This is a genomic window from Candidatus Pantoea carbekii, from assembly GCF_000971765.1.
GTDB classification, from domain to species: Bacteria; Pseudomonadota; Gammaproteobacteria; order Enterobacterales; family Enterobacteriaceae; genus Pantoea_A; species Pantoea_A carbekii.
The window spans coordinates 932,501-990,171 of the sequence record NZ_CP010907.1; the positions used below are offsets into that span (position 1 = coordinate 932,501).

Sequence of the window (57,671 nt, forward strand, 5' to 3'; positions counted from 1 at the left end):
GGCGTTGAGTTGCAGGGTATAGACCCGAAACCCGGTGATCTAGCCATGGGCAGGTTGAAGGTTGGGTAACACTAACTGGAGGACCGAACCGACTAATGTTGAAAAATTAGCGGATGACCTGTGGCTAGGGGTGAAAGGCCAATCAAACCGGGAGATAGCTGGTTCTCCCCGAAAGCTATTTAGGTAGCGCCTCGTGAATTCATCTTTGGGGGTAGAGCACTGTTTTGGTTAGGGGGTTATCTCAACTTACCAAGCCAATGCAAACTACGAATACCAAAGAATGGTACCACGGGAGACACACGGCGGGTGCTAACGTCCGTCGTGAAAAGGGAAACAACCCAGACCGCCAGCTAAGGTCCCAAAATCATGATTAAGTGGGAAACGATGTGGGAAGGCATAGACAGCCAGGATGTTGGCTTAGAAGCAGCCATCATTTAAAGAAAGCGTAATAGCTCACTGGTCGAGTCGGCCTGCGCGGAAGATGTAACGGGGCTAAATCGTGTACCGAAGCTGCGGCAATAGTACACCATGTGTATTGTTGGGTAGGGGAGCGTTCTGTAAGCTGTTGAAGGTGGACTGTGAAGTCTGCTGGAGGTATCAGAAGTGCGAATGCTGACATGAGTAACGATAAAGTGGGTGAAAAACCCACTCGCCGGAAGACTAAGGGTTCCTGTCCTACGTTAATCGGGGCAGGGTGAGTCGACCCCTAAGGTGAGGCTGAAAAGCGTAGTCGATGGGAAACAGGTTAATATTCCTGTACTTGATGTTATTGCGAAGGGGGGACGGAGAAGGCTAGATTATCTGGGCGACGGTTGTCCCAGTTCAAGCGTGTAGGCTGACTTTTTAGGCAAATCCGGAAAGTTAAAGCTGAGGCGTGATGACGAGTCACTAAGGTGATGAAGTAATTTATGCCATGCTTCCAAGAAAAGCCTCTAAGCTTCAGATAATATGAAATCGTACCCTAAACCGACACAGGTGGTCAGGTAGAGAATACCAAGGCGCTTGAGAGAACTCGGGTGAAGGAACTAGGCAAAATGGTGCCGTAACTTCGGGAAAAGGCACACTGGTATTAGGTCAAAGGATGCACTCCTAAGGTCGAGACCAGTCGAAGATACCAGCTGGCTGCAACTGTTTATTAAAAACACAGCACTGTGCAAACACGAAAGTGGACGTATACGGTGTGACGCCTGCCCGGTGCCGGAAGGTTAATTGATGGGGTAAACCGTAAGGGGAAGCTCTGGATTGAAGCCCCGGTAAACGGCGGCCGTAACTATAACGGTCCTAAGGTAGCGAAATTCCTTGTCGGGTAAGTTCCGACCTGCACGAATGGCGTAATGATGGCCAGACTGTCTCCACCCGAGACTCAGTGAAATTGAAATTGCTGTGAAGATGCAGTGTACCCGCGGCAAGACGGAAAGACCCCGTGAACCTTTACTATAGCTTGATACTGAATATTGAGTCTTAATGTGTAGGATAGGTGGGAGGCTTTGAAACATAGACGCCAGTTTATGTGGAGCCGACCTTGAAATACCACCCTTTAATGCTTGATGTTCTAATGTAGACCCGTAATCCGGGTTGCAGACAGTGTCTGGTGGGTAGTTTGACTGGGGCGGTCTCCTCCTAAAGAGTAACGGAGGAGCACAAAGGTTGGCTAATCCTGGTCGGACATCAGGAGGTTAGTGCAATGGCATAAGCCAGCTTAACTGCGAGAGCGACGGTTCGAGCAGATGCGAAAGCAGGTCATAGTGATCCGGTGGTTCTGAATGGAAGGGCCATCGCTCAACGGATAAAAGGTACTCCGGGGATAACAGGCTGATACCGCCCAAGAGTTCATATCGACGGCGGTGTTTGGCACCTCGATGTCGGCTCATCACATCCTGGGGCTGAAGCAGGTCCCAAGGGTACGGCTGTTCGCCGTTTAAAGTGGTACGCGAGCTGGGTTTAGAACGTCGTGAGACAGTTCGGTCCCTATCTGCCGTGGGCGTTGGAGAATTGAGGGGGGTTGCTTCTAGTACGAGAGGACCGAAGTGAACGCACCGCTGGTGTTCGGGTTGTCATGCCAATGGCATTGCCCGGTAGCTATGTGCGGAAAAGATAAGTGCTGAAAGCATCTAAGCGCGAAACTTGCCCCAAGATGAGTTCTCCCTGAGGTTTTAAACCTTCTGAAGGGATGTTGAAGACGACGACGTTGATAGGCTGGGTGTGTAAGTACAGTGATGTATTGAGCTAACCAGTACTAATATCCCGTGAGACTTAACCTTACAACACCAGAGGTTTTTAGTGATTTAGCAGAGAAATTTTGCTTGTTCATATACATTATTGTAAGTTTTACTACTATTCTTAAAGAGAGCAAATTCATTAGACAAATTTTTTAATAAAGTTCAGCTGTTATTAGTCTATGTAATGTAGGGGCGTAGTTCAATTGGTAGAGCACCGGTCTCCAAAACCGGATGTTGGGGGTTCAAGTCCCTCCGCCCTTGTTTGTAAAGTTTAAAAATGTTACTATAGTTTCCAAAATTTTTTTATTTTCAATTATGTTTCCTGATTAACTAACAACCAAATATTGCATAGTTATTAGTTAATAAGAAGGGATTGTATAAATGTTAATGATTGTGTTTGTTTAGTTTTACCAGAATAAGTCTTTTTGTCTAAGTGTTATTTGTTAAAATAGTAAATTATAATTTTAATTAATAAAAATCTATAAAGTTAATAGTGATAAGTATAATTACCAATTTTTAACTTATTTTTGATTATTTGGAATCAATTTATTTGATATAAAATATCATCATGATATATAATATAAATATACGAAATATAATTGATGATAAATTTGAAAAAAATTCACAGTGCATGTTTAGATGTTTTACTAAAAAAAGTAACATAATTTATATATTTTTTTGTTATTAAAATTTTTTAATGATATGTTATGTTATAGTTAATTATGTATGCTATACAGTAGTATTTAAGTTGTTGTTTAATTATATTTATAATTATCTCTATTCGGATATAGAACATTGTTGAACATATTAGCTGAGTGAAATATAATTACTAATACTCCCAAATCATCTCTCGTCTTTAAGTAACTACATAAAGTTATGCAATAGTTACTATCTCAATTTCAATTAAAAAAATTAATCAATTTAGAAAGTGCTTTTATGCTGAAATCGATATTATTTAATAAATAAAAAAATCGAAATACTTTTTAAAATTAAATATTTTATAAATTTACTTTTTAGTGATTCAGCAAATTTATAGATGTTTATTTATATCGATATATCTAGTAATAGACAAACATAATAAATTCATGCATAGTAACTCAAGCAAATGATAATGAGCACGAAAAAGAATTTAATGGCAAGATGGTTAGGTAGGAATATGCACAAATTAGCGTTATGTCCCACGTGTTGCTCTACGAAACTTCTGTCTTTTAAGGTGTTCGTTATTGAAAGGTTCAGTAACATTTCGTCTGTTTAAATATATGCAACGTCTTCAAGATTCGGTTAAAATTTATCGTTTTACATTGAAATATAATGTTAACGTATTAATGAAAATTTCTCGTAAAATGTTACATAAAAATAACTTAATTAAGTGCGTATATTTGTCCGTTAGCGTTTGTTAGTAATATAGAAGTAAGGGTGGTGAATCCACCAGCTACATAGTTATAATGCAGATGTAATTATTTGTCGCTTTTCCATGGGACGTTTATTTGAGTTCAGATGTATTTGAAATATGATATTAACGCGATGATTTCTTGTTGAAATCTTGTAGTCCCTAACATATTACCTGCTACAAAAAAAGCTGCTAGTAACTATCGTTCTTCTCTATTAATTAAGCAGTGAAGCATGTCTACATCGTTATCGAGAAGGTATTGTGCTTGATAAGAGCAGTTATCTTTCGGAAAGTAGTATAGGTGAAAATTTATTTCGAAGTGAAAAATAGCATTTCATTCTCACTATCATTAACTTCTTCTGCCTTTGTAGCTATAACTCATAATGTAATAATTAAATTAACTAAAAATCTTGGTATATATTAGAAGTTAGCGAATAAATTTTATCAAGAAAATTTTTTTATTTATCGGACGAGATTTTCATGCCAGGAACTACTTCTAAAATGACTCCCTCCAATTCGTAATGTTGACAATATCCAAACAGATACTGGTGTACGTAATCCTATAACTGCGAAATTCAAAAGGCATTCTTGGGTCTGTTCACGGGGACAATTGAAGAGATTTATGGTTGGTTGGATTATGTTAACCCATTATAGTAAATTATAAATATAAATTTAGTTTTTAAACTGGAGTAAAAAGCATGCCTAAATACCGTTCTAGTATTACTACACAAGGCCGTCATATGGCAGGAGCTCGTGCTCTTTGGCGTGCAACAGGAATGACCGATGCTGATTTTAATAAACCAATTATCGCGGTAGTTAATTCTTTTACTCAATTCGTGCCAGGTCATGTGCACTTGCGTGATGTAGGTAAATTAATTGGTAAAGAAATTGAAGTAGCAGGTGCTGTGGCCAAAGAATTTAATACTATTGCGATAGATGACGGTATCGCTATGGGTCATAATGGCATGCTATATTCATTGCCGTCTCGCGAAATTATTGCTGACTCAGTAGAATATATGATTAATGCACATTGTGCTGATGCCATGGTGTGTATTTCTAACTGTGATAAAGTGACTCCTGGAATGTTAATGGCATCGTTGCGTCTTAACATTCCAGTAGTTTTTGTATCTGGCGGTCCTATGGAAGCAGGTAAAACAAAATTATTAGACGAAATAATTAAATTAGATCTAGTGGATGCTATGATACAGGGAGTAAATAAAACTCTTATTGATGAAGATAGAAAACGCATTGAACGTGCCGCTTGTCCAACCTGCGGTTCTTGCTCTGGAATGTTTACGGCTAATTCTATGAATTGTCTTACCGAAGCACTAGGTTTATCACAACCAGGTAATGGTTCCTTATTAGCCACCCATTCTGATCGCAAAAGTTTATTCATTAATGCTGGTAAACTTATTGTGAAGTTAACTCACCTATATTATAAAGAAAATAATGATTCTGTACTACCCCGAAGTATAGCAAATAAAGCTGCTTTTGAAAATGCTATAATGTTAGACATTGCTATGGGTGGTTCTACCAATACAGTTTTACATTTACTAGCAGCAGCACAAGAAGGTGAAATAGATTTTCATATTTCTGATATTGATCGTCTATCGCGTAAAGTACCACATTTATGTAAAGTAGCACCTAGTACTAATAAATATCATATGGAAGATATGCACCGAGCTGGTGGAGTGATGGCTATTCTAGGTGAATTGGATCGTGCTAATCTACTACACACTAACATTTATAATATACTAGGACTGAGCTTACGTGAAACGTTAGATCAATATGACATAATGCTTACTAAAGATGAATCGATAAAAAAAATGTTTCGTGCAGGTCCAGCAGGTATTTATACTCGTAAAGCCTTTTCTCAAAATAGTCGTTGGGATACCTTAGATAATAATCGTCAAGAAGGTTGTGTACGCACACGTGAATATGCATACTCACAGGACGGCGGAATAGCAGTTTTATACGGTAATATTGCACAAGATGGTTGTATCGTAAAAACTGCGGGTGTAAATAAAAAATTACTTATTTTCAAAGGAATAGCTAAAGTATTTGAAAGCCAAGATACTGCAATTCATGCAATTCTCAGTGGAAAAATAGTAATTGGTGATGTAGTAGTAATTCGTTATGAAGGACCAAAAGGTGGACCAGGTATGCAGGAAATGTTATATCCAACTACCTATCTTAAATCAATGAATCTTGATAAACATTGCGCGTTAATTACAGATGGCCGTTTTTCAGGTGGTACATCTGGTCTTTCAATTGGTCACATTTCTCCAGAAGCAGCTAATGGTGGATCTATTGCATTAATTAAAAATGGTGACATTATTGAAATAAATATTTCAAATCGTACGATTATGCTTATGATAACAGATACAGAATTACAGATACGTCGAGATGCAGAAGAAGCACGAGGTAATTCAGCGTTTACGCCTTACAAACAACGTGTGCGATATGTTTCTTCTGCCTTGCGTTCTTATGCATTGCTTGCAACTAGTGCTGACAAAGGTGCTGTACGAGATAAGTCTAAATTAAGAGGTTTTAATTAATGGCAAAATTTTATCGACTGCCTGAAGCACCTGGTGCTGCAGAATATTTGCATGCAGTTTTGTGCTCACCTGTGTATGAAATTGTACAAGTGACACCATTGCAAAAAATGAAAAAAATTTCAGCACGTTTTGATAATGCGATTTTTGTAAAGCGCGAAGATCATCATCAAGTACATAGTTTTAAACTTCGTGGAGCTTATACAATGATTGCTAAATTAACTAAAGAGCAAAAAGCACATGGTGTTGTGACTGCTTCGGCGGGTAATCATGCACAAGGTGTAGCGTTATCGGCTAGTATGCTGGGTATTAAATCAATAATTGTGATGCCAGTATTTACTACAGATCTTAAGGTAGATGCAGTAAGAGAATTTGGTGGAGAAACTTATCTATACGGAAATAATTTTGACGAAGCGAAAATTAAAGCTATTGAACTTTCGCAGCAAAAAGGTTATCACTTTGTTCCTCCATTTGATCATCCGGAAATCATTGCAGGTCAAGGAACTGTAGCGATGGAGTTATTACAGCAGGATGCTCATTTAGATCGCGTTTTTGTACCAGTTGGTGGAGGGGGATTAGCAGCAGGCATAGCCGTTTTAATTAAGCAATTAATGCCACAGATTAAAGTTGTAGGTGTAGAGTCGAAGGATTCTGATTGCTTAAGGGCAGCATTGAAGGCAGGGAAACCAGTTGAGCTAAGACGAGTTGGATTATTTGCTGAAGGTGTTGCGGTAAAACGTATTGGAAAAGAAACTTTTCGGTTGTGTGAAAAATATTTAGACGATCTTGTTACAGTTGATAGTGATGCTATTTGTTCAGCAATGAAAGATATTTTTGAAGACATACGTGCAGTAGCGGAACCTTCTGGTGCATTAGCGTTAGCGGGTATGAAAAAGTATATTCACGAGCATAATATTAAAGAGGAAAGGCTAGCACATATACTTTCAGGTTCAAATGTTAATTTTCATGGGTTACGTTATGTGTCCGAACGTTGTGAATTAGGTGAACAACGTGAAGCTCTTATGGCAGTAACTATCCCAGAAAAACGAGGAAGCTTTCTTAAATTCTGTCAAGCTCTCAATGGACGTATAGTTACTGAATGCAATTATCGCTATTCAGATGCTGAAAATGCTTGCATTTTCGTTGGTGTACGTTTAACAAAAGGATTAAAAGAACGTGCTAGTATAATGATGCAGCTAATAAATTATGATTATAAAGTAATAGATTTATCGGATGATGAAGTTGCAAAACTGCATGTACGTTACATGATAGGAGGGCGTCCATCGAAGTTATTATGCGAACGTCTTTTTAGTTTTGAATTTCCTGAAGCGCCTGGTGCATTATTAAAATTTTTACAAAAATTGAGTGTATATTGGAATATTTCTTTATTTCATTATCGTAGCCATGGAACCGACTACGGTCGCGTATTAGCAGCATTTGAAATTAATAATCATGAACCATGCTTTGAAAAGTATTTTACTGAATTAGGTTATGGGTGGCATGATGAAGAAAACAATCAAGCGTTTCGTCTTTTTCTTTCTAATTAATAAAGCATAAAACATTTCGAAATATATTAATAATTAGTTGTTCGAGTGATTTTTATTTAAAGTGAATCTATTTAATATATTTCAATACATTAATTGGATTTTTTATTAATTGCGAACCATGTTTAGTACTGTTATCAATATTCATGCCATCGCAAAGATAATATGGAGCTGCTGTAGTGACACAATTGATTCTGCCTAAAAAGGATAGTATAGTGTTGGATTTACCGAAACTGATGATATAATCATTTTTTAATTATTTGATAGATTCTTTAGCCTTATTTGTTTAGAATAAACAAAACATTTAAGAAATCAGATGTAATGTGTCTTGTTTTTTAGTACGTTATGAAGTTATGCTTATTGAATTAATCAGCATATTCAATATAGAAAAAAGCCGACATCAATGATGTATAACTTAACTGTAGGTTTTAAAATAGAGAAATCTAGTTAAAATTTATAGATTAGTTTAACAATTAATTTTTAGTATTATACTGAGTAATTTCAATACGATTACAGTATAGCATTTGTACTAAATATTTTTTAACATATTAATTTGTCGGTAGTTGCATTCATCTACCTGCCTACATTTTACATCTATACCAAATTTAAAATTAAAACATTTCACTTAGCTAGATGAATAAAGAATTTACCTCATTAATGCATCATCTGTAGACATATCTATAACTAATCAATATTGAGTATTTTACAATATCAAATTGTAAACATGTTAATTTAAATGAATTAAAAATTCATATTAATTAATGATAAATATTTTATCAACGAAAATTATTAAATATGATCTCTAAGCGGAGTGTTTATGAATAATTACTTCAATACATTAAATTTCAGAAATCAATTATTGCATCTCGGAAAGTGTCGCTTTATGGAACGCAGTGAATTTAATGATAGAATTTCTTTATTAAAAGGAAAAAAAATTGTCATAGTTGGGTGCGGAGCTCAAGGGTTAAATCAAGGTCTAAATATGCGCGATTCGGGTCTTGATATCTCATATGCACTGCGTTCTGAAGCAATTGCTGAAAAGCGTATCTCTTTTTGTAATGCTAGCAATAACGGTTTTAAAGTCGGTACTTACGAGGAATTAATTCCACAAGCAGATTTGGTAATAAATTTAACTCCAGATAAACAGCATTCTATAGTCGTTCAATCTCTTCAACCGCTCATGAAAAATGGCGCTGTGTTAGGTTATTCACATGGGTTTAACATTGTTGAAGTAGGTGAAATTATACGCAAAGATATCACGGTGATAATGGTGGCGCCAAAATGTCCAGGCACTGAAGTACGAGAAGAATACAAACGTGGGTTTGGTGTACCTACTTTAATTGCTGTTCATGCAGAAAATGATCCTAAATGCGAAGGTATAGCAATTGCTAAAGCTTGGGCCGTTGCTATAGGTGGAGATCGTGCAGGTGTTCTAGAGTCATCTTTTATTGCAGAAGTTAAATCTGATCTGATGGGAGAACAAACTATTCTGTGCGGGATGCTTCAAGCAGGGTCTCTACTTTGTTTCGACAAATTACGCGAAGAAGGGTATGATTTAGGATACGCCCAAAAATTGATTCAACTAGGTTGGCAAACAATTACTGAGTCGCTGAAATTGGGTGGTATCACCTTAATGATGGATCGTTTGTCTAATCCAGCTAAATTACGCGCATGTGCTTTGTCTGAAAGTTTAAAAGATATTTTATGTCCTTTATTTCAAAAACATATGGATGATATTATTTCCGGCAATTTTTCTGAAAATATGATAGCTGATTGGAATAATAATGATAAAAAGTTACTAACTTGGCGTAAAAAAACTAGCAAAACAGTATTTGAAAATACACTTCAAAGTAATGAAACAATTAAAGAGCAAGAGTACTATGATAAAGGTATATTATTAGTAGCTATAGTAAAAGCAGGTGTTGAATTAGCATTTGAAACTATGGTAGATGTGGGAATTCGTGAAGAGTCAGCCTACTATGAATCTTTACACGAATTGCCATTAATTGCTAATACAATTGCACGTAAACGTTTATATGGAATGAATTTAATTATTTCTGATACTGCCGAATATGGTAGTTATTTATTTTCTTTTAATGCGGTTCCTTTGCTAAGAGAATTTATAAAAAAATTACAATCCGATAATTTAGGTAAGATTATTGAATATACAAAAATTGATAATATAGAGTTACGTAACATAAATGAAGCAATTCGAAAACATCCAATTGAAATGATTGGCCGTAAATTACGTTACTATATGAGAGATATGAAGTGTATTGAGAACAATAGTTAGTTATCTATACTATTTTACCTGCTGGTCCTTTTTAATAGATCGCAAGCAGGTAGTCTAATTAAAACACCAAGGGAAAATAGATATAAAATAAAAAAATCAAATGTTATACATTATACTATTTGTGAATTCGTTTGAAATATTACCATTACGCATTTTGTACCTTGTAAGGTTGTTTTTATATTTAATTTTCATAAAGTTAATATGTATTTTTGGTATATTTTGCAGTAGAAATCCAAGCAGCACAGAAAAGAGTTATAAGAGCAAAGCAATAGAAAAACGCCATTAAAGTTAATACTGAACCAAAGGCTATTCCAGAAGGAGAGCTTATAATTTTTGGTATCATAAAAGTCATAACGAATTTGATGAATTCAAAGCTAATTGCTGCTAACATAGTACCGCGAAATAGTGCTGTTTTATTAGGTTTGTATCGTGGAATAGACCAAAAGAGCCACAAAAATACCAAATAATTTGTTAATATAGAAATTAAAATTGTAGAGAAACTTATTAAAGGATATAACCATTCAAGACCTCTTAATTTTAGAATATGAATCACCGTTACCTGTATCCATCCAGTGATTACAGTTAATAATAGTGTAATAATCAATGCTATTATTAATCCAATAAAAGAAATTACATCTCTTATATATTTTTTCCAAATTTTTTCTGCGCTATATACTTGATATTGCCAACGGTTATATAACTGCAAGCTAATTGCTTGACGTACATTACTCATCCAATTGATACTAGAATAAATAGTTAGTAATAAACCAGTCAAACCCATTTTCGTACGTTGTTGAATAGCAGTATTAATCATGTTTTTTAGTATATTTACTAAAGTTGGATCCTTGATGCTATGAATAATCTTATCAACTAATTTATTGAATAGTTCTTGATCAAAAGCAGCTATAAACCCGAATACTGAAAAAGTAAACATTAATATAGGGATAATAGATAAAATTGAGAAATAAGCAATTGCTGCTCCAAATTGATTGCCTAAACGTTCATGAAATCGATTGATAGCTCGCTGAAAATGTTTTATCGCATTTATTTTAACCATACTTAAAATATATTTTAATCCAAAAAAATAACAATGTTTTCATTTATATGAAAATTATTTTCACAAACTCACTGTATTTAAAAAATCTATATTTTATTATTGTAATTTTAATAAATTACGTACATTATTTTAATTAGAATAATCAAAATACAGTTTACTGTTCTTTATTAAGTTTAGTAAGATTAAAATAATTAATGTATAAAAATAATTTCAAATCAAAATAAAACCTTTCTAACTTATTATTTTCATAAGTAGAATTTCTAAATAGTTGCAAGAATATCAGCGTAAAAATTAATATCATATTTTATAGTATAACGGCAATAAGATACTGCGTTCTAAATTCTTTTAAATCAATTATTTCTTTCACCTTGCTTTATTCTATTTATTGAATATTGAACTAAATCTTTTAAAGATAATTTGCAATTTATTTATTTAAAACATAAAAATTTTCTCATGCAACACATAGATAACTAATATTTTTTTAAATTTTACTTAAAAAAGTACACTGTGTCAGCTTTAATTTAGGTATTTTATATCATATGGGATGGATGTATCATCTTTTGTTCAACGTTTAGCTATCAATAAATATAGACACAGGAGAATTCATATGCACGTTAATAGCCGGATATTACAAGAACTCGCTGCTATAGGTATTATAGATCCGATAGAATTAGTATATAATCCCGATTACGATATGTTATTTCACGAAGAAATGCAAACAAATTTAAAAGGTTATTCGAAATGTACTTTGACAAAAAGTGGTGCTGTAGCAGTCGATACAGGCGTTTTTACTGGTCGTTCACCAAAAGATAAATATATCGTATGTGATAAAACTACACGTGATACATTATGGTGGAGAGGTATTAGTAATGCTGAAAATGACAATAAACCATTATCAGTAGAAACTTGGCAAGCGTTAAAAAATTGCTGCACACAACAACTATCGCAAAAACGTCTATTTATAGTCGATGCTTTTTGCGGATCAAATTTTAATACACGTGTTAAAGTTCGTTTTATTATGGAAGTAGCTTGGCAAGCACATTTTGTTAAAAATATGTTTATCAGACCTAACAAATCCGAATTGACTAATTTTCAACCAGATTTTATAGTATTAAATGCAGCTAAATGTACCAATCCTGACTGGAAGCTTCACAATTTACATTCTGAAAATTTTATAGCTTTTAATCTTACTGAAAATATGCAGCTGATTGGTGGAACTTGGTACGGTGGTGAAATGAAGAAAGGTTTATTTTCAATTATGAATTATTTATTACCACAAAAAGGAATTGCTGCAATGCACTGTGCTGCTAATATCGGAAAAACAGGTGATGTAGCTATATTTTTTGGTCTTTCAGGTACTGGTAAAACTACACTTTCTACCGATCCAAATCGTCAGTTGATAGGTGATGATGAACATGGTTGGGATGATAATGGTGTTTTTAATTTTGAAGGTGGTTGTTATGCGAAGACCATTAATCTCTCCGAAAAAGATGAACCAGAAATTTATCATGCCGTTCGTCGTAATGCGTTACTAGAAAATGTAGTGATAGATTCTAATGGTAATATTGATTATAGTGACGATAGTAAAACTGAAAACGCACGTGTATCTTACCCAATCGATCATATTGATAATATTGTACGACCTCTTTCAAAGGGAGGTCATGCTAAACATGTAATATTTTTAACGGCTGATGCTTTTGGCGTACTTCCTCCAGTATCGTGTTTAACATTTGATCAAGCGCAATATTATTTTTTATCGGGTTTTACTGCTAAATTAGCTGGTACTGAAAGAGATATAACACAACCTATACCTACGTTCTCTGCTTGTTTTAGTGCTGCTTTTTTAATGCTGCATCCGATACAATATGCAAATGTTTTGATAAATCGCATACAAAAAGCTGGAGCAAAAATCTATTTAGTTAATACTGGATGGAATGGAAATGGTTCACGTATATCTTTAAAAAATACTCGTGCTGTTATTAACGCAATTTTTACAGGCGAATTGGAAGCAGTAGACAAAATTATACTACCCGTATTTAATTTACAAATACCGACACATCTAAAACAAATAGACAAGACCATTCTTGACCCACGTTATAATTTTAAAAATACAAATAGTTGGAATCAAGCCGCAAAAACTTTAGCAAAGTTATTCATCGCAAATTTTCAAAAATACTCTGATAACAAAGCAGCAAAAGCACTAATTAAATCTGGTCCGTATCTTGCTAAGGAATAGATAATCATTCAATCTAGATATTGTTCGAAAATATTAAAAATATTTTAAAAAAAATTATTTTAAAGTAAAATAAAAATAGTATTTTTACTTTAAAAATTAAATAGAATTTATTAGCATACATAATTGACATATAGATTTGCAATCTATTTTTCTAAATGCCATTTATTTATTTTAAATTTTTTATTATCAACATATCGAAAATGCACCTTGATAATTTTCATGTGAAATTATTATTTTTTATATTTAGTACAATGGGATATGAAAGTTATTAGTAATATCTATATTGAATAATATATTATGTTGATTTTAATATTTAAAGTAATGCTATATTACTATTCACATCAAATTGTGAAAACAGAATTTTTTTCATTTTGAATGCCTATTTCAAAAAAACAATGCTTTTCTGAATAATATCATTATTCTTTTATCTCTTAATATGATTTATAAAATTATTTTTTATTTATTTTGCATAGCTAGGATGCACATTTAAATCTAAGTCAATATCAGATGTAAATTGTGAATGAGATGAGCTATATATTTTAAATAAACAATATTCCATTGCTTATGATTTTTTTATTTTAATAGAGTAATTTAGGCATATGGTGAAAAAATGTTTAAAAAAATTATTCGAGAAAGTATGCTATAATTCATATTAAATTGTACTATTAAATTCTTTAATTTAAATAGAAATTTTGTTAGGGATATGTATGAAAAACATATTTGTTCATAATTGGTATCATTGAAAAATATAAAAGTATTAAAAAATTAATTTAAATTATGATATTTATACATAATGATTGTTTTATTGATATGAAAAATCATATCAACTGTCATACATCCTAACCAATGACAAGCACATAATAGTTTATTATATACTTTTTATCACCAATCTTTAACCTTATAAATTTATAAAATTTTTTATTTTTCCAAAATTAATTATCTTGATTTTGGAAAAAAATAATATAGTGATCTAAAAAACAACATAAATAAAAGACTGTTCATAAAAAGAATAAATTTCCATCTTTAAACCATAATATTTTTTTCTTTTTATCAAATTGTTAAAGTAGTTTAATCATAAAGATATTTAATATTATATATGATTAAACTAATAAAATTGAATTTATTTTTTAAAATTTATTAAATTTAATTAAAAATGAATTTATTACGTTATCGAAACATAAAAAATGCAAATTAAAAAATAATAATTTAATGTTAATCGTATTAAGTTTAAACATTATATTAATCCAATATTAGTAATACTCTTTTTTAGTTTATTAATTATATTCATTCATAATTGCTATATAATTAATAATATAATAGTATTAATGTAAAGATTGTACTATTATTAAAAATATGTAAAGTCTTTATTTAAATAATAATACCTTAACATTTTGATAAAAAAATTCTTCATTTAGAAGTCATTTTTAAAAAATTATTTAACATAAGTGCTTTTTAACTTATTGAGAAAATTAAAATATTTTTGCTAGATGAAAATATTATCCAATTAATAAATGCACTATTATTTTGTAACATATTAATAATATTAATATGTTACAAAGAGCTAATTAAGAACACTGTTAATATAAAAAATTTTTTAAGATTGAATACATTCAGCGAATCCAAAAATATGTTGACAAAAAATATCAGGATGAGAAATAAAAGGGGCATGTGCTGCATTAGGTATTACAATAGATGGTGAATTAGGAATAGCAGCATCTAGTTGAGCTGCAATAGAGCGAGGGACTAAACCATCTAGTGATCCGTATAAACGTAAAAACGGCATAGTTAGTTGCGGTAATGCACTTCGTAAGTCTACATTCTGCAAAATATTTAAACCACCTTGTAGTATGACTACTGGTGGCATTGGCTGTGCAAGTACTACTGTTTTTAACTTAAAAGCATCTTGTTTCGCATTTTTAAGACCTATAGTTTGTAGATTAAGAAAACGCTCTATTGTACTTTTAAAATTGATACTTAATTGTTTTTGAAAACTTATTAAAGTACTCATTCTAATACCAGGCCAATTATCACGTGCAGTAAAACAGGGCGATGACGCTACACTTATTAATGCGCTAACACGTTCAGGATAATTTAACGCTACCTGAGTAGCAACTAAACCACCAAGCGACCATCCAAGCAAGCATGCACGTGATGGTAAATAAGGCAATAATTCTTGTATTATTTTCGATAAAGTGAATGGTGTTACGCTTTGACTACGTCCAAAACCTGGTAGATCTACTAGATACAGGCGGAAATATGGTCTAAGATACGGCACGATACTATACCATATTTCAGCATTGAAACCCCATCCATGTAGCAAAACTAAATTGCGCTTACCTTCTCCAGTAATGTGACAGTAAAGCGAATTCATGAGTTGAAATTCTCCAATACTGAAAAACGTTAATATCTTAATTATATGTTTTCATGATATATGTAATATATTATTTGAAAATCGATCTAGCAGCATTGACATTATCTTGTAACTGATTTTTTACATGACGTAATGAATAATTGTTATTTATTTTCAATCTAATTTCAAAGTATGTGTTACAATAGGTCTCATGTTGCATTAACCTTGTATAAGTGTTTTAATTGTACTATAATTAATTATATTTATTACATATTAAGATTACTTAACTATTAATTATCATGATAATTCGAATTACTGATGCTGCACAAAATCATTTTGAAGACCTTATTTCAACACAGAAAGAAGGAACACAAATTCGCGTATTTGTGATGAATCCAGGTACACCAGCTGCAGAATGTGGTGTTTCTTATTGTTCAGTAGATGATATAGAACTAACTGATACACAAATAAAATTTAATAAATTTTTAGTCTATATAGATGAGTTAAGTCTACCATATCTTGAAGGGGCTGAAATTGATTTAATTTCTGATAAATTAGGATCACAGCTCACATTAAAAGCACCTAATGCTAGAATACCTCAAATTTCGCAAGACGCTTCATTAGCTGAACGAGTTGAATATATGTTGATCTCGAAAATCAATCCTCAACTTGCGCAGCATAACGGTCGTGTGTCGTTAATTGATATTACCGAAGAAGGTTATGCTATATTACAGTTTGGAGGCGCATGTAACGGTTGTTCAATGATTGATATCACCTTAAAAAATGGCATAGAAAAAGAACTCCTGGCAGCTGTACCAGACTTAAAAGGTGTATTAGACATTACAGAACATCAGCATGGTAAACATTCTTACTATTAAAATTAAAGTATACTAAATATATGTGCAACATTATTAGCTGTATCTTAATTGTTTTCAAATTTTAATTTCTTTATTATCATAGACGAGAGTAAACATAAATAAATTTATGTTCTTTTCTTTATACAGTATGTTTGAATGAATTGGTTAGTTAAGGATTTTTTTTGCTTTAGCGACTATGTCCTCTTTTATTTTTATCATAATCTAAAAAATTAAATATCGATTTAAAATTAATTTTTCTCTGATTCGGCATAATAAAGTTATCTTTATATTGCTCTATGAAGGCAAAATAATGATGCTTTAAACAGTTAGTTCTGCAACTATTTTCAACTTTAAACATCTTACAATGTAAAATATCTTTCTTAACAACTGTACTAATATAAACAATATTAAGTTTAAGCATTATCATGACACCTAAAAATTGTAATACATTGAATAGTAAAAAGTAGCTATAGTATTAAAGTTTAAAATATTTTAATATTTACGTAATTTTTGAGTATACGCGTTAAACATTTTTACAGAACGTTGCATTCGTTTATAAGTAGACATCTGTCCTATGGCTAACTACCTCTAATGAAAATCATTAAGCGACATCATTTTTAATATCAAAAAATGTAAGAAAGGTTTTTCATTGAAAAAAAATAAGTGTATATTCTAATTTTTTAAGCTTAGCGATATGGTATTTTTTATAACTATAACTTACACCAATCTTCAAAACATCACTGGTATAAAACTAAAATTTAACTCGCCGAGTTTACTGTTTCAAAAATGAAATTCAGTTATCAAACTATCTATATCATCTTCTATTTATAGATGACTTATACAACTATTAACTATGTTATCTATTATTATAACATAATTTATGCTTGATTTTAAAATAGAAGTAATTAACTTAGAGTATATATCAATCATGCAAAACAGCTCTCCTACTAACGCATAAACTTACCGTTGTAATTTAGTTTTGCAAGCTTTAGACCTAGTGTAACATTTACCTCATTACGCTTCTGTCAAATTCCATACTAAATATAATATAAATTATTATGTTAGTACGCTATATAATGTTAAGTATTGATTTAAGTTAATAGTGATTTGATTAGAGCTTCAAATACTGACAATAATTTTTAGGATTAATATCATTTACCATATCAGAGATAAAATTTTTGTTGTACTTTAGAGAAATAAGTCGTTGTTTTAATAATGCATTCTGTATTTATTCAACTTGAACACTGCAATGGCTATTAAATTTTTTTAAATCATCATTGATTGCTTTCATTGCTGGCGTGCATTTGTTATTAAATAAATTGCGTTTAATTTATATCTATTGAGGTTATTAACATTTATCCTAAATACTAAGCTAGTTTACATTTCGATGTTAAACAAACGATTTCGGAACAGTAGTAAAGTCACTGTCACTCTATTTTACTGTACCAATTACCAGATCTTTTTAGATGTTAACATATTATTTTGAATCAAAGAACTTATGTGACCTATATCACTAATATTTAATGAATATTGAGGTGTAATAGTTGCTTTTGCTGTTTGGATTTCAGAAAATGGCATGGCAAAACATTGTGAAAACTGACATGAGGTTTAACTGGCTTAATAATATTCTACACTACGACGAAAGATAATCAGTAGTTTATGCGCGTACTTAGTAATCAATTCTGAGGCGTCTTTTAATTAATGGCATAGTTGTTGTTGTGCATAGATCGCAATCTAAAAGGCGAAAATGTTTCTGGAAAAACTTTTTAAAAAATTCCACTTCTCTTCTTATACGTCTTGCCTTATTGCCATGGTTAAATACTGTGCTAATGTATATTATATCAGTTAATATATAAATTGCATTAATACAGTTGCTGATGATTTTGCACAAAAAATTGGATCGAAATATTTACTAACAGTACGAAAAGCGTTATTTTTATATACTAATATTAAGATCATAATCTTCTACAATGTGCTTTATAGCACATTGTAGAAGATTGGAACTAAACAATACATCTGCGTGAAGCAAAAATCAAACAATACGATTCACAATAGTAGTAAATGGATCTTTTTTCTTGCAAGATAGTAAAAATATTATAAGACACATAAACATTTATCAAATCAATCTTGTAAATTCTTTGTCTAAACAATTAGTGAATAATTCATTAATGATGCATAAGGAGTTAGTTCATTTATGCTAATATAAGTCGATGTTTATGTTAAAATTTTAAATAATTCTTATAGTATATAATATTGTTATTAATAATGTATCAAGTGATATGATGCAAAATCATTAAATTTACTGTATATGTATGCTCTGGTGATATTGATGAATATCATGTAATTTCAGAAATCTGAGATTCTATTAAAGGGTATTTATATCAATTTGATTGATATGTATTTTTTTTTAACGTGTTCAAAAAGAATTTTGTTTAATAAACATTATTAATAATAATCTCAATATTTATTGATCTTACTTTATTGTTATTGCATGCAATGAAACTTTTTTGATAAGTATAATTCATCATCTAATCTTGTTTTAGATACAATTTTATTGATTTACTAAATATTTAGTGGATATTTTTATAGTACTACACAATTTATGCTGTTTTTAGTGTTTTAGGTATATTCGAAGTCTTTTTCTTCAATTAACAAGAATAAAAAATAAGTAATTAGCAATACATGCAGTTAAACTGGGTCAGTTATTAACTTTTAGAAACAGATAGATACAGGAAAATTAGAATTATGCAATTACAAATGATCTTCTAGATGATTAAAATGTTACTAATGTAGTTAAAATGGATTAATCTATTTTGGCTGATTTAATTAAAAAACATCATACTTTATTTGCCATAAACTACATTGTCACAGATAATGCACGCGTTCATGTCCTCGAAAATGGCGTAAAATTTATGCTACATTTATTTGATGGTCTTGATTTTAGCACTAGCATTTTTCTGGTTCTAGCTTTATTGTTCGTATTTTTTTATGAAGCAATAAATGGATTCCATGACACAGCTAATGCAGTTGCGACTGTTATCTATACTCGTGCAATGCGAGCACAGTCAGCAGTAATAATGGCTGGTATTTTTAATTTTTTTGGAGTTTTATTAGGCGGTTTAACTGTTGCTTATACTATTATTCATATGCTTCCAATCGATTTACTAGTAAATGTAAGCTGTATTCATAGTCTTGCTATGGTTTTTTCTATGTTATCAGCTGCAATTATCTGGAATCTTAGTACCTGGTATTTAGGTTTACCAGCTTCTAGTTCCCATACCTTGATTGCTTCAATAATTGGAATTGGACTGACGAACGTTTTTATAAATCAAACGTTACTTTTTGATGCACTTAATTTATCTAAAATAATGAATGTATTTTTTTCTTTAATTTTATCGCCTATTGTAGGTTTATTAATTTCTGGTAGCCTAATTTTTTTGTTACGTCGCTATTGCAACGGTACTAAAAAATGTTCACGAATTCATATGACACCTGCCGACCGTGAAAAAATTGATGGTAAAAAAAAACCACCTTTTTGGATACGCATTGCATTAATTTTTTCATCGCTTGGTGTCAGTTACTCGCATGGTGCAAATGATGGTCAGAAAGGCATAGGTTTAATTATGCTTGTTTTGATCGGTGTTACACCAGCTGGATTTGTAGTTAATATGAATGCATCAGGTTATGATATTACTCGTACGAGAGATGCTGTTAATCACTTAGAATATTACTATCGCAAAAATCAAAAAGTATTGAAGCATATTATAAAAATATCACCATATATGTTATCTATAAAAAAAGAAATACAAAATTCACAATTTCTTTACTGTAATAGTAAAAATTTACTACAAGTTATTAATAATACTCAGAATATGCTTTCTAATTTACAAAATTACGGTGAATTATCAATTGAACAACGTAGTGATCTGCGTCGTTCTTTGCTTTTTCTTTCTGATACTGTAGATAAGGTAACTAATTTTTCTGAAACTAACAATCAAGATAAAATCTTTCTTAATAAATTAAAAAATGATCTTTTAGATACCATTGAATATGCTCCAATGTGGATTATTGTAGCTATCGCTCAAGCACTTGGTATAGGTACAATGATCGGTTGGCGCCGTGTAGCAATTACGATTGGCGAAAAAATCGGAAAAAAAAACATGACTTATGCACAGGGAATGTCAGCACAATTAACCGCTGCTTTATCTATTGGTATTGCTAGCTATACGGGTATGCCTGTTTCGACTACACATATCTTATCGTCGTCTGTAGCTGGTGCGATGCTTGTTGATGGCGGCAGATTACAAAGTCGCACTCTCAAGAATATTGCTGTAGCGTGGATATTTACTTTGCCGGTTTGTATTGTGCTTTCAGGTTCACTGTATTGGATTGCTCTCAAATTTATTTAATTTTGCTTTATAATAATATGATAGGTAATTCACAAAAAGATAGTCAATATACTTTAAATGATATTTTTTATTCAGAGGGCTGGTAAATATCAAAACGGCATTTTTTAGTTGTTATTGTAGCATGTGGTGCAATATCCCCTAAAGGTCTTGCATAACACGGCCGTTTTACTACAACTCGTTTTTTTGCTAAATGACGAGCTAGTGCTAATAATTCATCTGCATCTTCATCTTTTCCTACTAATAATTGCAAAATGCGCATTTCTTTTTTTATCATGGCTTTTTTACTTTTAGTAGGATTAGTAGGGTACATTGGATCAAGGTATATAACATCTAATTTAGGCATGATAGTCATTGCTTGCTGGCTATCAACATGCAATAAAGTAAGACGATTATACAACCAGGTACCAATTTCTGTATCTCTGTAGCCACGTTGTAAAGCATCATATAATAAAGCAGCTACTATTGGATTGCGTTCTAACATAGATACATGGCAACCTAATGTTGATAATAAAAATGCATCTCGACCAAAACCCGCTGTAGCATCAAGTACATAAGGAAGATAGTTTCCTTTTATACCTACTGCTTTTGCAATTGCTTCACAACGACCACCACCAAAACACCGGCGGTACGCCAAGGAACCTTTAACAAAATCAACAAAAATGCCTGATAAATTCGGCTCATCTTTTTTTCGTAATTCAAGGTGTTTGGATGTTATTACCAGTGAAAAATTTGACTCTAGATCCTGTTCTAAATACCAGCGTTGTACTAAATCTAATAAAGTTTTTTCTTGAGAATGTGTCTCATCAATTAAATGAATTTTCACAATTAAGCATTACCTTTAAAGACCGTAATATTTTAACATCTCTTCAGGATTAGGTTCGCGACCACGAAAACGCTTAAATAACACTATCGGTTCTTCAACACCGCCACATGTCAAAATGTTGTCGAGAAATGACTGTCCAGTTTGGTGGTTAAAAATTCCTTCTTCTAAAAAACGCGAATAAACATCGGAAGATAAGACATTAGCCCATAAATAACTATAATAACCAGCAGCGTAACCGCCAGAAAAAATATGGCTAAAAGAATGTGGGAAGCGGGTCCATTCTAAATTTGGAATTACGGAAACTTGTTTTTTTACTTCCCATAGTGTTTCAAGAATTTGAACTCCTGTTTTAGGATTACATTCAATATGCAAACGGAAATCAAATATACTAAATTCTAGCTGACGTAATATAAATAACGCGGCCTGATAGTTCTTTAATAAGAGTATTTTATTTAGTAATGTTGAAGGTAGTGATTCGCCAGTTTCATAGTGTCCAGATATCAATCTTATTGCTTCTGGCTCCCAACACCAATTTTCCATTAATTGACTAGGTAATTCGATAGCATCCCATGGAATACCATCAAGACCAGATACTCCTAATACTTCAATACGTGAGAGTATATGATGTAAGCCGTGACCAAATTCATGAAATAATGTAATTACCTCATTATGTGTAAATAACGCTGGTTTGTCATACACTGGACCATTGAAATTACAGGTGATATAAGCAACAGGTTTCTGTAAACTTCCATCACCCTTACGCATCCGATTAATACAAGTGTCCATCCAAGCACCACCGCGTTTATTTTCACGTGCATATAGATCAAGATAAAAACTGCCTAGCAAATTATCACTGTCATCAAAAATATCGAAAAAACGTACTTCTGCATGATATAAATCGATATCAATACGTTCCTTAATTAAAATACTGTAGATGCGTTTTACTATTTCAAATAAACCTTTAAGTACAAATACTTCTGGAAAATAGGGACGAAGCTGTTCGTCGCTAATATTATAAAAAGAATGTTTTTGTTTTTCAGAAAAATAATCAAAATCCCAAGGTTGTACTTTATCAATTCCAAAGTTTTTTTTAACGAATTTATGTAATTGATCAAATTCTTTTTCAGCTTGCGGTCGTACACGTTTTACAAGACCGGTTAAAAACGTCATCACCTTGCAGGAGTGCTGTGCCATTTTGGTTATTAGTGATTTATCTGCATAGCAATTGAAACCAAGTAGTTTTGCTAATTCATGACGTAATATTAATTGCTCAACCATAATTGGAGTATTATCCCATTTCCTAGCGTACGGCCCTTTATCGGAAGCACGTGTTGAATAAGCAAAGTACATCTCTTTTCGTAAATGGGCATTATCACAATAGTTCATAACTCCTACATAACTTGGATGATCTAAAGTTAATAACCATCCATTTTGTCCTTTTGCTTCTGCTTGTTTTTTTGTTTTCGCTAATATATTTTCTGGTATGCCTACTAACTCTGCTTTGTTTGTTATTAATTTACTCCATGCCATAGTAGAATCGAGTAAATTATTACTATACAGTGAACTTAAATTAGCTAAACTTGTAGAAATTTCTGCATAACGTTTTTGTTGTACATTATTCAATTTAACGCCTGATAGCTCAAAATCACGTAACTTATTATCTATTGATTTCTTTTGAGCAAGATTAAACGTTGTATAAACATCGCTCTGTTTCAAATTCCAGTATGCTCGGTATAAATCTTTATTTTGACCTAACCAAGTGTTGTATTCTGAAAGTAAAGGTAATGCCTGTTCATAAGCTTTACGAAGTTCTAAACTATTTTTTGTTGAATTTAGATGGTTAATTATTGAAAAAATACGGTTAAGATAATCATGAATGTCATCTAAAGGCTGTACTAAGTTATTCCACGAATACGGCCTGCCTGCTTTTATAACTTCTTCTACCTTTTTACGACAATTTCTCAGTATTTCTTTAATAGCAGGCACAATATGTTTTGGTTCGATTTGGGAGAAAGGTGGTAATGTAAAAGGTGCAAGTAATGGATTTGTCATTTTATAATACAGTCCTTTATTAATCCTTTCATGATAGGGGTAGTACATATTCGATAATATAATACTAATCTAATAGATAGAAATACTTAACTTTAAAAAAAATAGTAAAATTTTTTCATTTTTTTGAATGTATTATTGATCCATCTTTAATTAAATTATTATGTAACGATTTAATAAATAAACACATGTTTCTTTTAGATAATACTAAAAATAAAATTTTTTACCTTGTAAATTAAACCATTTATGAATATATCATAAGATGATGATACAGTTTCCATTTTCATTGGAAATTCAATAATGATTTTCAGTTAAAATAATATCGCGTATGAGATTCAAAAATTAATAATCTATTTGTATAGCAGAGGATCAATATAGATCATTAACATGCTCATTGGATAATTTATTTTTAAGTTTAAAAATAAATTATCCAATGTAATATTTCTATACTTCGAATACTGAGAAATCACGTGCTAATTCTGTAGAAGTAAATACTGTCTGACATTCTGCCAGCAATCTTGGTTGGTCTTGTAATAAATAACGTGAACTAAAGTGTGTAGCAATCATACGTTTTGCGCCAGCTTGTTTTGCTACCCAAGCAGCTTGGACAGTTGTAGAATGCCCCCGTACATTAGCTTTTTCTGCCAGATTAGTTTCTAATGTTGTTTCATGTACCATAACATCGGCATTAGCTGCTAGCTCTTGTGCTATATTAGTTGGACCAGTATCCCCAAAAATTACTAATACCTTACCCTTAGTTGGAGCAAAAAGATAATCCATGCCATCTATTTCTCTACCATCTTCTAATATAATGCGTTTTCCTTTCTTTAAATGTTGATATACTGGGCCGCTTTTAATCCCTGCAGCTTTTAAGCGAATAGCATCAAGTGAACCTGGTTTATCGTGTTGCTCAATACGATAGCCATAGCATTCTATCACATGATTCATTGGCCATGCTGTAACAGAAAATTCGCCATTGTCCAATATTAAACCTTCCTCAATTTCCAATATGTCTAATGGAAAATTAGTGCATGAGCAGCTTAAGCGTAAAGCTGTTTCGAGAAACAGCTTAATTCCTTTTGGTCCGTATATACTAATAGGTTGTTCTATTCCAGCCATTGAACGGCTAGTAAGTAAGCCAGGTAAACCAAAAATATGATCTCCATGCATATGAGTAATGAAGATTTTCTGAAGTTTACTTATTTTAAGAGATGTACGTATAAACTGATTTTGAGTTGCTTCACCACAGTCGAATAGCCATATATCACTACGTTGAGATAGCGTCAATGCAATAGCAGTTACATTACGTTGTTGGCTGGGAGCACCTGCTCCAGTACCGAGAAAAGTTAGACGCATATTATACTTACCTATTTGCTTAATTTAAATTAAGTAGTAATTATTAATGAGCTAATATCTTCGTTTTACAAGAATGCTATATCTTGTATATATTAAAATAATTTCACTTAAATTATAGATACGCATTTAGTTTTCAATAACTTTTAGGTGACAACCAGCGTGCAAAGTATAATAGTAGAGTTCTTACTAATTGAAAAATATATTTTTCTGATTTTTGCATTATTAAAAATTACGCCATGCTATTTAAAAAACCTTGCATTTTTAAAAATATCTATATTAAACAATAATATGAAATGTATTTCATATTATTGATAATGGTTTATTATATAGATATTTTTTTAAAATTAAATACAATTTTTTATTTTAAAGATATTTAGCAAAAATATTTAAGTACAATATATATAAATTAAAAAAATAATTTTTGTACAATTTATGTATGTAAAATACATAGCTCCTAATCTGGAAATTAGTACAAGCATAATAATATATTATGCTTATTTTTGTCATAAAACTTAAAATTATTATAATAAAGTAAAGAAGAGCTAAGGCCAATAACGATTAAGTGCTTGCCATGCTTGTTGAGCCACTATTTCTGAGCATTGCGATTTTAAAACATCATTAAATACTTCTATACCGATTGGTCCTTTATAATTAATGCGTTTTAAAGTATCAATAAAACATTCAATATCAAGAATTCCATAGCCAGGCAATAGACGATGATGGCGAGCAATATCCATGAGAGTATGTTTTTCTGGTGGCGGTAAAGTTGCTACATCACATAATTGTACTGCATAAATTTTTTCAGCTGGTATTCTTTCAAGTTGAGATGCGTCACCACCCAGAGCGCAAATATGAAATAAATCAATTACTAAACCAATATTAGGTTGTTGTATTCGTTGAAGTCGCTCCCATGCTCTAGGTAAAGTATTATCTACGCTACACCATGCCATTGGTTCATACATAATACGCATGTTGTAACGTGCTGCTTCTGATGCCATCCAACATAAATCTTCGTCGATACGTTCTGCTAAACAATCTTCTCGTGTACTAGCAGGTGCTTGAATGGTATTACAGCCTAGTTTATAGGCAATATGAATAAATTGATGTAATTCAGCTCGTTTGTATAATCGATCAGAGTCTTGTGCACCGGTAAAATCTCGTAGCACTTGTAAATTAGTAAAGCCTAACTTCTGTTGCTTAGCAAATTTTGCCAATCCAATAGCACCATGTGTGCTTGATTGTACATCTTCCCACCAGATTTCCACTTGTTCAAAACCTGCTGCACGAGCTGTTCGTAGCTTGTATTCTGGGTCACCGTTTAGCAACACTAAGTTAAGAAATTTAGGGTTATGACTCATTAACAAGCTCCTTTAAATAACACGATTATCAATCGATAATAGATTTTTTATATATTTGATTAATACCATATTCATGGTTATTTATTTTGAATAATATTAAAAGTAATCTTTATTATCCCTTTTCTAATTTTAGTATACAATTCTTTTAATATTGGACATCGTATCTTGTCACGCCCTTCTTTAGCGATTTTAAATTTTAAATAAGAATTAAGTGCATGAAATTGTCTTGCATTAATTTAATAAGTTTAAGGATTAAAATAAACATGTATGTAATATTTTAAAAAAATCGAAACTTGATCTAAAATATTTCAGAATGAGCGACTATTAACATGGTAGAATATTTAAGTTATTAAAGATTATAAAACAAAAATATTTTTTGTATTTGATAAATAATATAACTTTTTAATAATAGATCTGAAAGCAATAAATGCATTTATTATTTTTACTATTATTTTAATTGTTAAATAGTTCAAGTATATAGAATCATCTCGATATTAGTCAATCTAGTTCATTAGAATACAAATAAATAGTATTGTCTATTTGTAAATAAAATTATTTCTATAATGAAATAATAAATATTAAAAATATTTATAAATCAAATAGTTAAATTATTATAATATGATAAATCTCATAACATTAGCCATATAAATAATACTGAAAATATTACAAATATCAGAATTAAATAAACTGATGATATTACATCGTAGCAATTGTCTAAAATGCAAGATAACATATTGTTATATATTTTAACTTAACTGATAAATTATTATTTTATTAAAAATCAAAATTATAAATTCAAAAATTTAATTAAGTAAAAAATACGAATCAATAATTATTTATATCTTAAATATGGTACTATAGTATAGTAAATTTATAATTTACTAGCAGATAAAATTATACAAATATCATCGTAATTTGATATAAGAAAGATGACGTATTATCTTCGAATACTAATTATTAAGCTGTATTAAAAATACTAATATTTTTACTGCTTATTTTTTAAGTGGAAGCCATGTTGTTCTCAATTAATGAATATTTGATCAGTTGATGTTTGCTTTTAGCAACAGGAGGCAAAGTAACATATGCATGGAAAGCAATTCCATAATTTTTTTCATAAATATTAGGCAATTTACAAAAATATAAATTAAGTTTTTATAAAAAATTTAATTTATAGAATATGAGATTAAGTTGTAAAGTCAAGATAAAAAAGATTTTTATTAAATAGACTTAACTTAAAACATTCTGATTAATAATCATACAATATTTATTCGTTACGTGTTAATGATAGTAAAATGGATATCGCTATAACAGCAATGTAAAATACAACTTATCAGGTTATGAGCTATATATAGCTTGTGATTCTTTGATGAACTCGTTAGTCTTCGATAAAGATTATTCAATGACTATAATTTTTTTCAAGCACGTATATGTTAGTACATTATTACTATAATAGGTTAAGAAATCAGAAAAAATTGAGGCAAGTTAAGATATTAAAAATTAATTTTTTACTTTGTTCACCACAATCCCTATGGTGTGTGTATTATGCATTATCTATGCATACAGATGTGTTATGGGGCTAGCATCTTTAGATTAAAAAATCTAAAAATGTTAGATACGTATTAATTAATGTATGATTCACTCAATATTTGATTGCTTTTACAATATATGATGCTTTCAACAAGATACGGTGTTATGGGATTACTGCAGTGTAGTAAAAACGTTAAAATATTGATCTATGTAAAGAGATTATTTTTAGATACTTAATAAAGTAAGTTTATATCATAATATTCGCTACTAAAAATTGAGCGCCACATGATTATGCGTATAATATTAATTTAAAACAAAATTTTTTACATATTTTTATCTTTTTTCATAAATTTTATGATAAATTCAGCATATCTATTATTCGCAATTAGAAAAATATATTGTATTACATAAAGTTAAATACAGATATTCTTTTAGGCAATAATTTAAGCTTTAAAATGAAAACTTTATTAAATAAGCTGATTTTTATTTAGCAAATGGCATTGAAATTACTTCACTAAGACCTTAAATATTATAATAGCATTAGAGAATAAATATTAAATTTAATAATAGTAGTACAACTGTTAATATCATATTCATTTACTGCAAAATTAGCTATGTACTGCAATATATACGCTCTTAAAAATAGATTTAGATTCCATAGAATATACTATCATATACTATTAAGGTATTATTAGGGTAGAGAAAGAAGATTTCTATTGATATATAATTTTTTAAAATTATAATAAAAGCATTATTTTAAGATTAAAGAATTTTTCTCTATACAATAATGAATGTATGATTCAAGATCATAGAACAATAATATTTAAGATAATAGAAATATGTTGTATGGTATGTTTATTATCGGGTTATTATTGAAGATTAAAATAAATTAAATAATGATTGATTATATAAATAATTTATTTATTATCTGATGTTTTAGATGGCCTGTATTTGATAATATTTTATATTCAGAATATGTGTTTTATTATGATAGTAACAATATTTTATAATATATTAATTTGGAGAGATTAAAGAGAAAACAATACTTCAAGAAATTTCGTCTCTATTAGCATTATGTTGTTCAAAAAGATCGTATTTAATTAAATTAATTAGACATAATAACAAAATTTTTTCATGCAATACAAATTAAGAAATGATTAGTTTTACTATAAGAATTTATTGCGGTATCAAAATGGTTATGAATAAATAATTTTCAATTATTTAATAGTTTAGTAAATCATATGACACATAGCATTAAGAATGTTACTAATCTATACAACAAATGATGCTATATTGTGGTTAATTTTAAATAAAATAGTTGTATTTACTTTAGAAATTTAGAAAATACAAAAGAATTATGGATATTGCATAAACAACTAAACTTATTTGATATATTTAATGTAGTAGTTATCTAAGGACCAAGTGAGTAGAAAGTAATTTTCTAAAAAATTAAATGGTGGAGTATTAGAGTTTTAATATAATTTTCATTTGACTGTTTAGATTCATAAAGTCTCCGTTCCTGTCCCGGCAGCAATGTGCTGAATGTGGGCTATCATTAACAAATCACTAGCAATACCGATATAAAATGGCAGAGAAACGCAATATCTTTCTGATAGGTCCGATGGGTGCTGGAAAAAGCACTATTGGTCGTCAGCTAGCCCAGCAACTTAATATGGAATTTTTCGATTCTGATCAGGAAATTGAGCGACGTACTGGAGCAGATATAGGGTGGGTATTTGATGTAGAAGGCGAAGTAGGGTTTCGCGATCGAGAAGAAAAAATTATCAACCAATTAACCGAAAAACAAGGGATTGTATTGGCTACGGGTGGCGGGTCTATAAAATCTCGTGAGACTCGTAATCGTCTTTCCTCACGCGGTGTAGTTGTCTATCTACAAACCACCATCGAAAAACAACTTGCTCGTACTCAGCGAGATAAAAAACGCCCGTTGTTGCTACAGATCGATTCTCCTCCTCGCCATGTGCTAGAAGCGCTGGCTGCAGAACGAAATCCGTTTTATGAAGAAATTGCTGATCTAATTATTCATACTGATGATCAGAGTGCAAAGATTGTAGCAAGTCAGATTATTAACTTACTGGGAAAAAATTAATCCAGTATCCTAATAGTTTTCAATAGGTATAGATGTGCATGGAGAAGATCACTGTTTCATTAGGGTATCGTAGTTATCCTATTACTATTTCTGCTGGATTACTTAAATATTCAGCTTCTTTTTTACCGTTAAAATCAGGCGACAACGCTATGCTGGTTACTAACCAGACATTAGCCGCTTTATATCTTCATAAATTATTGACTTTATTAAATAAAGCTGATGTTAAAATAGATTATGTAATTTTACCAGATGGTGAGCAATATAAAAATCTATCAGTGATGAATCAAATATTTACTGCTTTATTACAAAAATCGCATGGTCGCGAAACTACTCTTATTGCTCTAGGTGGTGGAGTAATAGGTGATATGACGGGTTTTGCTGCTGCCAGTTATCAACGTGGTGTTCGTTTTATTCAGGTACCGACTACTTTACTATCTCAAGTTGATGCTTCAGTAGGCGGAAAAACTGGCGTAAATCATGAAATGGGAAAGAACATGATAGGGGCTTTTTACCAGCCTGTTTCTGTAATTATAGACACTGATTGCTTAAGTACTTTACCACCACGAGAGTTAGCTGCGGGTCTAGCAGAAGTAATCAAATATGGTATTATTTTGGACAGTGAATTTTTTCAATGGTTAGAAGAACATCTTGATGCTATTCTAGCACTAGATAGCAAAGTAATGCGTTTCTGTATTCGTCGTTGCTGCGAGCTAAAAGTGAAAGTGGTAGAACATGATGAATGTGAAAGTAACATAAGAACATTACTCAATTTGGGTCATACTTTTGCTCATGCTATTGAAACTCACGTGGGTTATGGCAATTGGTTACATGGTGAAGCAGTCGCTGCAGGCATAGTAATGGCAGCATATACTTCTGAAATTCTTGGTGAATTTATGTCAGTTGATACTATTCGTATTATAAATCTTTTAAAACGAGCACATTTACCAGTCAGAGGACCAACTAATATGAACGCAGAAGCATATTTACCTTACATGATGCGTGATAAGAAAGTGGTAAAAGGAAATATAAGGTTTGTTTTGCCTCTTGCCATTGGTCGAGCTGAAATACGTACAGGTATCGATCAAAATATAGTTATTAAAGCTATCAATACGTTACAGAACAGTTAAGTTATAAAAAATAATATATTGTACTGTGATATAAAATCGTGCAGCTTGAAATTTTAAATAACTGGTATTTTAGTTTAAAATAGGTATAATAAATAATATTTTTTAGTTCTAAAAAAACTATTTTTACATTTATATCAATAATGCATATTCATTGAGATATGAATAATGACTATATAATATAGAACGTTAATTATTCTGAAATAGTTATTATAGAAAAATATTTTGCTATTATTCGTTACATACGGTACATAATCCACATACTTAATTGCATATAATTTATTAATATAATTAATTTATTGTATTTTAAGTAAAAATTTAAATTATGTTTGAGATGCAGCATGTTTTATTTATTGATTATCACGTATCATTTCGTTGTTATAGCAGAAATATATTAGGCTGCTTATTTAAGATATTATATTGAGTGTATAATTAAGTGCCTATCGAATTATAAGAAGTATTAACTACGCTATATTTTAGAAAGTCAATATTAAAAAGCAATATTGATTAAGTGTTATTTTTAAAAGCACTTCTGTTGTTAATCGCCCACTGTAATTAATAATATAAAATGTAAAAATTATGACAACATGAAGAAAAATCGTGCTTTTCTAAAATGGGCAGGAGGAAAATATCTGCTGATTGATGATATTCGTCCTTACCTACCACCAGGCGAGTGTCTTATCGAACCTTTTGTTGGTTCTGGTTCTATATTTCTTAATACAGATTATAAACATTATCACTTAGCAGACATCAACGGGGATTTAATTAACCTCTATAATATTGTCAAAACATGTACAATAGCTTTTATTAAAGATGCACGAAAGTTATTTACTGCTAATGCTAACACTGCTAAAAATTATTACGCCTACCGTACGACATTTAATTCCACGCAGGATACATACCAAAGAGCTCTTTTATTTCTTTATTTGAACCGACATAGCTATAATGGTCTATGTCGTTATAATTTAAATGGTAAATTTAATGTCCCTTTTGGTCGTTACTATAAACCATATTTTCCAGAAGATGAGTTATTATCGTTTGCTGAACATGCTCAGAAAGCAACTTTCGTATGTGAATCATACGATGTCACATTGAAACGTGCTTATAAAGGTTCAGTTGTTTATTGTGATCCACCGTATGTACCGCTTTCAGCTACTTCAAATTTTACTGCCTATTATACTAATCGTTTTAGTGTATGTGAACAGTTGAACTTAGCAGAATTAGCTAGTAAATTAGCCAAGGAAAATCGTATACCTGTAATAATTTCTAATCACGATACTTTATTAACACGTCAATGGTATCAACATGCTGATTTACACGTTATTAAAGCTAAACGGTCTATCAGTCGCAGCATACGTAGTAGAACTGAAATCAATGAACTTTTAGCACTTTTTTATTAATTTGTATCAATATATAGAATGTGAATTGGAAATTAAAAATAACATTGGAAGATAGAATGAGACAATTTTTATTAGCTCCTTCAATTATTGCTGCTGACTTTGCTCGTTTAGGAGAAGATACTGCTAAGGTATTAACAGCAGGTGCTGATATAGTTCATTTTGACGTTATGGATAACCATTATGTTCCGAATCTTACTATTGGTCCTTTAGTTCTGAAATCATTACGCAATTATGGTATTTCGGCACCGATTGATGTTCATCTTATGGTGAAACCTGTTGATTCTTTAATCCCTGAATTTGCTAAAGCTGGTAGTAACTTTATTACTTTTCACGTAGAAGCTAGTGAACATATTGATCGTACGTTACAACTTATTAAAGCAAATGGGTGTAAAGCTGGAATAGCATTAAATCCTGCTACCCCTCTCAGTTGTCTTGAATATTTAATGGATAAAATAGACATTATCCTGCTTATGTCAGTTAATCCGGGTTTCAGTGGACAATCTTTTATTTCTGCTTCATTAAATAAGCTGCAAAAAGCACGTAATTTAATCGATAAATGCGGATATAACATACTTTTAGAAGTTGATGGTGGTATAAAAGTCTATAATATTGGTCAGGTTGCAGCGGCAGGCGCAGACATATTAGTTGCAGGTTCGGCAATCTTTGATCATATCAATTACGAACAGGTAATTGCGAAAATGCGATGCGAATTAAAAAAAGTACAAATTTTGTATAATGAATCGTAGCATGTAAATTTCATCATTCAGGATATTAATTTTTTCCTAATTAAGGGATAGATATGTATCGTGAAATTATAAAATACAATTAAAATTTATTGAAATAATATTCACATATTCAAAATAGCTTTTCAAGAAACATAATTAGAATATTCTTTACAGGATTAATTTTATGAAATTATTCATAGTCCTTTTTCTAATATCCTTTTGAGTTTATTGTAGATGCAATAGATTTTATCTGTTATTAAGAAATACATTAATTTATTGAAATTAAAATTAAATTTTTCTATGGTAGACATTGTTTTTGGGAGAAATATGAACAAACTCATTGCTTTTAGCGGAATACAGCCTTCTGGTGAGTTGACGATAGGTAATTATCTAGGTGCATTACATCACTGGGTACAAATGCAGAATGATTTCTGTTGTATTTACTGTATTGTTGACTTACATGCTATTACTATTTATCAAGATCCTAGCAAACTTCGTAAAGCCATATTAGATAATTTGGCTATGTGTCTTGCTTGCGGCATTGATCCTGATAAAAGCATTATATTTGTACAATCACATGTTCCAGAACATACGCAGTTAAACTGGATTTTAAATTGTTACGCTTATTGCGGTGAATTAAATCGTATGACTCAGTTTAAAGATAAATCCAAACATTATAAGAGCAATAACATTAATGTAGGGCTGTTTAATTATCCAGTATTAATGGCAGCAGATATTCTATTGTATCAAACTAATGTAGTACCGGTCGGTGAAGATCAAAGACAACATTTAGAGCTGACACGTAATATTGCATATCGCTTCAATGCACTCTATGGTAAAATTTTTACAATACCAGAACCTTTTATTTCAAAGTTTGGTGGACGAGTAAAGTCACTTCTTGAGCCAATGAAAAAGATGTCGAAATCAGATGATAATCGCAATAATATTATTGGATTACTTGAAGATACTAAAACAATTAGAAAAAAAATCATGCGAGCTATGACTGATTCAGATAACCCTCCAATAATACGTTATGATATTAAACAAAAAGCTGGTATTTCTAATTTATTGGAAATTCTTTCCATTATCACCAATAAATCTATTCCAAACTTGGAAAAAGAATTCCAGGGGCAAATGTATGATAGTTTAAAAAGAACTGTAGCAGATTCGGTTTCAGGAATTTTAACGAGTTTACAAAAGTATTATTATGATTTCCGAAAAGACGAAGTATTCCTTGATAAAATCATATCTGATGGTGCATTGAAAGCCAGTAAATATGCTGAAGAAACAGCAAAAAAAGTGTACGATGTAATAGGTTTTATAAATAAATAGTAATAATCAATTTATATAAAATTATAAAAAATATTAAAGCAACATATAATATACTCATGGTTCTTAATTATAAATTTTTTCTACAAGTACCTTTTTAGGCGTCTGTTATTATATTATCATGATATTGCTATACTTATATATTGATATAAAACCAAAATATTATTAAAGATTTTTATTCTTTATTAAAGTATAACATGGATCCATCGTTTCATCTATATCTTTATACTAAATAATTAAATAATTAGATTATATAATCATGCTGACGATGTTTTGAAAAAAATCCTAAAAGCACACACATAATAAAGACTATACCATATAACCCGTTAGCTAAGATAAGTGCAGCACGTACCCCGAAATTTTCTACAATGGGTGCAGTAACTATAAAAGTTAACATAGTGCCTACAGTACCGGAAGTTAAAATAAAGTTTACTAATTTAGGTGAAGCTACCTTAGTTTGTAATGAAGCTAACGTGATCACCGTTGTGTAAATAGCGCTAGAACTAAAACCAAGTATTATAATAATCCAACGTAGCATGGTAATATCATGAGCAATGATAAACCAGCACATTAGACTAGTTGCAACTGCTGTTAGCAGTACTAAAATATGATGTAAATCAAAAAATCGCATGAAAGAGCTAAATATCCACATCCCAATCATATATGACATCCAGAAGTTGCCTACTAATTGTCCCGCAGTTACGATATTCATGCCCATTGATTTTGTAAGATATACTGGTATCCAAGATATAAAGCTAAGTTGGCCTAAAATATAGCATAAAGCAGCAATCGATAAAAATAATACACCTAAACCCCATTTTTCTTTTTCAGCATGCTCTATTGCTTTGTTGTTTTTTATTTCCGGGAACTCAATAAATAATGTTAGTATAAAAATGAATAAATATATAATACTTATACAGACGTAGATCCAATACCATGGTAAAGCATGTGTCAACAAAATTGCAGAAATAATTGGAAAAATCGTGCCAGCAAAACTAAAAAAAGAATCACTAAAAAGCAAGCGAGAGCCACGTTGTCGACCGGCATATAGATAAGTAATGAGGAAGGTACCGATCGACATAGTAATACCACTTACTATGCCTAACATAAACATACATATTGAAAAAATTATTATATTATGAGTAATTGTTAATGTTACAATAGCCAAAATTATTAGTATAAAACCATAAATTAGCTGTCTTTTTAGTGGAATAATTATCATTAACCAAGCATTAAAGAATACAGATACTAAAATACCAGCATTCAGGAAGGTAAAAGTATGACTCATTTCTGAAATTGGTAAATGAAAATACTGGGCTATATTGTCTAGTATCATGCCACTAGTGATCACAAGTGCACCAGTTAATGCATAAGACAAGAAACTAATCCACGTAAGACCAATGCGAGTATAATTATAGGGTGTCGTCATGTTTGTAACCTAATAAAATGTCTGCTAGTCAGGTAAAGTTTATTGATTTATTTTTTTATTAAAATTAATTTTTAAATGCAGTCCCTCATAATTACTAAACGTGTAATATATTATTATGATACGTTTATTTATTAATAGCATAAAGTTATCAAATTCATAGCTTAATTACACTTGAATGCAAATGATTTATTATTCGTATTGAGTAAGTTAAAATTTTCAATTCTTAATATATTAGTTAAGTTTTACTATAATTAAAGACTATTATATATACAAAATTTATATCTTTATCTATATTATATTGTTTTAGAATTTTAAGGGATCAGAATTATAAAGCGCCTATCTAAAGAGCTAGATGCTGATAACTTCTTTATTTATTAAAATGTTATTTTTTTAGAATAAAAATAATTGAATGTAAAAAATAAAATTTTAATGAAAAGTGTTTTACTATGGATCATAAAAATTTCTAATTATTTGCTATATTTTATACACTATGTTAATGATATGACATGGTATAAATTGATGTCATCTTAGTATATTTTATGTTATTATTAATTGATAATTATGATTCTTTTACATGGAATTTATACTGTTACTTTTGTAACTTAGGAATTAGTGTACGCGTTGTTCGCAACGATGCGATAAGCATATATGAGATGGAGACATTATCTTTAAGTCATTTGGTTATCTCACCGGGTCCTGGAACACCTAATCAGGCTGGCATTTCAATTAGCGCTATTAGGCATTTTTCTGGACGTATACCTATACTCGGAGTATGTCTTGGACATCAAGCTATCGCACAAGCTTATGGTGCAAATATTATACGCGCACGAAAAATTATGCATGGAAAAACTTCGCCGATCTGGCATACTCAGAAAGGTGTTTTTTATAATCTCAAGAATCCACTCATTGCAACACGGTATCATTCCTTGATAGTCGCACATAAAACACTACCAGATGAGTTCGAAGTAACGGCTTGGAGTTTACATGATGGAAAACTAGATGAAGTGATGGCATTACGCCATCGTACTTTACCGATTGAAGGAGTACAATTTCATCCAGAAAGCATTCTTAGTGAACAAGGTTATGAATTATTGCAAAATTTTTTAAAACAAATTTAATAGATATAAAAATGTATGGCCTATATTTGTAGATGATATTTATAGTTGAACATGCAAGCGATATTAATTTTTAAAGTTCAGTCATTAGAATAAGTTATAATATTAACGCATGCCATAAACAACTATAGTTTTGCCATAAACAGAAATGAGGTTTTGATCTTCTAGCATTTTTAGTATACGGCCTACAGTTTCACGTGAACATCCTACTATTTGACCAATTTCCTGACGGGTAATTTTAATTTGCATTCCATCAGGATGGGTAATAGCATTTGGTTGTTGAGTTAAATTAAGTAAAGTTTTTGCAATTCTTCCAGCTACATCAAGAAAAGCAAGATTACCTAATTTATCTGATGTCATTTGTAAACGATGGGCTAATTGCTTTAATAAATGTACTAAAATATTTGGATTGATACTCACAAGATAAAAAAATTTTCTATAAGAAATTTCAGCAATTTCGCAGAAAGTTTTCGTACGTACCCACGCACTACGTTTATGATCTTTTTCAAATAAAGCAATTTCGCCGATAAAATCTCCTTGATTAAGATAAGACAGGATTATTTCTTTACCGTCATTATCTTTAAGTAATACTACAACAATACCTTTTACTATATAATATAGCGTTTCTGCTTTTGCACCTTGATAGATTAGTGTACTTTTAGATGAATGTTTGTGAATGTGACAATGGGACAGGAACCATTCTAGCAGAGAATTTGTTTGTATTTTACCGAGAGCCATCTTAATTGTCCTTATTTGGCGATTCTATTTAACATCTAGAAGTAAAATTTTCCTATTAGTTAGTTTCAACGATCTAATCGAATTGATTTTTAAGGAAAATTAATGGACGGTAATTAATTAATTCTGTGTTTTTCTTTTTAAGGTTTGAATTTAATTTTATGAAAAACAACAATCTCTATTATTTTATATATATAGGAATATTGAAATATTTTTTATTAAATGATGTTGAGTAATGATGAAATTTTGTTAAGTTAGTTTCAATTCAATAACTATTTTGATGATAGGTAATATCAATATTTCGATTTATCTATTGATTAGATAAATTAAATAGCTTTATTAATTTAGCTGATCAATTGTTGTATGTGTTATGAATAATTCGATAATATATTAAATATTTTAAAGATTTTTTTTAAAAATTTTGTGCAACAAAATTCGAAATGAATTTTTTAAAATGTATCTATTAAAAAAATACCCAGTCGTTACATATGAAATTTATTCATAGAATTAGTAATATTAATTTATAAATGAGTTGAGCATATTTATATATATTTTCTTCTAAAGAGCTAATCATATATAATTATCGATGTATTAACAAGATATCTTTTTATTAAACAAACGATGTATATAAAATACTTTTACAAGTATACAGAAATTTCTTTATTTATAAAATATCGGGTTTTTGAATATAACAGAAAAATATAATTATTTATTATAAAGAGTTATTACCAAAATCAGCAAATTAAAATCAATGAATAAGATATAATTGTGATTCGCAGAGATAATCAGAATAGTAGGTTTGAATTTGAGTATTTAATTTTATTGGATTGTATTTTAATATTGAGATTGAAGATTTATTAATGTTCTAATTTTTTAAAAATTTTTAAATTTTTCTGTTTTTAAAAAATGATTGATATAATCATGAACACTGTAAATTTATAAACATCCTTCATTACATTCCAGTAAATGTGCCTAAAAAATTAAATTTAATGTAATTATTATTACAATAATAATTTAAATGTATTTTAATAAAGTTTATTTCCAACTATTAATATGGATATATTAATTCAATCGATTAATTATTAAATTTTTTTAATGTAATGTAAATTGATCTTAAAACTCTTTGGCCATTTTATTTAAAATTTTTTATAAGAACAAATTGTTATTAATAATGATGAAAATGACTTTATTGAAGTTCTCGAAATGAATTACAATCCTGTCAATAAAATATGTTAACTAATTAGCTTAAATTTATTTAAATATTGAATGAAATTAAATTTCACAAAATTTATTTATAATTTCTATTTTAAAAAAATATTATTTGCTTATTGAAAAAAAGTGATTCTAATTTTCAATGATTCACTAAATCATCTTAAAATTTAATAAAGGAAGTATTTTAATTTTTGCTCGTTTAAATTTTAAATCCGTTAAATTTAAAGTTAAAAAATTTTAATTGTTTTAGTAAAACAAGAAAATCAATTTTCTAAATTAAAAGAATATTTCATTGCCGTTTTCATATAAAATCAAAAAATTTCTAACAAATATCTATGCGATAACCATCATTAATAACCTAATTTAGTAATTAATAATGTTACTTACAAATGAATGGAATCATCAATAAAATAATCTTATCTGTAATTGCTTTTTATGATAACAGCGAAGCATATATTTGAAATAATTAAGAAAATAAATTTATCACTCTGTTAATTCATCAAATCATACAATTAAGTTATTGAATATTTTCTTTATCTAAACATTTTAAATATATAACTAACTGTAATTCTACTTGATTTAACAGAAAACAATGTGCGTTCTATCAATAATAAATCTGATGTTAGATTATGTAGTCTTCTATATTACAACCATAGCAAATACTACACTTTATCTGCTTAAATATATTATTTGATTTTACTTGGTTGGAGAACAATGCAATAATGAAAGAAAGTATTACTTTTACTGTCCTAAGTCCGTGCATTGGTGCATATGTCAACAATGTTGATCTGAGTCGCCCATTAAGTGATTCATAATTTGAACAATTATATCATGGTTTACTACGCTATCAAGTTCTATTTCTACAGAAACAGCCTATTACTCCTATTCAACAACGAACGTTAGCAGCTCGCTTTGGTGACTTGTATATTCATCCTCTATATCCACATGCTGAAGAAGTAAAAGAAATCATCGTTATAGATACTGATCAAGATAATCCACCTGATAATGATAACTGGCATACAGATGTGACCTTTATTGATACACCGCCTGCTATAGCAGTATTGGCATCAAAGTTATTGCCAGAAAAAGGAGGTGATACGCTATGGGTTAGCAATATTGCAGCTTATGATGCTTTATCAGAAAAAATTAAACAATTATTACAAGGATTAAAAGCAGAACACGATTTTAAAAAATCATTTCCAGAATATAAATATTGTAGAACTGAAAAGGAACATAAACGATGGAAAAAAGCAGCAGAAAAAAATCTTCCCGTACAACATCCAGTAATTCGTACGCATCCAGTAAATAAGCGTAAAGCGTTATTTGTAAATGAAGGTTTTACAACACGTCTTCTAGGATTAACTATAAAAGAAAGTGATGTTTTACTGGATTTCCTTTTCGCACATATTAATAAACCAGAATTTCAAGTGCGTTGGCGTTGGCAAAAAAATGATGTTGTGATTTGGGATAATCGCGTTACACAACATTATGCCAATGCTGATTATTATCCGGATCGTCGAATCATGCATCGCGCTACAGTATTAGGCGATGTACCATTTGAATCTTAAGTGTCAAAAATTTATTTTCTAAATTTTAATGGATATCGTATATAGAAAAAATTTTTAATTTCTTCTAGTATGGAAAAATATTTGTATAATTCGCTTGTTAAAATAAAACAAGCGATGCATCTATACACGATAAAATTGTTTAATTTTTAGATGATATATTTTATCGCGTTTCAAGATACTTTTTTGTTATTATTATTTATTATTGAAAAATTTAATGTTAAAAATAAATTTATCTAATATGCTTTACTACAAGCAACATCATGTAATAGAATATAAAATATTATTTTTAATGTTAAGATGAATGCCATAGTTCATATGAAGATGAGCATTGATATATTGACATGTGTATAGAAAACCGTTGATGATATCTCAGATGTAATACATTATTGAGGTGAGTCAAATCTTTAAATTTTAATTTCGTTTAAAATATTAAATGTTATTTAATGTTATGTTACGTACAAAACAAACATGGTGCGTTATTAATTGTATGTTTAAACAATTATCTGATTAACTTGTGTATTTTCATGCATTTATTTAATATTTGATGTTCTTTATCTTAATAAAGAAATTTTTGTTTTTATATGTAATTGAACAACTACAATTATAATGTACTTATCATATTGTATTGGTCAATAGCATGAATAGCATTCAAGCAATACTTCCTCGATACTTTAAGTAAAATCATTATGATTAAAACATAAAATTATCATCCTACTTTAAGATTAAGTTAGTTAGTATTAAGAATTTTTTACAATGATACGGCATTAAAAGATAGTCAGACTTGTTTGGTTAGATTGAGCTAACTTAGCCATAAGTGCATAGTTTTTAATTTAATATTACAATATCGTTATTTTAGCATATTTATTAAAGTAATTTTTTTGAATTATTTTGATTTATTTTATATAATACATCTCAGATATTGATATTGAATAAATTTATTTTTATATAAAGCAATTTTTTTTAAAATCAACAGTATTGTATTATTTGGTATCATTTATATGCAATGATATTAAAATATAGCAAATATATGAGTTAAGATATATTTTTCGATAGTGCTTATAATTTAAAAACTATTGAAATTTAATTTGTTACATTCATTTAAAGCATTGTGAATTAAAAAAATATAGTTTGCAAAATTACGATAATTGATAGGGTCTAATTCTTTTAGTGTGGAGAAAGAATGAAATTACTCTTTAAATCAGTATTATTGTTTACAGCAATGATCGTTATAATACTGCAAGATGTAGCAATAGCAGAAAACCTTAGTGTCAGTTCGTCTAATTTTCTGAAAAATAATTTAAAATCAACGAAGAAAATATCATTTTTAAAAAATGAAAATCAAAAAATAGCCTATGCACTAGGGAATTCAATCGGTTTTTATATAGAGCATTTTCTAAACGAAAGACAGAAATTAGGTATCAAATTAGATAAAAATAAAATTATTGCCGGTGTTCGAGATGTATTGATAGCAAAGAGTAAACTTTCTAATCAAGAGATCAAAAAGAAGCTAGATATTTTAGAAAATCGTATAGTGATTGCTGTTAACAAAAAAATAGAAAAAGATGGGCAGACAAACCTTGTAAAAGGATATGCTTATGCTACAGCATTCGCTAAAAAGAAAGGGGTCAAAAAAACTCAATCTGGTTTACTTTATCAGATAGAAAGGGAAGGTACGGGTAATATTCCAAACAATAGTGATACTGTGTCCGTTCACTATAAAGGTAAATTAATTGATGGGACTGAATTTGACAATTCTTATAAACGTGATCACCCTTTTTCTTTTCGTTTAGATACAGTGATACCTGGTTGGATAGAAGGCCTAAAGCATATTAAAAAAGGTGGCAAGATTAAGTTGGTTATTCCAACAAAATTGGCATATGGCAATAATATTATCCCAGCGATTCCAGTGAATTCAACTTTAGTGTTTGAAATAGAGCTGCTTGACATAAAGAAAGCGCACTAATTAATTAGTAAAAATTTTCAAATAAACTAATAAAAATATTTAGATCCCTCTTTAGATTAACACTTTGCTAAATCAAATTTTGTTTTAAAAAACGTATGTAACCTAGTAGATTTACTTTGATATGCATATGAATATCGATAAAACTAGGCAATACTTTAAAATAATGTATGTTTATGAGATAAACAGTGCGTAAATTGATAACGTTTTTTTGAAAGCCTATATTGATTAATATCAGTATTAATTTTAAGCAACTCTATAATACTATATACTACTATGGGTATTTAGCATTGAATCTCTAACATTTAAACTTCAATATAGATTTTGTAGAACATTGCTCAAAATAGATTAGTAGACTTATAAATTTTTTTTCTGTGAGGTAGATATAGCTGATGCGTTATACTTTGCTAGTTACTGGTCCAGCATATGGTACTCAGCAAGCAAGTAGTGCATTGTTATTTGCACACTCATTGCTAAAAATTGGGCATCATTTAGAAAGTGTATTCTTCTATAGTGAGGGTGTTTTAAATGCTAATCATTTTAATACACCGGCAAATGATGAAATTGATATAGTACGCATGTGGCAAAAGTTAAATCAAGAAAACGGGACACTATTGAATGTATGTGTAGCGGCGGCATTACGCCGTGGAGTAATTAGTCAAGAGGAGTCTATTAATTTGAAATTAAAAAGTAGCAATTTGCAAAAAGGTTTTAAACTTTGTGGTTTAGGCGTCTTAGCAGTTTCAACTCTTAGTTGTGATCGTTTGGTGCAATTTTAATGAAACCACATGTAGCTTTTTTATTTACCAAGGCACCGCACGGCAGTAGTGTCGGTAGAGAAGGATTAGATGCAGCTTTAGCCACCGCCATATTCAGTCAAAAAATAGGTATATTTTTTATTAGTGACGGTGTATTGCAACTTACGTGTAATCAGCAACCAAATCAAATCTTATCACGCAATTATATCTCTACTTTTAATGTTTTGGAACTGTATGATATTAATGAGTATTTCGTATGTGAGATGTCTCTGCGAGTGCGTGGACAAAGCCTAACAGCTAAACGTATTTTACCTATTAAAATACTAAAACCTGTTGCCCTTCGAAAAAAACTTACAACTTATCATCGCATTTTTCGTTTTTGAAATGAGAATTTATCATGCTATATACAATGATACATTCTCCTTGGGAATGCGATTTTGATAGTTTATTACTACTTTTAGATTATAAGGATGATTTATTATTACTACAGGATGCTGTAATAGCTGCACTTCAGGGTAGTAAAACTCTATTGAAATTAAATTCAACACCAGCTAATGTATCGGTTTTAGAAGAAGACGTAATAGCACGGGGTCTTACTAAGCAAATTTCAAGCAAAATATTTCGTTTACATTATATTGATTTTGTTAATTTAACAATCAAGCATGAACAACAAATTTCTTGGTAATGTAGTCAAGTTTGGTTATTTGTTGCTTGACACCCTATTAGCACAGTTCTAAGATTCTGCATCCTTCCTTAGTAGTATATGCATGTTAGGAAGATTTATTATCTCTCTGCTGCATAGCAGAGTAAATCTGGGATTATTTTAATTATGGCAACAATTAACCAATTAGTTCGTAAACCGCGTGTAAGCAAAATTGTAAAAAGCAATGTACCTGCGTTAGAAGCTTGCCCGCAAAAACGAGGCGTTTGTACTCGTGTATATACTACAACTCCTAAAAAACCTAATTCAGCGCTACGCAAAGTGTGTCGTGTACGTTTGACTAATGGTTTTGAAGTCACTTCTTATATAGGTGGTGAAGGACATAATTTACAAGAACATTCTGTAATTTTAATTCGAGGCGGTCGTGTTAAGGATTTACCTGGTGTTCGCTATCATACCGTTCGTGGTGCCTTAGATTGCTCCGGTGTTAAAGATCGCAAACAAGCTCGTTCTAAATATGGTGTTAAAAAAGCAAAAGTTTAATACTTTTTAAATGATAAGTAAGGCCAAACATTGTAAAGTTTTGGAAAAACCTAAAGTCATAATATGGAGTGTCTGTGATGCCTCGTCGTCGTGTCATTAGTCAACGTAAAATTTTGCCTGATCCTAAATTTGGATCAGAGTTATTAGCTAAATTTGTGAATGTTTTAATGGTACATGGTAAAAAATCTATTTCAGAGTCAATAGTTTATAAATCTCTTAAAATTGTTTCACAGCGTTCCGGCAGAACTGAATTAGAAGTTTTTGAAGTCGCTCTTGAAAACGTACGTCCTACAGTTGAAGTAAAGTCACGCCGTGTTGGTGGTTCTACCTATCAGGTACCAGTTGAAGTTCGTCCAATTCGTCGTAATGCTTTAGCAATGCGTTGGATTGTAGAATCAGCTCGCAAACGAACTGATAAATCTATGGCGTTACGTCTAGCAAATGAAATTTTCGATGCTGTAGAAAATAAAGGTAATGCAGTCAAGAAACGTGAAGATGTCCATCGTATGGCAGATGCTAATAAAGCATTTGCACATTATCGGTGGTAATGATGGATTATTTAGTTAAGTGTTTATTAATCAAATAATTTCATTTTTTTTGAAATCGGTTAATTGCGAACATTCACAAATTTAAGGAATAAAATGGCTCGTACAACACCCATTACGCATTATCGCAATATAGGTATCAGCGCACATATTGATGCTGGAAAAACCACGACTACTGAACGTATTTTATTCTATACCGGTGTTAATCATAAAATTGGTGAAGTGCATGATGGTGCAGCAACTATGGATTGGATGGCACAGGAGCAAGAGCGAGGGATTACTATTACTTCTGCAGCGACTACCGCGTTCTGGTCAGGTATGGCAAAACAATTTAAACCTCATCGCATTAATATTATTGATACGCCTGGTCATGTTGATTTTACCATAGAAGTAGAACGTTCCATGCGTGTGCTTGACGGTGCAGTCATGGTTTACTGTGCAGTAGGTGGAGTACAACCGCAATCTGAGACTGTGTGGCGTCAAGTGAATAAATATAAAGTTCCGCGTATCGCTTTTGTTAATAAAATGGATCGCATAGGAGCAGATTTTTTAAAAGTTATCGCCCAAATTAAAGAACGATTAGGTGCAAATGCAGTACCATTGCAATTAGCAATAGGTTCTGAGGAATCGTTTACGGGTGTGATTGATCTAATTAAAATGAAGGCTGTGAATTGGAATGACCAAGATTCAGGTGTAACTTTTACGTATGAAGACATTCCTATTGATATGCAAGGATTGGTTGAAGAATGGCGGCAAAAGTTAATTGAATGCGCGGTTGAATCATCTGAAGAGATGATGGACAGATATTTAGAAGGTGCAGTTTTTACAGAAAAAGAAATTAAATATGGATTACGTCAGCGTGTACTAAATAATGAAATTGTTCTCGTTACTTGTGGTTCTGCTTTTAAGAATAAAGGAGTTCAAGCATTATTGGATGCAGTTGTTGAATATCTTCCTGCGCCAACTGATGTTCCTGCTATTAAAGGTACACTGAATGATATTAACAACACTCCAGCTGAACGTTATGCAAATGATAATGAACCATTTGCTGCTTTAGCATTTAAAATTGCAAATGATCCATTTGTAGGGAATTTAACTTTTTTTCGCGTCTACTCAGGCATTGTTAAATCAGGCGATACGATATTAAATTCTGCTAAATCTATACGTGAGCGTTTTGGTCGCATTGTTCAAATGCATGCTAACAAACGTGAAGAAATTAGCGAGGTTCGTGCGGGAGATATTGCAGCAGCAATTGGTCTGAAAGATGTTATAACAGGTGATACGTTATGTGCTTTAAATAATCCAATCGTATTAGAACGTATGGAATTTCCTGAACCAGTAATTTCGATTGCAGTTGAACCCAAAACTAAAGCTGATCAGGAAAAAATGAGTGTAGCCTTAGGCCGATTAGCTAAGGAGGATCCTTCTTTCCGTGTATGGACAGACGAAGAATCTAATCAAACAATTATAGCTGGTATGGGTGAATTGCATCTTGATATTATTGTTGATCGTATGAAGCGTGAATTTAATGTTGAAGCAAATATTGGAAAACCTCAAGTTGCATATCGTGAAACTATTTGTTTTAAAGTTACTAATATTGAAGGCAAACATATTAAACAATCAGGTGGACGAGGTCAGTATGGTCATGTTGTAATCGATATGTATCCTTTAGATCAAGATTCAGGTCAGAAATGTTATGAATTTATTAATGATATCAAAGGTGGTATAATTCCTAACGAATATATTCCTGCAGTTGATAAAGGTATTCAAGAGCAGATGAAATCAGGTCCACTTGCTGGGTACCCAGTTGTTGATTTAGGTGTACGTTTGCATTTTGGTTCTTATCATGATGTTGATTCATCTGAACTTGCTTTTAAATTAGCTGCTTCACATGCCTTTAAAAACGCTTTTAAAAAAGCAAAACCAGTTTTGCTAGAACCGATCATGAAAGTTGAAGTAGAAACCCCAGAAGAGAATACCGGTGATATTATAGGAGATCTAAGTCGTCGACGTGGTATGCTGAAAGGTCAGGAATCTAATATTAGCGGCGTTCTAATCCGTGCCGAAGTTCCGTTGTCTGAAATGTTTGGATATGCAACTCAGTTACGTTCTTTAACAAAAGGTCGTGCTTCTTACTCCATGGAGTTTTTAAAGTACGATAATGCGCCGAGTAGCGTTGCTCAGGCTGTTATTGAAGCTCGTGGCAAATAAACGCGCTGCGGTTTAAAAATTTTGAACTAATGCCTTAACTACTGATGAAGGCATAATGTAAGGATTATCGCCATGGCGAAAGAGCAATTTCAACGAAAAAAATTACACGTAAACGTAGGTACTATCGGTCATGTTGATCATGGTAAAACTACGCTGACTGCTGCTATCACTACTGTATTAGCTAAAAAATATGGAGGTCAAGCGCGTGCATTCGACCAAATAGATAATGCACCAGAAGAAAAAGCCCGTGGCATTACTATTAATACTTCTCATGTTGAATATGAAACGTTAGTTCGTCATTATGCACATGTAGATTGTCCTGGGCATGCAGATTATGTAAAAAATATGATTACTGGTGCTGCTCAGATGGATGGTGCAATTCTAGTTGTAGCAGCAACTGATGGACCTATGCCACAAACTCGTGAACATATACTATTAGGTCGTCAAGTAGGTGTTCCCTATATTATTGTCTTTTTAAATAAATGCGATATGGTTGATGATGAAGAACTTCTAGAATTAGTAGAAATGGAAGTGCGTGATTTGTTATCACAGTACGATTTTCCAGGCGAAAGCACACCAATCATTCGCGGTTCTGCACTAAAAGCACTAGAAGGTATAGAAGAATGGGAGGAAAAAATTATTGAGCTTGCCAATCATTTAGATAGGTATATTCCGGATCCGGTTCGTGCGATTGACAAACCATTTTTATTGCCGATTGAAGATGTATTTTCAATCTCTGGACGGGGCACAGTGGTTACAGGTCGTGTGGAAAGTGGTATCGTCAAAGTAGGTGATGAGGTGGAAATAGTTGGAATTAAAAAAACTACTAAATCCACTTGTACAGGTGTAGAAATGTTTCGAAAACTTTTGGACCAGGGTCAAGCAGGTGAAAACTGTGGTATTTTATTGCGTGGTATTAAACGTGAAGAAATACAGCGTGGACAAGTGTTAGCGAAGCCGGGTTCAATCAAACCACATACTAAGTTTGTCTCAGAAGTATACGTTTTATCTAAAGATGAAGGTGGCCGTCATACTCCTTTTTTTAAGGGTTACCGTCCTCAGTTTTATTTTCGTACCACTGATGTGACCGGTAATATCCAACTACCGGAAGGTATTGAAATGGTTATGCCAGGGGATAACGTAAAGATAACTGTTGAACTCATCCATCCAATTGCAATGGATGCAGGTTTACGTTTTGCAATTCGCGAAGGTGGTCGTACTGTTGGTGCAGGTATTGTTTCTGAAGTGATCGTTTAATTTTTCATTGATCACCGTTTAATTATTCGTTATCTTAAGGAGCACTTGCAGTGCTCTTTAAGTGCACTTAGTTATATGAAAATATCAAAGTATAAAACATAAAGAATTATAATTTATCCAATAGAGTATCGATGCGTGATAGCTTGATACTCTGTAGTCATGGATCATTATAATGCTTTATATAATTAAAATATTTAAATGTTGTGCGTTTTAGTTTAAGTTTTATATATTTTAAAAATTGAATTATATAACAGATAACGATTGATTCAGAATGGTAATGTTTCAGTAATCAAGAAATATAGAAATCATCAAGTAATGATGATTATGCTGGAGTGAAGCAAAATTAAATTTTATCTTTAAGTTCTTTATTTTAATATAGTATATAGTACTACGGGTTGCGCATTGAAGAATTTTACGTGCCATGCTTACATTTAGAGGATATTATTATGTCGTACTTCAATTGCAATACACAATTTTGCTGTCTCATAATATTTAAAATTAAGAAATTTTACATGTTACATTCATTCCCGCTCATTAATTGTTAATAAGTGGGCAAGTGATTTTCCCATTGTATAAAATATTTGGAGTTCTGATATTATGCAGAACCAAAGAATCCGTATTCGTCTTAAAGCATTTGATCATCGTTTGATCGATCAGTCAACTGTAGAAATTGTTGAAACTGCTAAACGCACTGGCGCACAGGTTCGTGGTCCCATCCCTCTGCCAACTCGTAGAGAGCGCTTTACTGTTTTGATCTCTCCGCATGTTAACAAAGATGCTCGTGATCAATATGAAATTCGTACTCACAAACGCTTGGTAGATATTGTTGAACCCACTGAAAAAACTGTTGATGCTCTAATGCGTTTAGATCTGGCTTCCGGTGTAGATGTGCAGATTAGTTTAGGTTAATCAGTTTATCAAACGATTGAGAGGTGCATAGATAATGATTGGTTTAGTCGGTAAAAAACTGGGTATGTCTCGTGTTTTCACTAAAGATGGTGTTGCTATACCAGTTACCTTGATTAAAATTGAAGAAAATCGAATTACTCAAGTTAAAGATTTAGAAAAAGATGGTTATAAAGCCATTCAAATTACTACAGGCTTTAAAAAAGCAAATTCTATTAATAAGCCGCAAGCCGGTCATTTTGCTAAAGCCGGTGTTGAAGCTGGTCGTAATCTATGGGAATTTCGTAATGATACTGATCAAGAGTTTATTGTTGGACAAAAAATTACTCTTGAAATTTTTTTTGGTATCAAGAAAGTAGATATAGTGGGCATTTCTAAGGGTAAAGGTTTTGCGGGTACTGTTAAACGCTGGAATTTTCGCACTCAAGATAAAACTCATGGTAATTCTTTATCGCATCGTGTCCCAGGTTCTATAGGTCAAAACCAGACTCCAGGAAAAGTATTTAAAGGCAAAAAAATGGCTGGACAGTTAGGTAATGAACGGGTAACCATTCAAAGTTTAGAAATAGTACGTGTTGATTTAAATCGCAATTTATTAATTGTTAAAGGTGCTGTTCCAGGAACTAGTGGTAGAGACTTGATTGTTAAACCGGCTGTGAGGAAATAGGCATACCAATGGAATTAGAATTGAAGGATGCACAAGGCACGCTGACCGTTTCTGATGCTATTTTTGGTCTTGATTTTAATCAAGCACTAGTACATCAGATTGTTGTTGCTTATACTTCGGCTATGCGTCAAGGGACATGTGCTCAAAAAAATCGGGCTGAAGTTAGTGGTTCAGGAAAAAAGCCATGGCGCCAGAAAGGTACTGGTCGTGCTCGTTCGGGTTGCATTAGAAGTCCAATTTGGCGTTCAGGTGGGGTGACTTTTGCTGCTCGTCCACAAGATTATGCTCAAAAAGTGAACAAAAAAATGTATCGTGGGGCACTAAAAAGCATTTTTTCTGAGCTATTACGTGAGAAACGTTTAATTATTGTTGAAAAATTTTCTATTGAAGAAGCGAAAACTAAATTATTAATACAGAAGCTGAAAGATATAAATTGTAAACATGTTGTAATTATTTTAGAAAAATTTAATAAGAAATTATTTTTAGCTGCACGTAACTTATATAAAGTTGACGTATGTAGTATTAATCATATTAATCCTATTAATTTAATCGTTTTCGATAAAGTTGTTGTTACTACCCATGCAATAAAAAAAATTGAGGAGATGCTCATATGATATTTGAAGAACAATTATTACAAGTTCTGCGTGCTCCTCACATATCTGAAAAAGCATCCGCTGCTATGGAAACAACAAACACTATCGTACTTAAAGTGGCAAAAAATGCTAACAAAGCAGCAATTTTAGCTGCTGTAGAACGATTATTTGAAGTAAAAGTAAAAAATGTAAATACCTTAATTGCAAAAGGCAAAGTAAAGTATCGCAAAAAAAAAATAGGTCGTCGAAATGACTGGAAGAAAGCTTATGTTACCTTAAAGAAAGGTCAAAAAGTAAATATTGTTGGTGGCTCTGAGTAGGTAAAAGAGGAAAAAGTATGGCAGTTATTAAATGCAAACCGACATCTCCGGGACGACGTCATGTGGTTAAAGTAATTGATCCTGAGCTGTCTAAAAATAAGCCTTTTGCTCAGTTGCTAGAAAAGCATAGTAAATCTGGCGGTCGAAATAATAAGGGTCATATTACTACTCGTCATATTGGTGGTGGTCATAAAAAAGCTTATCGTATTATTGACTTTAAACGAAATAAAGACCATATTACAGCAATTGTTGAAAGCGTTGAATACGATCCGAACCGTTCTTCAAATGTTGCATTAGTTCTCTATAAAGATGGAGAACGTCGTTATATTCTTGCTGCTAAAGGTTTAAAAATTGGTGATCAAATTCAATCTGGTATCAATGTTGCAATTAAGACAGGTAATAGTTTGCCAATGCGTCATATTCCTGTGGGATCTACAGTGCACAATGTAGAAATGAAACCAGGAAAAGGCGGCCAAATTGCTCGTTCTGCTGGTTCTTATGTTCAAATCATTGCTCGTGAAGGTTCTTATGTTACTTTACGTTTGCGTTCAGGTGAGATGCGTAAATTAGAAGCTAATTGTCGTGCAACTTTAGGTGAAGTCGGTAATTCTGAACACATGTTGCGTGTTTTAGGTAAAGCTGGTGCAACACGTTGGCGCGGTATTCGCCCTACTGTCCGTGGCACGGCTATGAATCCAGTTGATCATCCTCATGGCGGTGGTGAAGGTCGTAATTTTGGTAAGCATCCAGTAACTCCATGGGGTATACAAACTAAAGGAAAAAAAACTCGAAGCAACAAGCGCACTGATAAATTTATAATACGTCGTCGTTGCAAATAATGTTATTAGAGGATAAGTTATGCCGCGTTCTCTTAAAAAAGGACCCTTTATCGATTTTAATTTAATTAAAAAAGTAGAAAAAATTGTGCAGAGCGGAGATAAGAAGCCATTACGCACTTGGTCTCGTCGTTCAACAATCTTTCCAGATATGATTGGGTTAACTATTGCTGTGCATAATGGTCGTCAGCATGTTCCTATTTTCATTTCTGATGAAATGGTTGGACATAAATTGGGCGAATTCGCTCCTACACGTATGTATCGTGGGCATGCCGCAGATAAAAAAACTAAGAAAAAATAAATAGGAAAAGAAGATGGAAACTATTGCTCGATGTCGATATGCTCATGCTTCTGCTCAAAAAGTTCGCCTTGTTGCTAACCTTATTCGCGGTAAGACAGTGTCACAAGCTCTAGATATTTTAACTTATACTAATAAAAAAGCGGCTGGACTCGTTAAAAAGGTTTTAGAATCTGCTATTGCTAATGCCGAACACAATGATGGTACTGATGTGGATGATTTAAAAGTTGCAAAAATTTTCGTTGATGAAGGTACCACTATGAAACGTATTATGCCACGTGCTAAAGGTCGTGCAGATCGTATATTGAAGCGAAGTAGCCATATTACTGTAATAGTGGCTGATTGCTGAAAGACTTAGGAGATTAGCAATGGGTCAGAAAGTACATCCTAATGGGATGCGTTTAGGTATTGTAAAACCATGGAATTCTACTTGGTTTGCCAATACAAAGGAATTTGCTAATAATTTAGATAGTGATTTTAAAGTACGTCAATTCTTAATGAGAGAATTAGATAAAGCATCTATATCTCGTATCGTTATCGAAAGACCATCTAAAAGCATCCGAGTAACTATTCATACTGCTCGTCCAGGAATCGTTATCGGAAAGAAAGGTGAAGATGTTGAAAAATTACGTATAGTAGTAAGCAGGATTACAGGAGTGCCTGCACAGATTAATATAGCTGAAATTCGTAAACCAGAATTAGATGCTAAATTAGTTGCTGATAATATTACTTCACAATTAGAACGCCGTGTAATTTTTCGTCGAGCCATGAAACGTGCTGTACAAAATGCAATGCGTTTAGGTGCTAAAGGTATTAAAGTGGAGGTTAGTGGTCGATTAGGAGGTGCTGAAATTGCACGTACAGAATGGTATCGTGAAGGTCGTGTACCGTTGCATACACTTCGTGCTGATATTGACTATAACCTTTCTGAAGCACATACTACTTATGGTGTAATTGGTGTAAAAGTATGGATATTTAAAGGTGAAATTTTGGGTGGTATGACTGCTATTGGGCATTCTGAGCAAATTTCTCAACCTAAAAAGCAACACCGTAAAAACCGAAAGTAAGGAGAGTATTTGATGTTACAACCAAAGCGCACGAAGTTCCGAAAAGTACAGAAAGGTCGAAACCGTGGTTTAGCACAAGGTACAAATGTTGGCTTTGGTATTTTCGGTTTAAAAGCTGTTGGCCGTGGTCGTCTAACCGCTCGTCAGATTGAAGCAGCTCGTCGTGCTATGACACGTGCAATTAAGCGCCAAGGTAAGATTTGGATTCGTGTATTCCCCGATAAACCTATTACTGAAAAGCCAATGGAGGTGCGTATGGGTAAAGGTAAAGGAAATGTGGAATATTGGGTTGCTTTAATTCAACCTGGTAAAGTTTTATATGAGATAGATGGTGTATCAGAAGAGCTAGCGTGTGAAGCATTTAAGCTTGCAGCAGCAAAACTACCTATTAAAACTACCTTCGTAACTAAGACGGTAATGTAATGAAATTGATGGAATTACGTACACAAAGTACTCAAGATTTGAATGTAACACTTCTTCATCTTTTACGTGAACAATTTAATTTACGTATGCAATTAGGATCAAAACAGCTGAAGCAAACTCATCTAATGAAGAAAATTAGACGTAATATTGCGCGTGTTAAAACTTTACTCAGCGAAAAGGAGAGAACGACTTCATGATCGATAAGATACGTACTCTGCAAGGTCGTGTTATTAGTAACAAGATGCAGAAATCTGCTGTTGTTTCTATTGAACGCTTTGTAAAGCATCCTATTTATGGTAAATTTATTAAACGCACGACTAAGTTACATATTCATGATGAGTATAATGAATGTAGTATTGGTGATGTAGTTGAAATCCGTGAAACTCGTCCGTTGTCCAAAACTAAATCTTGGACTTTGGTCTGTGTTTTAGAGAAAGCTGTTTTATAATTAAGATCAGCTTGCTCTAAAAAATGAACGGCTCATACCAATTTGAGCCGTTCATTTTTTTCTACCTGTGACGTTCAATATTATAATCTGCGCACCAAGTTTTAAATATTTTAGATTGTAATTTTAAAGTTATATTTAACATCAATAGGATACTTAAATGATTCAAGAACAGACAATGCTGAACGTAGCTGATAATTCTGGTGCGCGTAGCGTAATGTGTATTAAAGTTTTAGGTGGATCACACCGTCGATATGCAAGTGTAGGTGACATTATAAAAATTACGGTAAAGGAAGCAATTCCTCGTGGGAAAGTAAAAAAGGGAGATGTTCTGAAAGCAGTAGTAGTGCGTACTAAAAAAGGTGTTCGTCGTTCAGATGGTTCTGTTATTCGCTTCGATGGTAATGCATGCGTTATATTAAATAATAATACCGAACAACCTATAGGATCACGCATTTTTGGACCTGTTACGCGTGAACTTCGCACAGAGAAGTTTATGAAAATTATCTCTTTAGCACCTGAAGTACTTTAAGGAGTAAATATATGGCAGCAAAAATTCGTCTGAAAGATGAGGTAATTGTATTAACAGGAAAAGATAAAGGTAAACGTGGTAAAGTAAAACATATTATATCTTCTAGCAAAATTATTGTTGAGGGAGTGAATTTAATTAAGAAACATCAAAAACCAATCCCGAACATGAATTTGCCCGGTGGAATTATTGAAAAAGAAGCAGCGATTCAAATTTCTAACGTTGCGATTTTTAATGTGAGCACTGGCAAAACTGACCGTATCGGCTTTAGATTCGAATCTGGAAAAAAAGTTCGTTTCTTTAAGTCAAACAGTGAAATTATTAAGTAATTTGGAGTAGTACGATGGCCAAACTGCATGATTACTATAAAAACCAAGTAGTCAGAAAACTGATGATAAAATTTGACTACAATTCTGTCATGCAAGTCCCTGGGATAAAGAAGATTACCTTAAATATGGGAGTTGGTGAAGCAGTTTCTGATAAAAAATTACTAGATAGTGCAGTAATTAATTTATCAGCTATTTCTGGGCAAAAACCCTTAATCACTAAAGCGCGAAAATCAATTGCAGGCTTCAAAATCCGTCAGGGCTATCCAATCGGTTGTAAAGTCACATTACGTGGTGAACGTATGTGGGAGTTTTTTGATCGTCTTATTAATATCGCTATACCTCGTATTCGTGATTTTCGAGGTTTTCCTACAAAATCTTTTGATGGTCATGGCAATTATAGTATGGGCGTTCGTGAACAGATGATTTTTCCAGAGATTGACTATGATAAAGTCGATCGCGTTCGTGGTTTGGATATTACTATTACCACTACTGCTAAATCTGATAATGAAGGTCGTGCACTATTGGCTGCCTTTAACTTTCCGTTTCGCAAATAAAATAAGGTTAATGAATGGCTAAACAATCCATGAAAGTGCGAGAAGTTAAGCGAATGAAATTAAAAGATAAATTTTTAGAAAAACGACTTGCTTTAAAAGAGATTATTTCTGATATGAACGCGTCTAATGAAGATCGTTGGAATGCTGTTCTGAAATTACAAATTTTACCACGTGATTCTAGTCCCTCGCGTCAACGTAACCGTTGTCGTCAGACAGGTCGTCCACATGGTTTTCTGAGAAAGTTTGGCTTAAGTCGTATCAAAGTCCGTGAAGCTGCAATGCGAGGTGAAATTCCTGGATTGAGAAAATCCAGTTGGTAATTTTATTATGTGAACTAGGGAGTATGATGAATGAGCATGCAAGATCCAATAACAGATATGTTGACTCGTATCCGCAATGGTCAAGCAGCGAATAAAATTGCTATTTCTATGCCTTCTTCTAGGTTGAAAATAGCAATTTCTAAAGTATTAAAAGAAGAAGGTTACATCAAAGATTTTAAAATAGAGGGTAGTATTAAGCCGGAATTACTATTGACTCTTAAATACTTTCATGGTAAGGCTGTTATAGATAATATTCAACGTATTAGCCGTCCAGGTTTGCGTATTTATAAGAAAAAAGATCAGTTACCAGAAGTGCTTGCTGGCCTAGGAATTGCTATAATTTCTACATCTCAAGGTATTATGACTGATCGTAAAGCGCGTCAGATTGGCCTTGGTGGTGAAATTATTTGCTACGTAGCTTAATCGGAGGATTAAATGTCTCGTATTGCAAAAGCACCTGTTATTATTCCTGTTGGTGTAGAGTTGAGAATCAATGGTCAAGAAATTTTTGTTAAAGGTGAAAATGGTCAATTAAATTATATTGTTAACAATGCGGTAGAATTTAATTTCACAAAAAATACTTTGAGATTTTTTCCACGTCAAGGTTATTTAGATGGTTGGGCACAGGCGGGCACTGCTCGAGCACTTCTAAACAATATCATTATCGGTGTTACTCAGGGTTTTATTAGGCATTTACAATTAGTTGGTATCGGTTATCGTGCGTCTATTGAAGGTAATTCTTTAAGCATGTTTCTTGGATTTTCTCATCCTATTGTATATATACTGCCAAAAGATATCCTTGCACAATGCCCAACTCAAACAGAGATTATACTAAAAGGTGCTGATAAACAGCTAATTGGTCAAGTAGCAGCTGAGCTGCGAGCTTACCTTCCTCCTGAACCTTATAAAGGTAAAGGGATTCGTTATACAGACGAAGTGATTCGTACTAAAGAGGCTAAGAAAAAATAAGGTTATTTTAATATGGAGAAGAAATGTTCTCGGATCCGCCGTGCAACTCGTGTACGTTGTAAACTTAAAAGTTTGGGTGTAACTCGTTTAGTAGTACATCGCACTGCACGTCATATATATGCACAAATAGTCGCTAGCAATAATAATTCAGAAATTTTGATAGCTGCATCTACTGTAGAAAAGGTTATTTCTGCATCATTGACATATACTGGTAATAAAGACGCAGCTTCAGCTGTAGGTAAAGAAATAGCTATACGTGCTATGAAAAAAGGAATTAGCAATGTTTCTTTCGATCGCTCTGGTTTTCGATATCATGGTCGTATTCAGGCATTAGCGGATGCTGCTCGTGAGTTTGGTCTGCAATTTTAAGATGGAGGTTAAATGGTGTACATTGAGAAACAATCTGGTGAATTGCAGGAAAAATTAATTGCGGTAAACCGTGTTTCTAAAACTGTAAAAGGTGGTCGTATTTTCTCTTTCACTGCATTAACTGTGGTAGGTGATGGTAACGGCCGTGTCGGTTTTGGTTACGGTAAAGCACGTGAGGTTCCCGTAGCAATTCAGAAAGCAATGGAAAAAGCTCGTCGTAATATGATAAGTATACCGTTGATTGAAGGTACTCTGCAACATCCTGTAAAGGGACAACATACAGGATCTAGTGTGTTTATGAAACCCGCTTCAGAAGGAACTGGTATTATTGCTGGAGGTGC

47 protein-coding genes, 1 tRNA gene, 1 rRNA gene and 1 pseudogene (2 of these 50 running past the window's edge) are annotated in these 57,671 nt (G+C 31.8%); 42 read left to right on the forward strand and 8 right to left on the reverse strand.

Going from position 1 to position 57,671, the window contains the following annotated elements; all coding sequences use genetic code 11:
* The 5 genes from BMSBPS_RS03315 to ilvC all read left to right on the forward strand — a co-directional run.
* Positions 1–2,261 (forward strand): 23S ribosomal RNA (locus tag BMSBPS_RS03315) (it extends 653 nt beyond the left edge of the window).
* Between the two features lie 146 nt (positions 2,262–2,407).
* A tRNA-Trp gene (locus tag BMSBPS_RS03320) sits at positions 2,408–2,480 on the forward strand.
* A gap of 1,827 nt (positions 2,481–4,307) precedes the next feature.
* Positions 4,308–6,167 carry a dihydroxy-acid dehydratase gene (gene ilvD, locus BMSBPS_RS03330; protein ID WP_046201176.1) on the forward strand — a complete coding sequence of 620 codons (1,860 nt, stop codon included), beginning with the start codon at positions 4,308–4,310 and terminating at the stop codon, positions 6,165–6,167.
* Positions 6,167–7,711 carry a threonine ammonia-lyase, biosynthetic gene (ilvA, locus tag BMSBPS_RS03335; protein ID WP_022564189.1) on the forward strand — a complete coding sequence of 515 codons (1,545 nt, stop codon included), beginning with the start codon at positions 6,167–6,169 and terminating at the stop codon, positions 7,709–7,711. Before ilvD ends, ilvA begins: the two co-directional genes overlap by 1 nt.
* 814 nt (positions 7,712–8,525) lie before the next feature.
* On the forward strand, positions 8,526–10,001 hold the full coding sequence (gene ilvC / locus BMSBPS_RS03340; protein ID WP_044169951.1) for a ketol-acid reductoisomerase: 1,476 nt from the start codon (positions 8,526–8,528) through the stop codon (positions 9,999–10,001).
* A gap of 196 nt (positions 10,002–10,197) precedes the next feature.
* Here ilvC and yhjD read toward each other — a convergent pair whose 3' ends face one another.
* A complete protein-coding gene (gene yhjD, locus BMSBPS_RS03345) occupies positions 10,198–11,058 on the reverse strand; it encodes an inner membrane protein YhjD (protein ID WP_022564191.1) in 861 nt (286 codons plus the stop codon).
* 607 nt (positions 11,059–11,665) lie between these two features.
* Between yhjD and pckA the strand changes: the two genes are divergently transcribed.
* The gene (gene pckA, locus BMSBPS_RS03350) at positions 11,666–13,294 is read left to right on the forward strand and encodes a phosphoenolpyruvate carboxykinase (ATP) (RefSeq protein ID WP_046201177.1); all 1,629 of its coding nucleotides are present in this window, start codon (positions 11,666–11,668) and stop codon (positions 13,292–13,294) included.
* A gap of 1,594 nt (positions 13,295–14,888) precedes the next feature.
* On the opposite strand, the gene bioH is transcribed toward pckA, so the two are convergent.
* Positions 14,889–15,665 carry a pimeloyl-ACP methyl ester esterase BioH gene (gene bioH, locus BMSBPS_RS03355; RefSeq protein ID WP_022564193.1) on the reverse strand — a complete coding sequence of 259 codons (777 nt, stop codon included), beginning with the start codon at positions 15,663–15,665 and terminating at the stop codon, positions 14,889–14,891.
* 281 nt (positions 15,666–15,946) lie between these two features.
* On the opposite strand from bioH, the gene nfuA reads away from it, so the two are divergent.
* Positions 15,947–16,522 (forward strand): Fe-S biogenesis protein NfuA, encoded by a 576-nt coding sequence (nfuA, locus tag BMSBPS_RS03360; protein ID WP_044170068.1) that lies wholly within the window; start codon positions 15,947–15,949, stop codon positions 16,520–16,522.
* A 2,891-nt stretch (positions 16,523–19,413) separates the two neighbouring features.
* Complete coding sequence (gene pitA / locus BMSBPS_RS03370) at positions 19,414–20,910, forward strand: inorganic phosphate transporter PitA (RefSeq protein WP_022564196.1); 1,497 nt, start codon at positions 19,414–19,416, stop codon at positions 20,908–20,910.
* A gap of 67 nt (positions 20,911–20,977) precedes the next feature.
* Here pitA and BMSBPS_RS03375 read toward each other — a convergent pair whose 3' ends face one another.
* The 4 genes from BMSBPS_RS03375 to BMSBPS_RS03390 all read right to left on the reverse strand — a co-directional run bounded on the left by BMSBPS_RS03375 (position 20,978) and on the right by BMSBPS_RS03390 (position 26,496).
* Entirely contained in the window at positions 20,978–21,733 is a 756-nt protein-coding gene (locus BMSBPS_RS03375) for a class I SAM-dependent methyltransferase (protein WP_022564197.1), read from the reverse strand.
* 15 nt (positions 21,734–21,748) lie between these two features.
* Positions 21,749–23,785: an oligopeptidase A gene (gene prlC / locus BMSBPS_RS03380; protein ID WP_046201179.1), complete on the reverse strand. Its 2,037-nt coding sequence runs from the start codon at positions 23,783–23,785 to the stop codon at positions 21,749–21,751.
* A 441-nt stretch (positions 23,786–24,226) separates the two neighbouring features.
* Positions 24,227–25,138, reverse strand: a complete 912-nt coding sequence (gene rnz / locus BMSBPS_RS03385; RefSeq protein WP_022564199.1) for a ribonuclease Z — start codon at positions 25,136–25,138, stop codon at positions 24,227–24,229.
* 542 nt (positions 25,139–25,680) lie between these two features.
* Entirely contained in the window at positions 25,681–26,496 is an 816-nt protein-coding gene (locus BMSBPS_RS03390) for a sugar phosphate isomerase/epimerase family protein (RefSeq protein ID WP_022564200.1), read from the reverse strand.
* A 3,112-nt stretch (positions 26,497–29,608) separates the two neighbouring features.
* Between BMSBPS_RS03390 and aroK the strand changes: the two genes are divergently transcribed.
* From aroK to trpS, 5 genes are all read left to right on the forward strand, one after another.
* Positions 29,609–30,133 (forward strand): shikimate kinase AroK, encoded by a 525-nt coding sequence (gene aroK / locus BMSBPS_RS03395; RefSeq protein ID WP_022564201.1) that lies wholly within the window; start codon positions 29,609–29,611, stop codon positions 30,131–30,133.
* A gap of 38 nt (positions 30,134–30,171) precedes the next feature.
* On the forward strand, positions 30,172–31,260 hold the full coding sequence (gene aroB, locus BMSBPS_RS03400) for a 3-dehydroquinate synthase (protein WP_022564202.1): 1,089 nt from the start codon (positions 30,172–30,174) through the stop codon (positions 31,258–31,260).
* Between the two features lie 584 nt (positions 31,261–31,844).
* A complete protein-coding gene (gene dam, locus BMSBPS_RS03405; RefSeq protein ID WP_022564203.1) occupies positions 31,845–32,657 on the forward strand; it encodes an adenine-specific DNA-methyltransferase in 813 nt (270 codons plus the stop codon).
* Positions 32,658–32,713: 56 nt separating this feature from the next.
* Positions 32,714–33,403 (forward strand): ribulose-phosphate 3-epimerase, encoded by a 690-nt coding sequence (gene rpe / locus BMSBPS_RS03410; protein WP_046201180.1) that lies wholly within the window; start codon positions 32,714–32,716, stop codon positions 33,401–33,403.
* 306 nt (positions 33,404–33,709) lie between these two features.
* Positions 33,710–34,714: a tryptophan--tRNA ligase gene (trpS, locus tag BMSBPS_RS03415; protein WP_022564205.1), complete on the forward strand. Its 1,005-nt coding sequence runs from the start codon at positions 33,710–33,712 to the stop codon at positions 34,712–34,714.
* A 241-nt stretch (positions 34,715–34,955) separates the two neighbouring features.
* On the opposite strand, the gene tsgA is transcribed toward trpS, so the two are convergent.
* Positions 34,956–36,140 (reverse strand): MFS transporter TsgA, encoded by a 1,185-nt coding sequence (gene tsgA, locus BMSBPS_RS03420; RefSeq protein WP_046201181.1) that lies wholly within the window; start codon positions 36,138–36,140, stop codon positions 34,956–34,958.
* A gap of 539 nt (positions 36,141–36,679) precedes the next feature.
* Between tsgA and BMSBPS_RS03425 the strand changes: the two genes are divergently transcribed.
* The gene (locus BMSBPS_RS03425; protein ID WP_022564207.1) at positions 36,680–37,258 is read left to right on the forward strand and encodes an anthranilate synthase component II; all 579 of its coding nucleotides are present in this window, start codon (positions 36,680–36,682) and stop codon (positions 37,256–37,258) included.
* A 102-nt stretch (positions 37,259–37,360) separates the two neighbouring features.
* Here BMSBPS_RS03425 and crp read toward each other — a convergent pair whose 3' ends face one another.
* Complete coding sequence (gene crp / locus BMSBPS_RS03430) at positions 37,361–37,993, reverse strand: cAMP-activated global transcriptional regulator CRP (RefSeq protein WP_022564208.1); 633 nt, start codon at positions 37,991–37,993, stop codon at positions 37,361–37,363.
* A 1,931-nt stretch (positions 37,994–39,924) separates the two neighbouring features.
* Between crp and tauD the strand changes: the two are divergent.
* The 28 genes and pseudogenes from tauD to rpsE all read left to right on the forward strand — a co-directional run.
* Positions 39,925–40,770 (forward strand): annotated as a pseudogene (gene tauD, locus BMSBPS_RS04405) (taurine dioxygenase).
* Between the two features lie 1,180 nt (positions 40,771–41,950).
* Complete coding sequence (fkpA, locus tag BMSBPS_RS03440; protein ID WP_046201182.1) at positions 41,951–42,733, forward strand: FKBP-type peptidyl-prolyl cis-trans isomerase; 783 nt, start codon at positions 41,951–41,953, stop codon at positions 42,731–42,733.
* A gap of 389 nt (positions 42,734–43,122) precedes the next feature.
* A complete protein-coding gene (gene tusD, locus BMSBPS_RS03445) occupies positions 43,123–43,509 on the forward strand; it encodes a sulfurtransferase complex subunit TusD (RefSeq protein ID WP_022564211.1) in 387 nt (128 codons plus the stop codon).
* Positions 43,509–43,871, forward strand: a complete 363-nt coding sequence (gene tusC / locus BMSBPS_RS03450) for a sulfurtransferase complex subunit TusC (protein WP_022564212.1) — start codon at positions 43,509–43,511, stop codon at positions 43,869–43,871. Before tusD ends, tusC begins: the two co-directional genes overlap by 1 nt.
* A gap of 14 nt (positions 43,872–43,885) precedes the next feature.
* Positions 43,886–44,173, forward strand: a complete 288-nt coding sequence (gene tusB, locus BMSBPS_RS03455; RefSeq protein ID WP_022564213.1) for a sulfurtransferase complex subunit TusB — start codon at positions 43,886–43,888, stop codon at positions 44,171–44,173.
* 144 nt (positions 44,174–44,317) lie between these two features.
* Complete coding sequence (gene rpsL, locus BMSBPS_RS03460) at positions 44,318–44,692, forward strand: 30S ribosomal protein S12 (protein ID WP_022564214.1); 375 nt, start codon at positions 44,318–44,320, stop codon at positions 44,690–44,692.
* A gap of 77 nt (positions 44,693–44,769) precedes the next feature.
* Positions 44,770–45,240, forward strand: coding sequence for a 30S ribosomal protein S7 (gene rpsG / locus BMSBPS_RS03465; protein WP_046201183.1), 471 nt, complete (start codon positions 44,770–44,772; stop codon positions 45,238–45,240).
* 93 nt (positions 45,241–45,333) lie between these two features.
* Positions 45,334–47,448: an elongation factor G gene (gene fusA, locus BMSBPS_RS03470; protein WP_022564216.1), complete on the forward strand. Its 2,115-nt coding sequence runs from the start codon at positions 45,334–45,336 to the stop codon at positions 47,446–47,448.
* A 72-nt stretch (positions 47,449–47,520) separates the two neighbouring features.
* On the forward strand, positions 47,521–48,705 hold the full coding sequence (tuf, locus tag BMSBPS_RS03475) for an elongation factor Tu (protein ID WP_022564217.1): 1,185 nt from the start codon (positions 47,521–47,523) through the stop codon (positions 48,703–48,705).
* Between the two features lie 597 nt (positions 48,706–49,302).
* Positions 49,303–49,614 carry a 30S ribosomal protein S10 gene (gene rpsJ / locus BMSBPS_RS03480; RefSeq protein ID WP_022564218.1) on the forward strand — a complete coding sequence of 104 codons (312 nt, stop codon included), beginning with the start codon at positions 49,303–49,305 and terminating at the stop codon, positions 49,612–49,614.
* 34 nt (positions 49,615–49,648) lie between these two features.
* Positions 49,649–50,278, forward strand: a complete 630-nt coding sequence (rplC, locus tag BMSBPS_RS03485) for a 50S ribosomal protein L3 (protein WP_022564219.1) — start codon at positions 49,649–49,651, stop codon at positions 50,276–50,278.
* A gap of 8 nt (positions 50,279–50,286) precedes the next feature.
* On the forward strand, positions 50,287–50,892 hold the full coding sequence (gene rplD / locus BMSBPS_RS03490; protein ID WP_046201184.1) for a 50S ribosomal protein L4: 606 nt from the start codon (positions 50,287–50,289) through the stop codon (positions 50,890–50,892).
* Entirely contained in the window at positions 50,889–51,191 is a 303-nt protein-coding gene (gene rplW, locus BMSBPS_RS03495) for a 50S ribosomal protein L23 (RefSeq protein ID WP_022564221.1), read from the forward strand. Before rplD ends, rplW begins: the two co-directional genes overlap by 4 nt.
* 17 nt (positions 51,192–51,208) lie before the next feature.
* Positions 51,209–52,030, forward strand: a complete 822-nt coding sequence (rplB, locus tag BMSBPS_RS03500; RefSeq protein ID WP_022564222.1) for a 50S ribosomal protein L2 — start codon at positions 51,209–51,211, stop codon at positions 52,028–52,030.
* 19 nt (positions 52,031–52,049) lie between these two features.
* Positions 52,050–52,328 carry a 30S ribosomal protein S19 gene (gene rpsS / locus BMSBPS_RS03505; RefSeq protein ID WP_022564223.1) on the forward strand — a complete coding sequence of 93 codons (279 nt, stop codon included), beginning with the start codon at positions 52,050–52,052 and terminating at the stop codon, positions 52,326–52,328.
* A gap of 13 nt (positions 52,329–52,341) precedes the next feature.
* Positions 52,342–52,674 carry a 50S ribosomal protein L22 gene (gene rplV / locus BMSBPS_RS03510; protein ID WP_022564224.1) on the forward strand — a complete coding sequence of 111 codons (333 nt, stop codon included), beginning with the start codon at positions 52,342–52,344 and terminating at the stop codon, positions 52,672–52,674.
* Positions 52,675–52,693: 19 nt separating this feature from the next.
* Positions 52,694–53,392, forward strand: coding sequence for a 30S ribosomal protein S3 (rpsC, locus tag BMSBPS_RS03515; RefSeq protein WP_022564225.1), 699 nt, complete (start codon positions 52,694–52,696; stop codon positions 53,390–53,392).
* Between the two features lie 12 nt (positions 53,393–53,404).
* Positions 53,405–53,815 (forward strand): 50S ribosomal protein L16, encoded by a 411-nt coding sequence (gene rplP, locus BMSBPS_RS03520; RefSeq protein ID WP_022564226.1) that lies wholly within the window; start codon positions 53,405–53,407, stop codon positions 53,813–53,815.
* Positions 53,815–54,012, forward strand: a complete 198-nt coding sequence (gene rpmC / locus BMSBPS_RS03525) for a 50S ribosomal protein L29 (protein WP_022564227.1) — start codon at positions 53,815–53,817, stop codon at positions 54,010–54,012. The genes rplP and rpmC overlap by 1 nt, the downstream gene beginning before the upstream one ends.
* Entirely contained in the window at positions 54,009–54,263 is a 255-nt protein-coding gene (rpsQ, locus tag BMSBPS_RS03530; RefSeq protein ID WP_022564228.1) for a 30S ribosomal protein S17, read from the forward strand. Before rpmC ends, rpsQ begins: the two co-directional genes overlap by 4 nt.
* Before the next feature lie 157 nt (positions 54,264–54,420).
* Positions 54,421–54,792, forward strand: a complete 372-nt coding sequence (gene rplN, locus BMSBPS_RS03535) for a 50S ribosomal protein L14 (protein ID WP_022564229.1) — start codon at positions 54,421–54,423, stop codon at positions 54,790–54,792.
* An 11-nt stretch (positions 54,793–54,803) separates the two neighbouring features.
* Positions 54,804–55,118, forward strand: a complete 315-nt coding sequence (gene rplX / locus BMSBPS_RS03540) for a 50S ribosomal protein L24 (protein WP_022564230.1) — start codon at positions 54,804–54,806, stop codon at positions 55,116–55,118.
* Between the two features lie 14 nt (positions 55,119–55,132).
* Complete coding sequence (gene rplE / locus BMSBPS_RS03545; RefSeq protein WP_022564231.1) at positions 55,133–55,672, forward strand: 50S ribosomal protein L5; 540 nt, start codon at positions 55,133–55,135, stop codon at positions 55,670–55,672.
* Between the two features lie 14 nt (positions 55,673–55,686).
* The gene (gene rpsN, locus BMSBPS_RS03550) at positions 55,687–55,992 is read left to right on the forward strand and encodes a 30S ribosomal protein S14 (protein ID WP_022564232.1); all 306 of its coding nucleotides are present in this window, start codon (positions 55,687–55,689) and stop codon (positions 55,990–55,992) included.
* Between the two features lie 30 nt (positions 55,993–56,022).
* Positions 56,023–56,415: a 30S ribosomal protein S8 gene (rpsH, locus tag BMSBPS_RS03555; protein ID WP_022564233.1), complete on the forward strand. Its 393-nt coding sequence runs from the start codon at positions 56,023–56,025 to the stop codon at positions 56,413–56,415.
* A gap of 12 nt (positions 56,416–56,427) precedes the next feature.
* A complete protein-coding gene (gene rplF / locus BMSBPS_RS03560) occupies positions 56,428–56,961 on the forward strand; it encodes a 50S ribosomal protein L6 (protein WP_022564234.1) in 534 nt (177 codons plus the stop codon).
* Between the two features lie 12 nt (positions 56,962–56,973).
* On the forward strand, positions 56,974–57,330 hold the full coding sequence (gene rplR, locus BMSBPS_RS03565) for a 50S ribosomal protein L18 (protein WP_022564235.1): 357 nt from the start codon (positions 56,974–56,976) through the stop codon (positions 57,328–57,330).
* 12 nt (positions 57,331–57,342) lie between these two features.
* Positions 57,343–57,671 carry the 5' portion of a 30S ribosomal protein S5 gene (gene rpsE, locus BMSBPS_RS03570; protein ID WP_022564236.1) on the forward strand. It continues 172 nt past the right edge of the window, so only the first 329 of its 501 coding nucleotides appear in the window; it begins with the start codon at positions 57,343–57,345; the stop codon falls past the right edge of the window.

Bases quoted from the DNA above. Each gene is read 5' to 3' on its own strand.
- rplF (WP_022564234.1), top strand. From the start codon at position 56,428: ATGTCTCGTATTGCAAAAGCACCTGTTATTATTCCTGTTGGTGTAGAG.
- pitA (WP_022564196.1), top strand. From the start codon at position 19,414: ATGCTACATTTATTTGATGGTCTTGATTTTAGCACTAGCATTTTTCTG.
- aroK (WP_022564201.1), top strand. From the start codon at position 29,609: ATGGCAGAGAAACGCAATATCTTTCTGATAGGTCCGATGGGTGCTGGA.
- dam (WP_022564203.1), top strand. From the start codon at position 31,845: ATGAAGAAAAATCGTGCTTTTCTAAAATGGGCAGGAGGAAAATATCTG.
- tsgA (WP_046201181.1), bottom strand. From the start codon at position 36,140: ATGACGACACCCTATAATTATACTCGCATTGGTCTTACGTGGATTAGT.
- rplP (WP_022564226.1), top strand. From the start codon at position 53,405: ATGTTACAACCAAAGCGCACGAAGTTCCGAAAAGTACAGAAAGGTCGA.
- yhjD (WP_022564191.1), bottom strand. From the start codon at position 11,058: ATGGTTAAAATAAATGCGATAAAACATTTTCAGCGAGCTATCAATCGA.
- tusB (WP_022564213.1), top strand. From the start codon at position 43,886: ATGCTATATACAATGATACATTCTCCTTGGGAATGCGATTTTGATAGT.
- rplX (WP_022564230.1), top strand. From the start codon at position 54,804: ATGGCAGCAAAAATTCGTCTGAAAGATGAGGTAATTGTATTAACAGGA.
- rpsN (WP_022564232.1), top strand. From the start codon at position 55,687: ATGGCTAAACAATCCATGAAAGTGCGAGAAGTTAAGCGAATGAAATTA.
- rplC (WP_022564219.1), top strand. From the start codon at position 49,649: ATGATTGGTTTAGTCGGTAAAAAACTGGGTATGTCTCGTGTTTTCACT.
- crp (WP_022564208.1), bottom strand. From the start codon at position 37,993: ATGGCTCTCGGTAAAATACAAACAAATTCTCTGCTAGAATGGTTCCTG.
- rpsS (WP_022564223.1), top strand. From the start codon at position 52,050: ATGCCGCGTTCTCTTAAAAAAGGACCCTTTATCGATTTTAATTTAATT.
- fkpA (WP_046201182.1), top strand. From the start codon at position 41,951: ATGAAATTACTCTTTAAATCAGTATTATTGTTTACAGCAATGATCGTT.
- rplW (WP_022564221.1), top strand. From the start codon at position 50,889: ATGATATTTGAAGAACAATTATTACAAGTTCTGCGTGCTCCTCACATA.
- pckA (WP_046201177.1), top strand. From the start codon at position 11,666: ATGCACGTTAATAGCCGGATATTACAAGAACTCGCTGCTATAGGTATT.
- trpS (WP_022564205.1), top strand. From the start codon at position 33,710: ATGAACAAACTCATTGCTTTTAGCGGAATACAGCCTTCTGGTGAGTTG.
- rpsQ (WP_022564228.1), top strand. From the start codon at position 54,009: ATGATCGATAAGATACGTACTCTGCAAGGTCGTGTTATTAGTAACAAG.
- prlC (WP_046201179.1), bottom strand. From the start codon at position 23,785: ATGACAAATCCATTACTTGCACCTTTTACATTACCACCTTTCTCCCAA.
- ilvC (WP_044169951.1), top strand. From the start codon at position 8,526: ATGAATAATTACTTCAATACATTAAATTTCAGAAATCAATTATTGCAT.
- tusD (WP_022564211.1), top strand. From the start codon at position 43,123: ATGCGTTATACTTTGCTAGTTACTGGTCCAGCATATGGTACTCAGCAA.
- BMSBPS_RS03390 (WP_022564200.1), bottom strand. From the start codon at position 26,496: ATGAGTCATAACCCTAAATTTCTTAACTTAGTGTTGCTAAACGGTGAC.
- ilvA (WP_022564189.1), top strand. From the start codon at position 6,167: ATGGCAAAATTTTATCGACTGCCTGAAGCACCTGGTGCTGCAGAATAT.
- rpsH (WP_022564233.1), top strand. From the start codon at position 56,023: ATGAGCATGCAAGATCCAATAACAGATATGTTGACTCGTATCCGCAAT.
- rplD (WP_046201184.1), top strand. From the start codon at position 50,287: ATGGAATTAGAATTGAAGGATGCACAAGGCACGCTGACCGTTTCTGAT.
- tuf (WP_022564217.1), top strand. From the start codon at position 47,521: ATGGCGAAAGAGCAATTTCAACGAAAAAAATTACACGTAAACGTAGGT.
- rpsC (WP_022564225.1), top strand. From the start codon at position 52,694: ATGGGTCAGAAAGTACATCCTAATGGGATGCGTTTAGGTATTGTAAAA.
- ilvD (WP_046201176.1), top strand. From the start codon at position 4,308: ATGCCTAAATACCGTTCTAGTATTACTACACAAGGCCGTCATATGGCA.
- rplN (WP_022564229.1), top strand. From the start codon at position 54,421: ATGATTCAAGAACAGACAATGCTGAACGTAGCTGATAATTCTGGTGCG.
- rplV (WP_022564224.1), top strand. From the start codon at position 52,342: ATGGAAACTATTGCTCGATGTCGATATGCTCATGCTTCTGCTCAAAAA.
- aroB (WP_022564202.1), top strand. From the start codon at position 30,172: ATGGAGAAGATCACTGTTTCATTAGGGTATCGTAGTTATCCTATTACT.
- rnz (WP_022564199.1), bottom strand. From the start codon at position 25,138: ATGCGTCTAACTTTTCTCGGTACTGGAGCAGGTGCTCCCAGCCAACAA.
- tusC (WP_022564212.1), top strand. From the start codon at position 43,509: ATGAAACCACATGTAGCTTTTTTATTTACCAAGGCACCGCACGGCAGT.
- rplR (WP_022564235.1), top strand. From the start codon at position 56,974: ATGGAGAAGAAATGTTCTCGGATCCGCCGTGCAACTCGTGTACGTTGT.
- rplB (WP_022564222.1), top strand. From the start codon at position 51,209: ATGGCAGTTATTAAATGCAAACCGACATCTCCGGGACGACGTCATGTG.
- fusA (WP_022564216.1), top strand. From the start codon at position 45,334: ATGGCTCGTACAACACCCATTACGCATTATCGCAATATAGGTATCAGC.
- rpsJ (WP_022564218.1), top strand. From the start codon at position 49,303: ATGCAGAACCAAAGAATCCGTATTCGTCTTAAAGCATTTGATCATCGT.
- rpmC (WP_022564227.1), top strand. From the start codon at position 53,815: ATGAAATTGATGGAATTACGTACACAAAGTACTCAAGATTTGAATGTA.
- bioH (WP_022564193.1), bottom strand. From the start codon at position 15,665: ATGAATTCGCTTTACTGTCACATTACTGGAGAAGGTAAGCGCAATTTA.
- rpsL (WP_022564214.1), top strand. From the start codon at position 44,318: ATGGCAACAATTAACCAATTAGTTCGTAAACCGCGTGTAAGCAAAATT.
- rplE (WP_022564231.1), top strand. From the start codon at position 55,133: ATGGCCAAACTGCATGATTACTATAAAAACCAAGTAGTCAGAAAACTG.
- rpsG (WP_046201183.1), top strand. From the start codon at position 44,770: ATGCCTCGTCGTCGTGTCATTAGTCAACGTAAAATTTTGCCTGATCCT.
- BMSBPS_RS03425 (WP_022564207.1), top strand. From the start codon at position 36,680: ATGTTATTATTAATTGATAATTATGATTCTTTTACATGGAATTTATAC.
- rpe (WP_046201180.1), top strand. From the start codon at position 32,714: ATGAGACAATTTTTATTAGCTCCTTCAATTATTGCTGCTGACTTTGCT.